Below are 56,986 nucleotides of genomic sequence, written 5' to 3'. Positions count from 1 at the left end.
TCGCCGCGGCGGCGGGCATCTCCATATACGCCAGCTACGAAAGCACCCTGGCCCAGGCGCGGGTGGCGGCGCGCGTGGCCTTTGAAAAAGACCTCACCTTCCGGCGCTGGAACACCTCGCAGGGGGGCGTGTACGTGCGCGTCAACGAGCGCAACCAGCCCAACCCCTATCTCGATGTGCCGGAGCGCGATCTGGAGACCAAGGACGGCAAGACCCTGACCATGATCAACCCCGCCTACATGTCGCGCCAGATGTATGAACTGCAGAAGCACACAGCCGAGGTGCAGGGGCACATCACCAGCCTGAACCCCATCCGCCCGGACAACCTGGCCGATCCCTGGGAGCATGAGGCCTTGCTGAGCTTTCACGACGGCGTGGACGAGGTCTTCTCGCACGAGCTGATCGACGGGAAGCCCTACCTGCGCATCATGCGGCCCGTGCGCATCGAACGGTACTGCATGCCCTGCCACGCCAAGCAGGGCTACAAGGAGGGCGAGATACGGGGCGGCATCAGCGTCTCCGTGCCGCTGGCAACGCACCTGGGCGAGTTCCACGCCCTGGCGGCCAAAACCACCGGCGGCTACGGCCTCATCTGGGCCATCGGGCTCGTGGGCATCGTCTCCGTGGGCAAAAGGCTTGTGCGCAGCATGGACCAGGAGCGCCAGGCGCGCCAGGCCGCGGAGACGGCCAGCGTGGCCAAAAGCGAATTTCTGGCCAACATGAGCCACGAGATACGCACCCCGCTCAACGGCGTGCTGGGCATGCTGCAACTGCTCAAGGAGGAAAGCACCCCAGAGGAGCAGGCCAGCTTCGTGGACATGGCCTACGACTCCGGCCGCAGGCTTTTGGCCCTGCTGAACGACATCCTCGACTTCTCGCGCATAGAGGCCGGGGAGCTGGTGCTGCAGCGCCAGCCCTTCTGCACGCGCGACCTGCTGAGTTCCGCGACGAACGTTTTCGCCGCCACCTGCGCGGAGCACAAGCTGGCGCTCATCGTCCGCGCCGACGACACCCTGCCGGCCATGCTCGTGGGCGACGAGGCCCGGCTGCGCCAGGTGCTCTTCAACCTTCTGGGCAACGCCATCAAGTTCACCCCCAGCGGCTCGGTGACGCTGGAGGCCTGGGCCCAGCCCCACGGCACGGATTTCGGCAAGGTTCGCCTCTACCTCGTCATCAGCGACACGGGCATCGGCATCGGGGACGAAATGATCGCCCATGTGTTCGAGCGCTTCACCCAGGTGGACGGCTCGTTTACGCGGCGCTACCAGGGGGCGGGGCTCGGGCTGGCCATCGTCAGGCGCCTGGTCGACCTCATGGGCGGCAGCATCACCGTGGTGAGCGAAAAAGGCCAGGGCACCACCTTCTATCTCCAGACGCTGCTCTCCCTGCCGGAGCCCATGCCCTCGGCAAAGCGCTGCGAGCCCGGCACGGCGGCCGCGGACAAGGACAGGCAGCTGCGCGTTCTGCTTGTGGAGGACGAGGAAGTGAGCCGCCTGTCCACCAAGCTGCTTCTGGAGCGCTTCGGCTGCTCCATCACCTGCGCGGGCGACGGAGGAGAGGCGGTGGAGGTCTTTATGCACAGTCCCTTCGACTGCGTGCTCATGGACATTCAGATGCCCGAGATGGACGGCGTCGAGGCCACGCGGCGCATCCGCGCCTTCGAGGAATCGCGGGGGCAGAAGCCCACGCCCATCATCGCCCTTACGGCCTATGCCATGCCCGGCGACCGCGAGCGTTTTCTCCGCGCCGGCATGGACGACCATGTGACCAAGCCCGTGCAGATGGATGAGCTGAAGCAGTCCATGCGCCGCGTAGTGCCCGCGTGCAGGCGCGAGGAAGGCCCGGATGACGGCGCAGCGGACGACGGGCGGGCCTGAGGCGTGAGATTGCCGAGAAGCTCGTGAGGAAGAAACAGGCCAGGACAGCGGAGAATGTCCGTGTCCTGCGAATTGAGGGAGGCGGCTTGAGCGGTCAGCGCGCGGGCAGGCCGGTGCGGTCCCAGAAGAGCTCGCCCTTTTCGTTGATGGAGAGGATGACGTACAGCGGCGTGGCCAGCATGCGCGCCCGGTTCACCGGGCCGAAGCTGCGCGAGTCGAATGAGGCGTGGCGGTTGTCGCCCATGACGTAGTATTCGTCCGGCGCAAGGCGCGCGGGCGGCATGTCCAGGCTCTTGAACCCCGGCTCGCGCGAGGCGTAGTAGCCTTCCTCGATGGGGTCGCCGTTGACGTAGACCAGGCCGTCGGCCACCTCCACCACCTCGCCCGGCAGCCCCACCACGCGTTTGACGAAGATGAGCGAATGCTCGGACGGGTACTGGAACACCACCAGCTGCCCGCGGCGGATGATGTCGCGCGGGGCCAGCGACTTGCAGCGCAGGCGGTCGCCGGAGCGCAGGGTGGGCCGCATGGAGGTCTGGGCCACGGTGTAGATGGGAAAGGAGCCGTGCTCGGCCTGGCCCGCCACCGCGGAGGCCGTGGTCATGGCCGCGATGATGCCGAGGTAGACGGGCAGGGTGTTGTACCGGCCCAGGCGGTACTCGTCCAGGCCGCGCGCCACGCGGTACGCGTCCCAGGCCGTGTAGAGCGAAAGCAGCAGGTACCCCGCCAGGGACGAAAGCCACCAGCGGAAGGCCTCGGCGGCGCCGATGCCCAGCAGCTGCCACGCGGCGGCGATGCCCAGGAGCGTGAAGCCCCTGCGGAAGCGGCCGTTGTACACCTGACCAAGCCCCGGCCACAAAAAGGACAGCAGCGCCGCCAGCCAGGGCTTGCGCGGGCTGGGAGGAACACTTGGGGAAGCTCCGGACTGGCCGGGTCTTCTGGGCAGGACGTTCAGGTGCATGCTCGCGCCTCTTCTACTTTCTCTGCATCACTCTAACAGAGGACGCGGCGGCTGGCAAAGGGTTGCGCCCGCCCGCCGGAAGCGGACAAAACGCGCTCCCGCCCTTGACACCGGCCGGGCCTTTGGCCCACACTCCGCCCGCTCCGCCAGCGGCAGGCGAAATGCCCGGCCGGCGCGGAAAAAGGACACACACATGCGCGTGCTCGGCATTGATTACGGCCAAGTGCGGGTCGGCATAGCCATAACGGACCCGGAGGGACGCATGGCTTTTCCGCGCCCGGCCATTGTGCGCACCACCCGCGACGCCCTGTTCGCCTCCCTCGTGGCGCTCATCAAGGCCGAGGGCGCGGAGGCCGTCGTGGTGGGCCTGCCCTTGACTCTGGACGGCGAGGATTCCCTCACCACCCGCCAGGTTCGGAACTTTGCCGAAAGCCTGGCCCGGCGCACCACCGCGCCGGTGCATCTTATGGACGAGCGGCTCAGCTCCGCCGCGGCGCAAGCCCAACTCAAGGAGGCCGGTCTGTGCAGCCGGAAGATGAAAAGCCGGCTGGACAGCCAGGCGGCAGTGCAGATCCTGGAAACCTGGATCAGCCAAAATCCCGTGTAAAGCCCCTGCTGTGGACCCTGGCGGGCTTCGCCGTCACCGTCGCGGCGGCCATCGCCTTTGCGCTCATCTATTTTCTTGGCCCGCTGGAGACGCCGGGCCGGGAAGTCGTCGTGCTCATACGCCCCGGCATGACCATGCCCGCCATTGCGCGCGAGCTGGAGGACGAGGGCATCATCCGCAACGCCCAGGTCTTCATGCTGCTGGCCAAGCTGCGCGGGCACCAGGGCCTGGCCAAGGCGGGCGAGTTCCTGCTCAACTCCGGCTGGGCCCCGCAGGAGATCCTGCGCGTCATCACCACCACCAACGGCATCCAGCACCGCGTGGTTGTGCGCGAGGGCCTGCCCTGGTGGGGCGCGGCCAAGCTCTTCGAGGCCGAGAACCTCTCGAACCAGACCGACTTCGAGCAGGCCATGCACAACGCCACCCTGCTCCAAAAATACGGCGTCCCGGCGGACAGCGCCGAGGGCTTCCTGTTCCCCGAGACCTACCAGCTGCCGCGCGTGCTGGCCGAAAGCGGCACCGCCGTGGTCGAGGCCATGCTCAAGGAGTTCGACCGCACGGCGAAAAAGCTGTGGCCCCAGGGCCCGCCGCCGCCCGCCGAGCTGCTGCGCATCGTCACCCTGGCCTCTCTTGTGGAGCGCGAGACCGGCACCCCGGAAGAACGCCCGCGCATCGCCGGAGTCTTCATGAACCGCCTGCGCCAGGGCATGCGCCTGCAGTGCGACCCCACCACCATCTACGGCCTGGGGCCGAGCTTTGACGGCAACCTGAAGCGCGCGCACCTCGAGGACGCGGACAACCCGTACAACACCTACGCCCACGCGGGCCTGCCGCCAGGCCCCATCTGCTCGCCCGGCCTGGCCTCGCTCAAGGCGGCCATGAACCCGGAGGCCAACGAGTACATCTACTTCGTGGCCAAGGGCGACGGCTCGCACGAGTTCAGCAAGACCCTGGACGAGCACAACCGCGCCGTGAACTTCTACCAGCGCCACCGCGCGGACAACTACCGCTCCGCGCCCGGGGCGCAACCTGCTGCGGCTGCGATGGCCGCCGTTCCACCGGCCACAGTTCCACCAGTCACAGTCCCGCCGACCGCCAAGCCGGCGGAGGCCAAAGCGGCGGAGACCAAGCCCGCCGCCAAGCCCGAGACCAAAACAAAGCAGGCGCAGGACAAAAAAGCCAAGGGCAAAACGGTCGCGAAAAGCGCAGCAAAATCCAAATCCGCGGCCAAGACCAAGGGCAAGCCCACGGCCAAGTCCACGGCGAAAGCCAAGGAGGCCGCCAAGCCCTAGCAGCTTGTCCAGCCTTGACACCTGCGCGCCCCTGGGGCATTTTTCGGTCTACTGTGACATACCCCCCGGAGGCAGCATGGCCGAGCGCAACATCTACCTTTCCACCATCGAACCGGCGGAGGCAGTGCGCCGGGCCAAAGACGCCCTCACCCGCGCAAGCCTCATCAAGCCGGAGCTTGTTCCCGCCCACGAAGCCCTGGGCCGCGTAACCTGCGCGCCCATCTTCGCGCGGTGCTCCTCGCCCACCTTCCACGCCGCGGCCATGGACGGCATCGCCGTCTCCTCCACCGCCACCTTCGCCGCTCGCGAGGGCAGCCCCGTGACCCTGCGCAAGGGCCCGGGCTACCGCCCCGTGAACACCGGCCACCCACTGCCAGAGGGCATGGACGCCGTGGTCATGATCGAACACGTGGAGCAGGTGGACGACAATACCGTCCGCATCGAGGCCCCGGCCTTTCCCTGGCAGCACGTGCGCCGCATCGGCGAAGACATCGTTGCCACGGAGCTTTTGCTGCCGCAGAACCACACCCTTTCAGCCTACGACATCGGCGCGCTATTGGCCGCGGGCATCTTCGAGCTCAGCGTGTGGGAGCGCGTGCGCCTGACCTTCATTCCCACCGGCGACGAGGTGCTGGACTTCACCACCCGGCCCACGCCGGCGCCCGGCCAGGTCATCGAGTCCAACTCGCAGGTGTTCCGGGCCATCGCTTCCGGCTGGGGGGCCCTGCCCACCTGGACCGCGCCGGTGCCCGACCAGCCCGAGGCCCTCAAGGCCGCCGTGGCCGCAGCCCTGGCCGATGGCGCGCACATCGTCGTGGTGGGCGCGGGGTCCTCGGCAGGCAGCAAGGACTTCACCCACGCCACCTTCGAGAACTTCGGCGAACTCATCTGCCACGGCATCGCGGTCATGCCGGGCAAACCCACCCTGCTCGGCGTCACGCGCGGGCTTTTCGAGGGCCGCCTGCTGGTGGGCGCGCCGGGCTATCCGGTCAGCGCCGTGGTCTGCCTGGAGGATGTTCTGGAGCCCATAGTGCGCTGGCTCGGCAGGCAGGCCCTGCCCGGCAGGCGGACCATAACCGCCCGGCTGGCGCGCAAGACCCCCAGCCGCCCCGGCATGGAGGAGATCATCCGCCTGGCCGTGGGCAAGGTGGGCGGCGGCTTCATGGCCGCGCCCCTGGCGCGCGGGGCCGGGCTCATCACGAGCCTGACCAAGGCCCAGGCGATCATGCGCATTCCCGCCCAGAGCGAGGGGCTGGCCCAGGATGAAATGATCGAGGCCGAGCTACTGGTGCCCCTGGCCGGGCTCGATGCCGTGCTCATGCACATCGGCAGCCACGACAACATCCTAGACCTGCTGGCCAACGAGCTCATGGGCCTTGGCGAGCCGCTCTCGCTTGTGTCGAGCCACGTGGGCAGCATGGGCGGGCTCACGGCGCTCAAGAACGGCGCGGCGCTGTTCGCGGGCTGCCATCTCTTCGACCCGGCCACGGGCGACTTCAACTTCCCCTTTTTGCAAAAGCACCTGCCAGGGCTGGACCTCACGGTCATCAACCTCGCCATCCGCCACCAGGGGCTCATGGTGCAAAAGGGCAACCCCAAGCGCATCACGGGCGTGGCCGACCTGACCCGGCCCGAGGTCAGCTTCATCAACCGCCAGCGCGGCGCGGGCACGCGCATACTGCTCGACCACCACCTGACCCAGGCGGGCATAGCGCCCGGCGCGGTGCTGGGCTACGACCGCGAGGAATACACGCACATGGCCGTGGCCGTGAACGTGCTCACCGGCGCGGCCGACTGCGGGCTGGGCATCTTCGCCGCGGCCAAGGCCCTGGATTTGGACTTTGTGCCCCTGGCGCGGGAACGCTACGACCTCATCCTGCCCACGGCCTTCCTTGCCGATCCGCGCATCAAGACCCTGCGCGAGGTCATCGGGCAGGAGGGCTTCCAGGAGCGCATGCGCGGCCTTGGCGGCTACGACACGCCGCTCACCGGGCAGATCATGCGGCCGGGCATGGGGCTGGGGGAGTAGCATCCGGCAAAGACTCAGCGAACGAGCAACAAAAAAACGCCGGACTGCGCAATGCGGTCCGGCGTTTTTGCGTGTTCGGGGCTGTGGGCGTTACGGCATGAGCGGGGCCAGGGGCAGGCCCTCGGTCTCCGGCAGGCCGAGCATGAGGTTTGCGCCAAGCACCGCCTGGCCCGAAGCGCCCCGGCACAGGTTGTCGATGGCGGTGACGATGATGAGCCGGCCGATGCGCTCGTCCACGGCCAGGCCCACGTCGCAGAACATGGTGCCGCGCACGAAGCGGGTCTCCGGCAGGGTGCCCAGGGGCAGCACGCGCACCAGCGCCTCGCTTTTGTAACGTTCCGTGTACAGCGCATGCGCCTCGGCCAGGGTCAGCGGTTTTTTCAGCCGCGTGTAGATGGTGGAAAGAATGCCCCGGTTGATGGGCAGCAAATGCGTGTTGAACGAGAGGGCCACCGGCGTCTTGGCCAGCAGCGAGACCTCCTGCTCAATCTCCGGCGTGTGGCGGTGCCGGGTCAGGTTGTAGGCCTTGAAGCTGTCCTGCACCTCGCAGAACAGCGTGCCCACGCTGGCCTTTCTGCCCGCGCCCGTGGTGCCGCTCTTGGAGTCCACCACGATGTCGTCCGTGTGCACGAGCCCGGCCTCAAGGGCGGGCAAAAGCCCCAGGATGGCCGAGGTGGGATAGCAGCCCGGGTTGGCGATGAGCCGCGCGCCGCGCATCTTGTCGCGGTAGATCTCCGGCAGGCCGTACACGGCCTCGGCCAAGAGCTTCGGCTGGGTGTGCGGCGTGGCGTACCACTGCTCGTAGGTGGCTTTGTCGCGCAGGCGGAAGTCGGCCGAGAGGTCCACGACCTTCACGCCCTTTTCGATGAGCGCGGCGGCGATCTCCTGGGCGGTCTTGTGCGGCACGGCCAGAAACACCAGCTTGCACGCGCCCGCCATATCCGCCGGGTCGGGCATGGTCACGGTGAGCGCGCCCATTTTGCCCAGGTCGCCGGGGCCGGCCAGATAGGGGTACAGCGCGGCCAGGGGCTTGCCCGCCTCCGACCTTGAAGTGGCGCGCACCAGCTCCAGGCCGGGATGGCCCGCCAGCACGCGCGTCAGCTCCATGCCCGTGTAGCCGGTAACGCCGACGAGTCCGACCGGAATGCGCTTGCTCATGGGCTACTCCACCTTGCTGACGTATTTCATGCGCAGTGTGTAGAGCATTTCGCACAACAGCTTCTGCTCTTCCTCGTCCAGGCCGTTCTTGGTTTTCTGCTGCAGCATGGCCAAGATGTCGATGACCTGCTTGGCCAGGTGCGGCTGAAAGTCCACCTTGCCGGTGCTGGGGTCCGGGGCCTCGCCCAGGTTCACCATGGCCGAGGAGGACAGGGACAGCACAAAGGTGGAAAAGTCTATGTCGGGCAAGCCCATAAGGTGCTCGCCGCAGCCGCAAGATTTGCTCTCGGCCATGATCGCCTCCATCATCAACGGGATGCCTAGGCCATACACCTTCCCCGCGCGCCGCACAAGGCCAAGACGCGGCGCGACGCCTGGGATTCAGCGTCCGGCGGGGCTTTGCATCACGCCGCGAAGGATGTACAAGGGGGCAACTGCGAATCTGTGCGGCAAGGAGACTTCATGATTGCGTTTCTGCTTTTTCTGGCGGCGTTCGGCCTCGGCATGGTGCCCTTTGGCCTGTATGTGGCGAAATTCGTCAAGGGCATAGACCCGCGCGAGGCGGGCAGCAAGAACGTGGGCGCCACCAACGTGGCCCGGCTGTGCGGCGCGCCCTGGGGCGTGCTGACCCTGGCGCTCGATTTGCTGAAGGGCTTTGTGCCCGCGGTGCTGGCCCCGGCCGACACGAGCTGGCTTGCTCTTTCGTTCATTGGCGGCGCGGCCATTTTGGCGCACGCGTACTCTCCCCTGCTGAACTTTCGCGGCGGCAAGGCCGTGGCCACCACGGTTGGGGTGTTTCTCGCGCTGGCGCCGGGCGCGCTCATCGTCTCGGCCATTTGCTGCCTGCTGGTGATCTGGCTTTCCGGGTACGTGAGCGTGGGCTCGCTGACGCTGGCGCTGGCGCTGCCCGTGTTCTGCCTGCTCTCCGGCAATTGGGGCATGATTCCGCTGGCGACCGGCGTGATGCTGTTCCTGTTCTGGCGGCACAGGGAGAACATCCTGCGCCTGGACCGGGGGGAGGAGATGCCGTGGCTGAAGGGGAAGAAGAAGGCGGAAGAGGGGGCGTAGGGTAGGGGATGACGTAATTGCATCCCGCTTAGTAATTCATCTCATGAGCACAAAAAGCTTGATTTTCGGGTCGAATTTCGATTAGGGAATAAATATGAATGAAATAATAAAGAAAGCTTTTGAAGGTGGCAAGTTAATCCTACTGCTCGGCGCGGGAGCATCATGTACGTCCTTTGACAGACAGGGGAACAACGTACTTATGGGCAATTCTCTCTCTAGGCATATAGCCGAGTCAAGCGGACTCCCTTACTCTGGAGAAGATCTTAAAACTACATACACAGCAGCAAAAAGTATCCTAGGTGATCGCCTTCAAAATATTCTAGAGCTACTATTTAAACACTGCAAACCGTCAGAGTCCTATAACACTATAGCAAAATACCCATTCGCAAGGATCTACACATTAAATATTGATGACGCATTTGATGTTGCCCTACGCATAAATTCAAAACAAAAAATTAATTTCCGGGTTAGGAAAAGCAGCATTCACGAACAAGACATGTTGTATATCGAAATGGATTACATAAAGTTAAATGGTTCAATTGATCGACCTGAAGACGGCTATATCTTCTCACCTAAGGATTACGCAGATGAAAGCAACAAACAATCTCCTTGGTACCAGGAATTAGCTCAAGATTATCATCAATATACTTTTCTTTTTATTGGTACAACAATAGACGAGCCTGTTTTCTATCAACAGATTGAACGTCATGCGGTCAAGCATGGAGCAACCGCTCCGACAGCCTTCTTAATTACCCCATCGATCACTCCAATCAAAAAACAATCTCTATTCTCCGAATACAAAATCGAACATATAGCGGGAACCCTGGACACTTTTGCACAATGGCTTCTGCATAGTTACCCGATCGCACCAAGCACAGAGGAAATCGCATGCAATCGTACGCCTCCATTAAGAGCAATTCTAACTAATGCCCCCCAAAACGAAAAAGATAATGTAGCTAAATTGTTTTCGAAAATGATCACTGTGAGCAGATCTAACCTAGCTTTATTTATAAATTCCGAACCTGGGAAGATACGAGATTTCTATAGGGGTTTTAAACCAACCTGGGGTGATATCGTTGATGGTGTGCCTGCGATATTGAAATCAACAACAGATCTTATTGATTTGATCGAATCAGAATACACAACAAGTTGCAATTTTATTGTCACATATGGTCCTGCAGGATCGGGGAAATCAACCATACTTAGACAGTCTGCACTTTCAATTTCCGAATCAAGTTCGATTCACGTTTACTTTGTAGAAGGAATTGCGGATGATTTGTATGCTTCAGTTCAATATCTCGAAAGAACAGCCGCTGAAAAATACATACTATTTATTGATAGGATCGACAGCAATAGAGATGACTTACTGCGAGTCTTTAACGATAAAATAATCCACAATGGACTTATTGTTGGTTGCGAGAGTCAGAACATATGGGAATCACGAACAAAAGCACATCTTGGACACTATGCGAAGACCATAAAACTCTCGACTATTGACGAAAAAGATGCTGATAAAATTCTCGAAAAGCTTGAACAATTTGGGCCATGGACCAGACTGGGGAAGATGACCCCAGCACAGAGACGTGCAGAGTTATTAACAAAATCCAAGAGACAACTTCTTATTGGTTTATTAGAATCCACACTAGGGAAAGGTTTCGAAAAAATTATCGAAGACGACTATTTACTGCTTACATCTGGAAAGGACAAAACGCTATTCACCATTGTCGGATTGGCGACAATACATCGTTCATCTTTGAGCGAGAAGTTAGCCATGCGTGCGTTAGCTTCTCTTGACATCGAAAGTGATATATCAATATACGAAACGCGTTTGGCTGGAATCATCCACTTTGACAACAACAGATTAACGGCTCGCCACCCCGTATATGTCAGACATCTATTCCAATATCTTACTCCAAAGGATTTACTCCAAAAATGCATTTATGCCATATTATCAGCGTATACTGTTTACGATGCGCCAATTATTAAGCATGTAGGTAAACAAGAGAGCAGTCTGTTTCGTAGCCTTATCAATCACAAATTCCTGAATGAATTTTTGAAAAAAGATAAACTATTGATCTTAGGGATTTATCAATCGTTTGAAAAACATTTTGAAACAGATGGGTTATACTGGCTGCAGTATGGGCTTGCTCTTCGCGATTTCGATGATCAAGAGAATGCTTACCATAAGCTTTTAACAGCATTCGAAGCACATAAGCACCCCCACACGGAACACGCTCTCGCTCAACAAGAGCTGATATTGGCTGACAGAATAGACTCGAAGACAAAAGCATTAGCACTTTTAAATACAGCCAAAGAGCGACTCTTAAAATTAGACAAGGTGCTCATCAGTGATGACACTTACCCACTGGTGACGTTATCTGAAGCACAGACAAAAATTACTCTTAGACATGAAGGTGTTGATGCTGCAAAAATAGTTGCTAAAGAATATGCTAATATACTGTCAGGCAGGATCAAAAGATCGTCACAAGACATTCGCCTACAAACAGCATGGACGAGGCTTACTACTTTTGCCACGACAGGGGAGTGGATTGAAGCAGTACGGTGAGGCCTCCAGAAGCCCCTCACTGCACCACGTCACTCCCCATCTCCACGTCCCATATGGCCACGCCATCGTCCGACGCCTCCACAGGCGCGTTCGGGTCGCGGGGCGGGCCGGTCAGCGGGTCGGTGGGCATAAGCCCCAGAATGGCCGCAACCAGCGGCACCAGGCCGGAGCGTTTGAGCGCCGTCACCGGGATGGCCGCCGGATACAGCCGCTGCATCACCCCGCGCTGGTCCTCGTCGAGCAGCTCCCACTTGTTGAGCGCCAGAATGCGAGGCGTTTCCGAGAGCTCCATCTCGCGCAGAATGCTCTCCACCGCCTCAATCTGCTCCACCGCCTCCGGGTGCGAGGCATCGGCCACGTGCACCAGCACGTCGGCGGACTCCAGCTCCTCTAGGGTGGCGCGGAAGGCCTCCTTCAAGTCCGGCGGCAAGCGGCGGATGAAGCCCACGGTGTCGGTGAGGATGACCTCGCGCTCGCGCGGGAAGCGGATGCGCCTGCTCGTGGGGTCGAGGGTGGCGAAAAGCTTGTTCTCGGCCAGCACCGCGCTGCCGGTGAGGGTGTTCAAAAGCGTGCTCTTGCCCGCGTTGGTGTAGCCAACCAGCGCGATGACCGGAGCGCCCGCCTTGGCCCGGCGGTCGCGCGTGCCGCTGCGCTGGCGGCGCACCTCCTCCAGGTCCTTCTTCACCTTGGTGATGCGCTCGCGCACTCTGCGGCGGTCGATCTCAAGCTTGGTCTCGCCGGGTCCGCGGCCGCCAATGCCGCCCATGAGGCGCGACATGGCCGGGGTTTTGCCCACAAGCCGGGGCAGCGTGTACTTGAGCTGGGCCAGCTCCACCTGCAGCTTGCCCGCGCGGCTGGTGGCCCGGTGGGCGAAAATGTCCAGAATGAGCTGGGTGCGGTCGAGCACGCGGCGCTCCGTGGTCTCGGCCAGGTTGCGCAGCTGCGAGGGCGAAAGGTCCTGGTCGAAGATGACGATCTGCGCGCCCGTTTGCAGGCACACCACCTCCAGCTCCTGCAACTTGCCCTTGCCCAGAATGTGGCGCGAATCGCCCTTGGGCACGCGCTGGATCATGCGCGCGGGCGCGGCCAGACCGGCGGTGCGGGCCAGCTCGGTCAGCTCGTCCAGGCTGCGCTCCTGCACGATCTTGGGCGCGGAGGACACGCTGACGAGCAGCGCGCGTTCGCGGCCCTCGTCGGCCTTGGCCGCGCGCTCCTGCCTGGCGAACTCATCCTCCAGGGCCTGCACCATGGCGGCGTGGTCCACCTCGCACTTGTCCCAGCGCACCGGGGGCAGCACGTCGTAGGGTTTGCTGTCGGCCGCGGCAAGGGCGTTCACCGGCACCACATGGGCCAGGTGCAGCTGCTGCGGCTCGCCGAAGTCGCCCACGGTGAGGGCGGAAACGCTGTCCAGGCGCAGGGCCACCATGTCCGTCAGGTCCTCCTGGGTCAGGGGCTCGCCGGAAAGGTGGGTGTGCAGAAGGCGCAGGCCGCGCAGGCGTTTTTCGCCCAGGCGCGCGCGGGGCAGCTCTGGAATGTAGATGGCGGCGGGGTCGCCCACGATGAGCATCTCCACCCGGCCCTGGCGGTCGATGAGCAGGCCGAGCTGGCGGCCCACGTCGCGCGAGAGCAGGCCGAGCTCACGCGCCTGGTCCGTGGTGTAGCCGCCACCCGCCGGCGGAAACCGGCGGGTGGTCAGGCGGGAAAGCCGTTGGATCTGATTGGCCTTGAGGCCCTGGATGTTGCCTTGCGGTTTCTGGGCGATGGTGGAAAGCCTCCCGGCTTGTTACAGGGGCGCGCTCGCCAGGTATTTGGCGATCATGTCGTCGTAGGCCGAAACGCGGGCAAAGGTCTCCGCAGCGAGTTCGCGGCGCAAGGCCAGGGAAACGCCTTCCGGGTGGGCCGCAAGGTCGGCCTCGATGCGCGGGTAGTAGGAAGGATCGGGCACCACGAGCATGGAGTGGAAGTTCTTGGCCGCGGCGCGCAGCATGCACGGCCCGCCGATGTCGATCTCCTCCACGGCGGCGCGCAGGTCCACGCCCTTGGCCGCGGCGTCGGCAAAATTGTACAGGTTCACGCAGACCATGTCGAAGGGCGCGATGCGCAGCTCCTCCAGGGTCAGCATGTGGCCCGGGTTGTCCTTGTCGGCCAGGATGCCTGCGTGAACGCGCGGATGCAGCGTTTTCACGCGGCCGCCCATGATCTCGGGGAAGCCGGTCACATCGCTGACGCTGGTGACCTTGAGGCCCGCAGCCACAAGCTTTTTGTGGGTGCCGCCGGTGGAGATGAGCTCCACGCCGCGCGCGGTGAGGAAAGTTGCGAAATCAGCCAGACCCGACTTGTCGGTGACGGACAGAATTGCCCGACGGATGGGAAGGAAGTCCATGCACAGCCTCTCTCTGTTTTGAAAGGTTGTGCCAGAAGATCCGGCCCAAGGCAAGCCGAGGCGGATTTGCGTAAGACTGGCGGCCCCGCATATGCGGTTCCCTGTCCCCACCCGACCGACCGGGCGGGGACAGAGAGCCATTAGGGAGGGGAGACCGTCGGTTAGGCGTCGAGCAGGTCGAGCAGCTCGCGCGCTGGTGCGAAGTCGGGATCGTTGGCCACGATCTGCTCAAGCTGCGCCTGGGCATCGTCCTTGCGGTCGAGGCAGACCATGCAGCCGGCCAGAGAGTAGCGGACTTCGCTCTTGCCCGGATTGATGGAGAGGTAGCTCTCCAGCGCCGGAATGATCTGCGGGAGCCTCTCCAGCTCGTGTCCGAGGCGGATGATGCTCAACAGCGAGACCATGTTTTCCGGGTTCTTGGCCAAGGACTGCTGGAACAGCTCGAAGGCTTCTTCCTTCTCGCCGCGTTCCATCTTGACCAGGCCGATGCCGGCGAAAGTTTTGTCGGTGGCGTCGATGCCGTGGGCCTTGGAGTACAGGTCGAGGGCGTTATCAAGCTCCCCGCGCTGCACGGCGATGGTGGCCAGTCCAAGGTAGGGATCCGGGTGGACCCCGTTGGAGGACGCGGCCTTCTTGTAATAGCCTTCGGCCTTGTCGAGCTCACCCATGAACAGGTAACACTCGCCCAGTTCCTTGTTGATCTCGTAATCCAGATGACTCATGGTTCCCCTCCGTTTTCTCTTTCAAGCCCGCGTCTCCATGCGGACGGCAAAAGTTGCGCGGCTCTGAAGAGCCTGCTCCGCATATGCACCAAGTGTGCCAAGGAAAAAACAGCCGTTTCTCCACGTCTTGCCGCCCACGCCCGCCCACGGGGCGCACGTCACGCCGCGCACCGGCTTCTATCCGCTTCTTTCCGCGCGCGCGTCTTCAATACTCTGGCGCCCGGAATGCGCTCCCCGCGTTTGTGTAATTTTAATAGTTAGATTTCAATATGTTATTCACTTGGAACGGCCTTTGCTAAGACTCCGCAAAACCGAAAGGCCAGCCACAGGGCGGGCCACGGCGAGAAAAGGGCGAAAGCCCAGGAGGAGCAAGGCATGAAAGGTCTTTTCGAACAACACTTCGGCGTCGTGGAGAAGGTTTTGGACCTTCGTCTCCAGCGTCAAAATGTCGTCATGGCCAACATCGCCAACGTGAGCACCCCGAAATACAAGGCGCGCAAGCTCGCCTTTGAGGAAGATCTGCAAACGGCGATGAACCTGGATGCAAAGGGCAAGATGGCCCGCACCAATGACCGCCACCTGCCGTCCGAATTCGACGTCAACGGTTTCCAGGGCAAGGGCCTGACGGAGTTCAAGCCCCGCATGGTCTACGGCGAAGACACCGTGGACCTGGACAAGGAAATGGCCGCCATGGCCAAGAACACCATGATGTACAACGCCCTGTCCGACATTGAAGCCAAGAACTTCTCCGGCATCCAGAGCGTTATCCAGGAAGGAGGCAAGTAAATGGACTTCATGAGCGCACTCGACGTCAGCGCCAGCGGAATGAAGGCGCAACGCACATACATGAACGTCATCTCCATGAACCTGGCCAACGTGAAGACGACCAGGACTCCGGAGGGCGGCCCCTACCACCGCAAGAGCGTGGCCTTTGCCGCAACCCCGGTGTTCAACCCCTTCGACAAGGTCATGGAGAACGCGGAGGACCGCGAACTCAAGGGCGTCAGCGTGCGCGGCATCATCACCGACAAGCGGCCCATGAAGAAGGTCCACGAGCCCGGCCACCCCGACGCCGACAAGGAAGGCTACGTGAGCTACCCGGACATCAACGTGGTGGAGGAGATGGCCAACATGATCACCACCATGCGTTCGTACGAAGCCAACGTGCAGGCCATTCAGGACACCAAGACCATGTTCAACAAGGCTTTGCAGATAGCCCGCTAGCGCACAACAGCTGAAGGAGCATCACCATGATCGTCAAGTCCGTCGCCATGCAGGCATACCAGAACGCCCTGAAGGCCCAGCAGACCCTGCAGACCGGCATCAGCGGCGCCACGAAGAAGGACCAGGCCTCGCCCAACGGCTTCATCGACACCATGAAGGCCAGCCTGGAGAAGGTGAACGACATGCAGAACGAGAAGTCGAGCATGGTCCAGTCCTTCGCCGCCGGCAAAGACACCAACGTCCACGAGCTCATGATCTCGCTGCAGAAGGCGGGCCTGGCCATGAGCATGACCGGCGCCGTGCGCAGCAAGATCCTGGCGAGCTACCAGGAACTCACCAAGATGCAGTTCTAGGCCCCGCGCCACTTAAGAGCACAGGAGAAAGAGCATGCCCCCGAAAATCCTCGAATACCTCACCAAGGCCAAGAACCTTTGGACCGCGCGCAGCCTGACCCAGCAGATGGTCATCGGCGGTTTGGCCGCCCTTCTGACGGCGGTGTTCGTGGCGGGCATCATCTATATGAACAAGCCCGACTTCAAGGTGCTTTACACCAAGCTCTCCAACGAGGACGCCGCCAAGGTCGTCAACATGCTGAAGGCCACCAAGGAGCCCTACCAGCTGGAGGACAACGGCCAGACCGTTTTGGTGCGCGCCGAGCGCGTGTACGAGATGCGCCTCAAGATCGCCAGCGAGGGCAACCTGCACGGCCAGGGCATCGGGTTCGAAATTTTCGACGAAGTCAAGATCGGCCAGACCGACTTCGTGCAGCACATCAACTACCAGCGCGCGCTCCAGGGCGAACTCGCCCGCACCATCATGGAGTTCCCCAAGATCGAGAACGCGCGCGTGCACCTGGTTGTGCCCAAGAAGAGCCTGTTCATCGAGGAGCAGACCCCGCCTTCGGCCGCCGTCGTCCTCAAGATGAAGGAAAAGGACGCCAAGCTCGAGCCCAAGGAAGTGCAGGGCATCGTCAACCTGGTGACCATGGCCGTTGAGGGCCTGGACAAGAAGCGCATCACCGTCACCGACCAGAACGGCCAGCCGCTGTACCAGCCCACCGACGACGAGGCCAACCAGGGCATGAACACCACCCAGATCGAGCTCAAGGCCCAGATGGAGCGCAAGATCGAGCGCCGCATCGAGGAGCTGTTGACCCCGGTTCTGGGCCCGCAGAAGGTCATCGCCCGGGTGAACACCGAGCTCGACTTCAGCCACAAGACCATCAAGAAGGAGCTGTACAACCCGGACAGCCAGGTTGTGCGCAGCGAGACGAGAAGCGAGGAAACGGTCAACGGCAAGGCCGCCCTCGACGGCGCCGCGCCCGAGGCCAACTTCCGCGGCGACGGATTCCAGGGCACCCAGAGCTCGCAGGACTCCAGCCGTGAAACGCGCACCACCAACTACGAGATCAACAAGGAAGAGCAGCAGATCGTCGCCCCCGTGGGCGAATTGAAGAAGCTGGGTGTTGCGGTTATTGTGGATGGCACGTACACAAAGGACGCCAAGACCGGCCAGATGACCTATGTGCCGCGCACCGAGGAAGAGATCACGCGCATCAAGACCCTGGTGGCCAGCGCCGTCGGCTTTGATAAGGACCGCGGCGACAACATCGAAGTGTCCTCCATCGCCTTCGGCTCCGCGGACATGAACGAAGGCCCCTCGCTGGTGAAGAACTTCCTCGACCTGAGCGGCAAGCTCGGCAAGCCGCTGTTGACCGGGCTGCTGATCTTCCTCTTCCTGATCCTGGTCGTCCGTCCCGTGGTCATGGCCCTTATCCGGCCCAAGGTTGCAGAACAGGAGGTTGAGGAAGTGGCGAGTCTGCCAAGCACGGAAGAGCGCCTGGCCATTGAGGAAACCATCGAGATTCCGGAAGAGGCGCTCGACACCTCGCGCCGTCTGGAACTCTTGAAGACCCAGGCGATGCAGCTTACCGAACAGAACATGGACCAGGCCATCCGGCTCTTGAAGTCGTGGGCCAGACAGGAGGCGTAAGACGTGGCCAGCTTCACCGGTCCCCAGAAAACAGCCATCATCATGCTCGCCCTGGGCGAGAAGTTCACGGCCGAGGCCTTCAAGCGCATGGAGCGGCAGGAGATCGCCACCGTGTCCAAGGCCATGCTGGACATCGATTCCGTGTCCCGCGAGGACGTGCTTGAGGTGCTGAAGGAGTTCAACGACGCCATAACCTACGGCGCCGAGACTCTCATGGGCGGCGCGGACCAGGTGAAGCGCATGCTGACCAAGGCTCTCGACTCCGAGACCGCCAAGTACATTCTCGACACCCTTGAGATCAACACCGGGCCCACGCCCTTCCAGGAACTTTCCAACGTCAGCCCGCGCATTCTGGCCCAGATTCTGCGCAACGAACATCCGCAGACCCTGGCCCTTATTTTGGGCCACCTGCACCCGGACCAGGCCGCGGAGCTCTTGTCCAACCTGCCAAGCGGCGTGCGGGCAGAGGTGCTCATGCGTTTGGCCAAGCTGGAGGCCGTGGCCGAGGAGATGCTCCACGAGGTGGACAAGGTGCTGCAGAGCCAGCTCATCGCCATGGGCGGCAAGGAAGGCAAGAAGGTCGGCGGCATCAACTCCGTGGCCGAGATCTTGAACGCCGTGGACCGCGCCACCGAAGAGGAAGTCCTCTCCGAGATCGAGGAAGAGAGCCAGCAGATGGCCGACGACATCAGAAACCTCATGTTCGTGTTCGAGGACATCAAGGCCCTGGACGACCGCAGCATCCGCGAACTGTTGAAGGACATCAGCAACGAGGAGCTGACCAAGGCCCTCAAGGGCGCCAGCGACGACCTGAAGGACAAGTTCCTCAAGAACCTGTCCGAGCGCGCCGCCAGCATGATCCGCGAAGATCTGGAGATCATGGGCCCCGTGAAGCTCTCCGAGGTGGAGGGCGCCCAGCAGAACATCGTCAAGACGGTCCGTCGTCTCGAAGGCGAAGGCCGCATAGCTATCAGCAGAGGCGGCGGCGATGAATTCATCTAATCCAGAAACGTGCGCGCCCCCGCGCTATTCCGGCCGCGTGCTCATGGGCTGCGACTCGCCCGGCGCGGGCTTCATCACCATTCAGGAGATCGAGGGCAAGCGCCACCGGCCCGTTTGGGACGAAGCCACCGAGGTGGAGTACATCGGCCGCTGCAAGCAAAAGGCCCAGGACATGGCGCGCGAGATCATCTCCGAGGCCATGGCCAAGGCCGCCGTGGAGGCCCAGGCCATCCGCGACACGGCCCGCGCCGAGGTGGACCAGGCCGTTGCCGAGGCCAAGGCCGAAGCCGAAGCCGAGGCCCAGGCCCGCCTGGACGCGGAGGTCACGGCCCACGTGGAGGCCATGGGGCTGCTTCTGGCGAACATCCAGACCCTGGGACGCGAGGTGTGGGACGCCCGCCGCCACGACTTCGCCGAACTGGCCAAGCGCTTCACCAAAAAGGCCCTGGGCGTGGAGATGGAAACCCGCCGCGCCGAGATTCTGGAGCGGCTCATGGACGAGGGCTGCGCCCGGCTGGACGCCCACCGCGAGTTCACCCTCAAGGTGGCCCCGCAGGACCTGGAGCTTGCCGGCACCCTCATGGAGCAGATACAGGCCGCGCGCCCGGATTTGGGCCAGTGGAGAATTTCGTCCGACGCCTCTTTGACCCTGGGCGGCGTGATGCTGGAAACCCCGGAAATGCTGGCCGACAACGCCATAGGCAACCGGCTGGCGTTGCTTGAGCCCTACCTGGAGCAGCTGAGCCTGCCCGAAACCATGCCCGGCGAGGCTCCCGCAAGCGAGGAAGCACGTGGCGATAGGCCCTGAGGGACTCGCCCAAGCCATTGACGACCTGGAGCTCTGTCAAACCTTTGGCAAGGTCACCAGGGTCATCGGCCTCATAGCCGAGGGCCAGGGCATCCGCCCCCCGGTGGGTTCCGTGTGCCACCTGCTGCCCGAGGACCGCGACTCCGAGCCCATCCCGGCCGAGGTCGTGGGCTTCAAGGAAGGCTCCTGTCTGTTCATGCCCTATGGCGACATGCGCGGCATCCGCCCGGGCAGCCTCATCAAAAATTCCGCCTCGCCCCCGCATTTTCCCGTTGGGCCCGGCCTGCTGGGCCGCACCCTCGACTCCTTCGGCACGCCCATCGACGGCAAGGGCATGATCGCCCCGGAAAGCTTCGTGCCGCTCTACCGCAACCCGCCCAATCCCATGGAGCGCCCGCGCATCGACCAGCCGCTGGATGTCGGCGTGCGCGCCATCAACGGCCTGCTCACCCTGGCCAAGGGCCAGCGCGTGGGCATCATGGCCGGCTCCGGCGTGGGCAAAAGCACGCTCATGGGCATGATGGCCAGATACACCAAGGCCGACATCAACGTCATCGGCCTGGTGGGCGAACGCGGCCGCGAGGTGGTGGAGTTCATCGAGCGCGACCTGGGCCCGGAGGGCATGGCGCGCAGCGTGGTCATTGTGGAGACGAGCGACAAGAGCCCGCTGATGCGCATGCGCGCGGCCTTCGCCGCCACCGCCGTGGCCGAGTATTACCGCGACCAGGGGCTCGACGTGCTGCTCATGATGGACTCGGTGACGCGTTTCGCCATGGCCGGACGCGAGGTGGGCCTGGCCGCGGGCGAACCGCCCACGCGCGGCGGCTATACGCCAAGCGTCTTCGCCCAACTGCCGCAGCTCTTGGAGCGCGCGGGCAAAAGCGCCGTTGGCTCCATCACCGGCATCTACACCGTGCTTGTGGACGGCGACGACTTTTCCGAGCCCATTGCCGACGCGGTGCGCTCCATCCTCGACGGGCACATCGTGCTCACGCGCGAGCTGGCCGACCAGGCGCACTTTCCGGCCATCGACGTGCTCAAGAGCATCAGCCGTCTGCGCAGCGAGGTCGTTGCGCGCGAGGACATCGAGGCCGGGCGCACGGTGCTGCGGCTCATGAGCACCTACAAGCGCGTGGAGGACATGGTGAACATCGGGGCGTACCAAAAGGGCGCCAGCGCCGACGTGGACCGCGCCATCACCATGGTCGGCCCCATCAACGCCTTTTTACAGCAGTTCGTGGGCGACAACGAATCGCTGGAGACCTGCTTCAACAAGCTCAAGGATCTGGCGAAGCAGGGAAGCTAACCGTCCCTCTTACGCCCCTTCCTCAGCCACAAAACGCTCCTCCGCTCCACCCAGCCCGATGGCCACCACCACCCGGTTGCGGCCGCTCTGCTTGGCTTGATACAGCGCGGCGTCCGCGCTTTTGAGCATGGTTTCCAAATCGCCTTCTCGCGCGCCGGTAACGCCGATGCTCACCGTCACCGCAGCCCCGCCCATGACCGGGAAGCGCGCCTCCGCAATGGCCAAGCGCATGCGCTGGGCCAAAAGCCCGGCTTCGCGCAGCCCCGCCTGCGGGACGATGACGGCAAACTCCTCACCGCCGTAGCGCGCAAACACGTCCTCTTTGCGCAGCGCCCCGGCGCAAAGCGCGGCCACCGCGCGCAGCAGTTTGTCGCCCGCCACATGGCCCAGGGTGTCGTTCACCTGCTTGAAGTGGTCCAGGTCGAGCATGAGCACGGCCGCGGGCATGTTCAGCGCAAAGGACCGGCGCAGCGCCTCGGCCCCCAAAAGCTCCATGCCGCGCCGGTTCAGCGCGCCGGTCAGGGCGTCCGTCTGGGCCATGTGCTCAATCTGCGAGGTCGCCACCTGCAGATCGTTCTCCAGCATGGCCGAATTCATGGCAAAGACGACGTAAAGGTCCAGCACGGACTGCACGATGCGGTAGAACACGGAATAGACGCCCAGCACATCGCCCTGGCCCATGGTCAGCAAGGTGAAACCGGGCACGGACATGGCATTGACGCCGCGCACAATCTGCAGGCCCGCGGTGACCAGATAGCTGAGGCACAGGATCTTCATGCCGGGCAAGCGACGGCTGCACAGCCAGGGCAGCTCCAAGGCGATGCGCAAGGAAAACAGCAACGCAGCGATGGAAAAGATCACCACGCGGCGCTCCAGATACGGATCGAACACTATATCCGCCGTCTGCACCAGGCACACGAACGCCACAAAGCACGCATTCTGCATCGTGCGCGTCCGCAAGTGCGGCAGGCGTCCGTATTGCCCCAGACCATGATACAACAGCACATCCGGCCCCAGCAGCACCACGTTGCTCAAAATCACCAGCAGCACGCTTTCGCCCAGCTTTGCGCGCAGCATGAGCACGGCTATGCCGGCAAACACCAGCACCGCCGCGAGCATGAGGGTGCGGAAACCAGGATACACCCGCCGCTGCGACGCGTAGTGCCACATGGCCAGCACGCGCACCAGGGTGACGCCGATCAGGACCGGCATGAGCGTGCCGAGTTGGAGAGCGAAGGACAGGGAATTCACAAGACCTCGCGATACGGATGCGTTGCCGGGGCGGGAGGAAGCCCACTCCTTGTTTCAAGCATAATCCAAGAGCAATGCGGCTCCGTCAAGACATCATTGCTCGGAAAAATACTAAAATCCCGGCCATCGCCGCGTGCGGCATTCCCAACCGGCGGCCACAGGCGGATGACGTTGGCGGATGATATGCGCGGATGAGATGCGCGGATGACGTGGCCGAGGGCATGCCTCCGCTCTGCCCTTCTCCAGCAAGGACAAGGAGAGGAACGCAGCGGAAAATTCCGGCGTGGAAAAGGGACTGGGCAAGGCAAAACAAAGGGGCCCCGGGCGTACACGCCAGGAGCCCCAATCGACTGCCTAATCCGTTTTGCGCCCAAGGCGCTCGGCTCAGGCGCAAGGCTCGCGCCCTACCCGTTCAAATTCTTGTTGCGGTGGTCCAGGTGCAGAATGTCCTGCTCGTGGATGCGCAGCACAAAGTCCGCATGCACCTTGAGCCGCGAGGAGAAGGCCCGGCCGCGCGTGTCCGAGGCGGAACCGCCCACGAACTCCACCGCGCCGATGTGCTTGCCGCGCTCCTTCAGGTGGCGGATGGACGGGATGGCGTCGGCGTCGCCGGAGACCACCACGGCCACGTCATAGTTGTCCTGCAGGGCCACCATGTCCACGGCCAGCGCCGTGTCCAGGCCCTTTTCCTCCACCCAGCGGTGCAGGAAGTTCACCTTCCAGTGCCCGGCCTCGCGGATGTCGATGAGGTCCGACGAGGAGCGCACCCCGGCGTAGAACCGGCGCATGCCCTCTATGGCGCGCACCTTCTGGCCGTACCAGTCGCGGAAGTCCGCGGCGCAGGCCTGCCAGGCGGCCTCTTCCAGCTCGTCTTCCGGCATGTTCGGGTTGCTGGCCGAAACGCGGGTCATCCACAGGGCGCGGATCTCGGCATCGCGCACAAAGGCGCCGCGCAGGGCCGTGCGCGACTGCGGGCTCGAAAGATCCCACTCGTCCACGGTGCCCACGGCGTACCAGTACACGCGCCGCAACTGCGCCACTGCGGGCGCGGTCTGCAGGGTCACCTCGTGCCAAACTTTCACTGCTTCGCGATAGATATGCCCGTAAAGTAAGCCGTAATTTCCGATTTCAAGATTCATGGTGCGCAAAGAACCGTACAAATTCGAACCATCAACAAAGAATGCGAAACGTTGCATCGATACTCCTCTCATCTATAGCGACTTTAAAATAATTTCCTCACTCCGTCCAGCAGTCCGCCGGAACTCTTTTGCGGGGTGCCGCCCTGGTGCGGCGACTTCTTTCCGCCCGTCAGAACATTACCAATGCCCTGCACTACGCCGCCCACTGCGTCAAGGGCTCCCTTGCCGATGGTGCGCAGGTAGTCGGTGCTGAAGTTGGGGTTGTCGTATGGGCCGGTGACGCGCATGGGCACCACGAAGCCGAGCAGCCCGGCGCTGCCGCCCTGCCCTTCCGTGCTGGGCACCACGCGCACATGCAGCGTGTAGTCCACCTGCTTGGTAGCGATGTCCACAGTGCCGCGGCCGTCGGCCCGCAGAAACGGCGCCTTGAAGTCCAGGTCGTTGATGGTCGCCACGCCGTTGTTGATGGCCGCGGTGCCGTCGATGCTGCCGAACTTGGTGGACTTCTCCGTGCCGGACTGGGCCTCGCCCAGGGCCTCTTTGCCCTTCTTGGAGCTCTGCACCACGCTCAGCATGTTCACGCCCGGGAACACGCCGTCGCGCACGGCGAAGCGCACGCGGCCGGTCAGGCTGCGCTTCAGCGCGTGCAGGGTGTTGCCCTGCGAAACCAGGGGCGAAACCGTGTCCACGCTCATGACGCCGGAGTACTGGCTCTCCTTGCCGTTGAAATCGCTGAACAGCGGCTTTTGCTGCACGCCGGTCAACTGGGCCGAGAGCGTCACCACCGGGTGTTCGCCCTGGGCGTCCACGCGCATGGAGCTCTTCAAGCTGCCGTCGTACAGGCGCGCGTCCACGGGACCCACGTCGAGCACGCCGTTCTGCGCCATCATGGGCACCTTCAGGTAGCCGAAGCGCAAGCCCTTGTACTTGAGCCGCTCCGCCGTGATCTGGCCGTCCAGCTTCATCTCGCGCAGCTTCTTCACCGGGAACACGTCGTCCTTGTGCGGGTCGTCCGCGTGGGCCGGGCCTGTTTTGGCCGGTTCCGCCGCGTCCTCGGCCTTTTTGGCGGGCAGAAAGCGGTCCGCGTCCAGCCCGACGATGTGCAGATTGAAGTTGTAGGCCTTCTTGTCCAGGCCGGTGGAGCGGAAGCGCCCCTCCACACGGGCGTCGTCCAGGCTGGCCGTGAAGTTGGGAATCTCGGTGTAGCCCTTGCCGGTCTTGAACTCCAGCGAGGCCGTGATGTGCTGGTAGGCCGCCGCGTCGGCGGTATCGGGCGCTTTGCCCGTGAGCGCGGCGGAAAGCTCCCGGCCGTTGAAGTCCGGGAAGTCCAGCCGGCCCTTCACGTCGGGCGAGTCGTTGATGTTCGCCGCCTGGAACTGGCCCGTGCCCTTGGCACCATATGCGCCGATGGTCAGCCCGGTGCCGGCCGCCGTCTCCTTCTGCGTGTCGACCTTGAGCTCGGCCAGGCCGAAGGTGAACTCGCCCTTGCCGCCGGGAACGGCCTTGCCCGCGGCCGAGGCCTTGAGCAGCAGGTTGGTGAAGATGTGCCGCTTGTCGCCCACGTTGAGGGTGGCCGTGCCGGTGAGCTTGGTCTGGGCGCTCAGCTCCGGCTTGGCGCTTTGAAGCAGGAACGCGGCCTCGAAGTCAAAAGGCTGGCCCGGGCGGATGGCCTTCACGTCCATGTCCGCGCCGGAAAGGGCGTAGCGGTCGCCCAGCACCCGGTCCTCCCAGGTGATGGTGGCGTCGCGCAGCTGGATGCCGTCCAGCGACAGGCCCTCCAGCCCCCACGAGGAGGAGGCGCTCTTCTTCTCGGCTTCCGTGGCGTTGTCGGAGGTGAAGTCCGCCCAGCTCTCGCGGCCTTCCTCGTTCTTCACCAGATGCAGCTCCAGGCCCTCCAGCGCGATGCGGCCCACCTCCACCTTGCGGTACAAGAGGGGCAGCAGCTTGATGCTGACGCGCGCGGCCTGGATGTGCGAGAACGGCTTGTCGTCGAAGCCCGGCGGATTGCTCAGGGTGACGCCGCCGGTCTGCACGCCCAGGCGGGGAAAGAAGGTCAGCTTCACGTCGCCCTCGAAAACCAGCTCGCGGCCGGTCTTCTCCTTCACCAGGCTGGTGATTTCGCCTTTATATTTGTTCGGGTCGACCATGACCGCGAGGAGAATCGCGCCCAGGACAAAGACCCCGGCGATGGCGCCGCCGATGAGCACCAGAATGCGCATGCGCCCTCCTTGGGGGTTAGGCGGCCTTACGTCAGCAGGTCGCGGATGGCTTTCAGCTCGCGCGCCACGTCTTCAAGGGTGGCGGTGAGGGTGGCGGAAAGATGTGTGGCGCGGGCGGCCTCGGCCTGGGCGATGGTGGTCGCGGCATCGGCTGCGGGCGCGGCGGACAAAAGCGGCAGGGGGACGGCGCTTGCGGGCGCGGCGGGGTGATGCGGCTCTGCGGAGGGCTGCGCGGGGCTCTGCGGCGTGTTCTGCGCTCCCGGGGCTCCCGTTGTCGCACCGCTTTGCGCTCCGGGCTGCGCTCCGGGCAGCGCACTCTCCGGCGCAACGCCTTTCGCAGCGACCTTTGCGGCGCCTTGCGGCTGGCCCAGGCGCTTCTTCGCGCCCTCGATGGTCAGACCTTCTTCGTAGAGCAGGCGCTTGATCTCGCGCACGGTGGCCACGTTGGATTCCGTGTAGGCGCGCTGGCCCGCGGGGGTGCGCACGGGCACCAAAACGTCTTTGAATTCGCCTTCCCAAAAGCGCAGCACAAAGGGCTTCACGTCCAGCAATTTGGCCGCTTGCCCGATCTTATACATTCGTCCCTTTGCGCCTGCGTCCATTCTTAAAGTCATAGCAGAGGAAATGCCGGGGGGGAAGAGGGAGGGGGGAGGCTCCCACGCCCCCATTAGCCATTTCGAACTCGTTCCAAAACAAGTGAACTTAGATGACTAACGAATTCTTTCAATGCACAGACCGTAAGAGTCGCCTCCCATACTATCCGGTCAGTTTGTGGATCAACATCTTTCATTGTGATAGCACTCAACTCTCCGTTTTCGCCCTGGAACGCCAGTCCCCAGTGTGCAATACTATTTCTCATTTTCCTAAGCAGTTGTGATAAATCATTGGGGCTATCATTTCCACCTACTCGTCTTGGCAACGCCCAGCCATGCCTTTCGAGATCACCCAAAAGGTACTCCCCAGGTCTGACAATATCCTCTTGCTGTGGCATTATTAATAAGCCAAGCAGCGAGTTAATCAATTGTGTAACTTCATACCGTTCCTCTCCTTCCTGCAATTCCCTGGTTGCAATTATTTCTAAATTGGCCTTCGTCCTCATAATGAAGTCGACGGTACTATCAGCAAATATTGACATCGCTCTCTCCATTGTACTTTTATTAAGAATTAATAGCGTACACAAACACGAAAATAAACGCAAAGGGGAGCCCTCACGGACTCCCCTCTTTTTTGCCCCATGCCGGGGCGAATCGTTTCGTTTAAATGCGCTAGATGCGCACAGGCAGCTTCTGCGGCAGGCCGGAGAGCACCTTGCCGTGCTCCTTGTCCACTTCCTTGTCCACCAGCGTGCGGTCCGCGTGGCGGTAGGTCAGGCGGAAGGTCAGGTTGCGCTCGCCCTTGGATTCGGAGGACTCGGAAGACGTGTTGTCCTGCGGCGCATACACCGCCACCAGGGCCAGGCTCTCCAGGTTCTTCGGCTTTATCTCGCGGATGGCCGCCTCCACCTGCTCCGCCTGCAAGGTGGCCGGGCAGATGACCGTCACGTCGCGCCGCACGGGCGGGAACTTCGGCAAGCTGCGGAAGGCCGGCTTGGTCGCGCGGGAAAGCGTGCGCAGCAAATCGGCGTCCATGTCCGCCAGCCACACGTCCTTGCGGGCGTGGTAGGCGTCGGCGATCTTCGGCTGCACGCGGCCGATGCGCCCCACCAGATGCACGCCGGTCTTGCTGGCCACCTCCACGCGCACGCAGGGCTCCAGGTAGGGGTGCTCCGGCTCGAGGATGAACGCGGCCCCCTTGTCGGCGGAAGCCAAACGCAGGTGCGCCAGCAGATTCTCCACCAGGCCCTTCACGTCAAGGTAGTCGGCCTCGCCCTGATCCCACGGCCATTCTTGCGTGTGGCGCGGGCCGTGCACCAAAATGCCCAGGCGCGAGTTCTCGCGCGCGCCGGTGTCGCTGGCGGCGTCCTCGTGGAAGGACTTGGCCACCTCGAACAGGCGCAAGCTGGCGTTGCCCTGGGCGATGTTGTGCCGCACGTTGTTCAGCAGTCCCGGGGCGATGGCCGTGCGCAGCACGTTCTGGTCCTCGGAGAGCGGGTTGGCGATTTTGATGCGGCCCTCAAGAGGCAGGTTCAGGCGGTCCAGGTCGTCGGTGCCCACAAAGCTGTAGTTGATGGCCTCGCGCAGGCCGGAGCCCACGGCCCAGGCCTTCAACGCCTGGATGAAGCCGAACTCCGTGTCCGAGGTCTGGGCGGAATCGAGCGACTTGGAGATCTTGGGCAGCACCGCCGGGATGCGGTCCAGGCCGTGCACGCGGCCGCATTCCTCGAAAAGATCCACCTCGCGCTCCAGGTCCAGGCGGTGCGAAGGCGACCCCACGCGCCAGCAGGCCGGGTCGGCTTCGTCGACCGTGCAGCCCAGGCCCGTGAGGGTGGTGCGGCAGAATTCGGGCGTCAGCTCCAGGCCCAGCAGGGCGTTGCACTTGGCGATGCGGAAGATGTGCTCGCGCTTGGCCCAGGGCTTGGGCTCGGCCACGGCCACGCCGGCCATGACCTTTGCGCCGGAAAGCTCGGCCATGAGCTGGGTGGCGCGCTCCAGGGCGAACACGCTGCCCACCTGGTCCACGCCGCGCTCGAAGCGATAGCTGGCTTCGCTCGGCAGGGCCAGCCTGCGGGCGGTCTTGCGGATGGTGCCGGGGCGGAAGATGGCGCACTCCAGCAGCACCTCGGTGGAGGCGTCGCTGATGCTGGAGTTGGCGCCGCCCATGACGCCGGCCAGGGCCACGGGGCGCTCGGCGTCCCAAATGAGCAGGTCGCTGCCCAGCAGCTTGCGCTCCTGGCCGTCGAGGGTGGTGATGGCCCGGCCGCACTCCGTGTCGGGAGTGGCCGGGGCCACGCGGATGACGCCGCCCTTGAGCAGGGTGCGGTCGAAGGAGTGCAGGGGCTGGCCCAGCTCCATCAAAATGTAGTTGGTCACGTCCACAATGTTGTTGATGGGCCGCTGGCCGATGGCGAGCAGCCGGTAGCGCATCCACGCGGGCGAGGGCTTGATGGCCGCGCCGGTGAGCACGCGCGCGCGGTACACCGGGCACAGCTCCGGGTCGTCGATCTGCAGGCGCACGGCCTTGGTGGCGTCGCCCGCGGCCGCGTCCTCCACCAGGTTCAGCCTGGGCATGGTGAGCGGCAGGCCGAAGCCCAGGGCCGCCTCACGCGCAATGCCGAGCACGGAAAGACAATCGGCGCGGTTCGGCGTGATGGAGACCTCGATGACCTCGCGCTCCAGGCGCAGCGCGTCCACAAGGGGCGTGCCGGGAACGAAGTCTTCGGGCAGCACCATGATGCCCGCATGGTCCTCGGAAAGGCCCAGCTCACGCTCGGAGCAGATCATGCCGCAGGACAGCACGCCGCGCAGCTTGGTCTTCTTGATCTGCATGCCGTCGGGCATGGTGGCGCCCATGGGAGCCACGGGGACCTTTTGCCCCTTGGCCACATTGGGCGCGCCGCAGACGATCTGGGCGGGTTCGCCCGCGCCGAGGTCCACGGAGCACACGGAAAGATGGTCCGATTCCGGATGGGGCGCGCACTCCAGCACATGGCCCACCACGATGGCCGCGATGGACTCGAAGGGATCGAGAATGGCCTCGACCTCCAGCCCCTGCATGGTGAGCCGGTCGGCCAGGGCCTGAACAGTGCCGGTATAGGGCACGAACTCGCGGAGCCACTGCAAGCTGATAAGCATATGCGCCTCGTGGATGTGCGGGGCCTTGCGCCAAGGCGGCCCCGGTATGACAAAAAGCCCCGGAACCCTCGCCCCGCGCCGCCCGGAATTGGGGGCGGAGGGGACCAGGGGCCGGGGCCGTGCAGCTTACGAAAACTGTTCGAGGAAACGCACGTCGTTTTCGAAGAACATGCGCAGGTCGCCAATGCCGTACTTCAGCATGGCCACGCGCTCCACGCCAAGGCCGAAGGCGAAGCCGGTGACGGCCTCGGGATCGTAGCCCACGGCGGTGAACACGTTGGGATCCACCATGCCGCAGCCCAGAATCTCGACCCAGCCGGTCTTCTTGCACACGCGGCAGGGCTCGCCCTTCACGTGGCCTTCGCCGCCGCAGAGCATGCACGAGATGTCGACCTCGGCGCTGGGCTCGGTGAAGGGGAAGAAGCTGGGACGGAAGCGCACGTTGGTGTGCGCGCCGAAGAGCTGGCGCACAAAGGCCGTGAGCGTGCCGCGCAGGTCGGACATGCTGACGTTCTTGTCGACCAGCAGGCCTTCGATCTGGTGGAACATGGGCGTGTGCGTCAGGTCGGAGTCGCGGCGGTACACCTTGCCCGGCGCGATGACCGCCACGGGCGGCTTGCGCGAGAGCATGGTGCGCACCTGCAGGGGCGAGGTGTGCGTGCGCAGGAGCACCCGCTCGGAAACGTACAGGGTATCCTGCATGTCGCGCGCGGGGTGGTCCGGGGGCATGTTGAGGGCTTCGAAGTTGTGCCAGTCGTTTTCCACTTCCGGCCCGGAGACGACCTCGAAACCGAGGCCGGTGAGCACCTCGCAGATCTCCTGCATGGCCAGGGTGACGGGATGCAGCGAGCCGCAGGCGGGGCGGCGGCCGGGCAGCGAGGGATCGAAGCCGGACAGAGCGTCCTTGGCGGCCTCGGCCTCAAGTTCGGCCTGGCGCGATTCCAGAAGCGCCACCAGCGCGTTTTTGACCTCGTTGGCCTTCTTGCCCGCGGCGGGCTTTTCCTCGGGTCCCATTTGCGCCAGCGCGCCCATGGCTCCGGCGAGCTTGCCCTTGCGGCCGAGGAACTCGACGCGCAGGGCTTCCAGGTCCTTCAAACTGCAAGCCTGACCCCGGCGCGCTTCGCACTCCAGGGTCAGGCCATCCAGTCCTTCAAGGAAGGACTTCAGCGTCTCGTTCACGGGCCTACGCCTTGGGGGCCTTGGCCGCCTGAGCGATCTGGGCGAACACGGCAGGCTCACGCACGGCCAAGTCGGCCAGCATCTTGCGGTTCACTTCGATACCGGCCTTGGCAAGGCCGCCGATGAGACGGCTGTAGGACAGGCCGTTCAGCCGGGCGCCGGCGTTGATGCGCACGATCCACAGGCGGCGGAAGTCGCGCTTCTTCTGCTTGCGGTCGCGAAAGGCAAAGCACAGGGCACGCTCGACGCGCTCGCGAGCGGTGCGGTACAGGCGGCTGCCCGCACCAATGTAGCCCTTGGCCATTTTCAGGAATTTCTTGTGCCGACGGTGAGCGGCAACACCACGCTTAACTCTCATTTCGTTCCTCCGATTCGTTTAGGGCACAGCCAGCGTTAGCCGACAGGCACGACGTCGTTGGGTTTAAGGTTAGCCGTAAGGCAGAAGGCGCTTCACAGCACCCAGATTCGCGGCGTCGACGATGGTGCCCTGACCCAGACGGCGCTTCCGCTTGGGACCCTTCTTGGTCAGGATGTGACGCAGATTCTGACGGCGGCGCTTGAACTTGCCGGCGCCGTTGCTCACGAAACGCTTGGCCGCGCTGCGGTTGGTCTTCATCTTGGGCATGGTATCCTCCTCAATATGCTCATCGCGCGGCTTGGGGCCTTGCGAGGGCTTGCGATTCTCGTTTCCGCCGTTCTACTTCTTCACCGGGGTCAGCATCATGACCAGGGTGCGGCCTTCGGCCAGAGACGGCTGCTCCAGCTTGGCGATGTCGGCCACGTCTTGCACGACGCGATCGAGCATGGTCTGGCCGCGGTCCTTGTGGACGATTTCGCGTCCGCGGAAGAACACCGCAACCTTGCACCGGTCGCCGTCTTCGAGGAAGCGGCGGATGTGCTTCAGCTTCGTCTGGTAGTCATGTTCGTCGGTCTTAGGCCGGAACTTGACTTCCTTGATCTGAATGACGGTTTGCTTCTTTTTGGCTTCCTGCTGGCGCTTCTGCTGTTCATACTTGAACTTGCCGTAGTCCATGATGCGGCAAACGGGCGGGTCGGCGTTGGGCGAAACCTCTACAAGGTCCAGCCCTTTGGCCTGTGCCAGCGCCAGTGCCTCAGAGGTAGCCATTATGCCCAGCTGCGTGCTCTCGTCATCGACAACGCGCACCTGGGGAATACGTATCCGCTCGTTTCGGCGGACGCCATCATCCTTGGGATGCTGGTCCTGCCGTCTAGGAAAAGCTATAGCTCATCCCTCCGCGCTTGAAAGGTTCACGGGCCGCGTCCACAATCAATTGGGCCGCCCCGGAAAGTGGCACAAACCCGACATCGGCGCCGCCGCGCACACGCACGTTGACGCCGTCGGCTTCCACTTCCTTGTCTCCGACGATAAGCATGTAAGGAATCCGCTCCATTTGAGCCTCGCGCACTTTGTACCCGAGCTTCTCATTCCGCAGATCCGCTTCGGCGCGTATGCCCTTTTCCTGCAAAAACCGCAAGACTTTTTCGGCATGAGGCGCGTGGGCGTCCGTCACGGTGAGCACCCGAGCCTGCACAGGCGCGAGCCAAACGGGGAAGGCCCCTGAGAAATGTTCAATAAGCACGCCCATGAACCGCTCGATGGAGCCGAGGATCACGCGGTGCAGCATGACCGGACGATGTTTGTTGCCGTCCTCGCCGATGTAGGACAGGTCGAAACGCTCCGGCAGGGTGAAGTCGCACTGGACCGTGGCGCACTGCCACCTGCGATCAAGCGCGTCTTTTATCTTAATGTCAATCTTCGGCCCGTAGAAGGCGCCGTCGCCCTCGTTGATCTCATAGGGCATGTCCATGTGCTCAAGGGCGTCCTTCAGCGAATTGGTGGCGCGCTCCCAGTCCTCGTCGGAGCCGATGCTCTTCTCGGGGCGGGTGCTGATCTCGGCCTCGAACTCGAAGCCGAAGATGGCCATGACATCGCGCACGAAGCGGACGACGCCGATGATCTCCTCGCGCAGCTGGTCCGGGCGGCACAAAATGTGCGCGTCGTCCTGCGTGAAGGAGCGCACGCGCAAAAGCCCGTGCAGCACGCCGCTCTTTTCGTGGCGGTGCACAACGCCAAGCTCGAAGTAGCGCTGGGGCATGTCGCGGTAGCTGCGCAGGCGGCTCTTGAAGATGAGCATGTGCGACAGGCAGTTCATGGGCTTGATGCCGTAAGCCTGCTCGTCGATCTCCGTGAAGTACATGTTCTCGCGGTAATTGTCGTAGTGGCCGCTCTTCTCCCACAGCTCGCGCCGGAGGATGAGCGGACCCTGCACGAACTGGTAGCCGCGCTTCAGGTGCTCCTTGCGCTCAAAGTCCTCAAGGATGGCGCGGGTGAGCGCGCCCTTGGGGTGCCACAGCACCATGCCGCCGCCCACTTCCTCGTGGAAGCTGAACAGGTCGAGCTGGGTGCCGAGCTTTCTGTGGTCGCGCTTCTTGGCTTCCTCCAGGCGCTCAAGGTAGACCTTGAGATCCTTGGGGTTGGCCCAGGCCGTGCCGTAAATGCGCTGGAGCTGCGGATTCTTCTCGTCGCCGCGCCAGTAGGCGCCGGCCACGGTGGTCAGCTTAAAGGCCTTCAGAAGCCCGGTGCGGGGCACGTGGGGGCCGCGGCACAAGTCGGTGAAGCCGCCCTGGGTGTAGGTCGAAACGCCCGGCACGTTCAGATCGTCGATGAGCTCGACCTTGTAGGTCTCGCCCTCGGCCGCGAACTTGGCGCGCGCCTCGGCGCTGGTCATCTCCGCGCGGGAGAAAGGCTTGTCCGCGCCGACGCTGCGGATCATCTCGGCCTCGATGGCCTCAAGATCCTCGGGCGTGAAGGGGCGCTCGAAGTCGAAATCGTAGTAGAAGCCGTTCTCGATGGACGGGCCGATGGTGACCTTGGCCGCGGGGAACAGCTTTTTCACGGCCTCGGCCATGAGATGGGCGGTGGAGTGGCGGATGACCGCGAGGCCTTCCGGCGAGTCCGCGAAAACGGGCTCAAGGGCGGCGCAGTCCGCGGGCACCGGGGTGGAGAGATCGAGCAGCGAGTCGCCGCAGCGGCCCACCACGAGGTTTTTGAACTGCTTGCCCGACAACGCCTGCTTGAAGACGTCCGCCAGGGACGCGCCTTGTTCCACGGAGACTTGCTGACCGGCGACAGTGACCTGCACGATGAACTCCTTGCGTCTGGCCCGAAGAGCCATTGCCCGGACCGTGAGACGCCAAAAAGTGGAAAGGGAGGCGTTGGCCTCCCTTTCCGATGAATATGGTAGGCACGAGGAGACTTGAACTCCTGACCCCTTGCGTGTCGAGCAAGTGCTCTAACCAACTGAGCTACGCGCCTAAATTGCTCAAGGGAAGGATCGTTTACCCAAAGCCCTGTGGCTTGTCAACAAGGGAATGTCGAAAATTTTGCAATACCTTCTGCACGCTGCGGATTTTCCTTTTCCCGCATGTCAAAACCGCCCGTTCAGCGCGTGCGCTTGCGCACGGCCACGGCTCCGGCAAGCCACGCCAGGCCGCCATGCACCAGCGGCGAGCCGTAAAGGTGAAAGCCCGTTTGCCCGAGCCACCAGCGCACCGCCGTCTCCAGCACGAACACGGTGCAGAACGACGCCAGGCCCAGGCCGTGGCGATAATACACCTCATAGGGTCCTGCGCCCTGCGCCGGGCCCAGCAGCCCCTTCCACAGGGAACGCCCGGCTCCCGGCTCCGGCATGTCATTCAATCCCGGCATGGCTTCTCTTGAAAATCACTCTCCGGCGAGCCGGGTAAGGGCCTGTCGGGCAAGCTCGCCCACAGTGGTGATCGCCAGCTCGCCGTCCGCAAACAGCGGCAGTTCGGTCCCGTCATCGGCCAGCGCCGCAATGCCCGCGCGGGCCAGCGCGGCCTGCGGAGGAGAAACAAGCTTCGGCGGCAGCAGCCCCAGGACGCGCGCGGCCAAAGCGGCGTTGCCCCGGTCCTCGTCGGCCAGCCCGGCCACAAGGGTGTCCACATCGCCCGCCAGCAGCTCCGGAAAGCTCCCGGCCAACCGGCCAAGGGCCCAATAGACGCCTCGGCGCAGGCCCGCGTGCTCCAGATAGTTGCCCTCGCCGCGGGTTTCCTCGCGCACGTAGGACGCCAGCACGCGGTGGAACTCTCCCGCCAGCCGCCGGTGCAGGGCAAGGGTCTCGCCCAGGGCCTCGGGGATGCCCCAGCCCAGGCCGCCGGATTCCTCGTTCATGCGCCACAGGCATTGCCGCAGCACGACCCGCGCCGCCTCCAGACCCTCGCCTTCTCCGCCGCCCTCGGCCATGCGCGCCACGCTGCGGCCAAAGGCGGCCGCGGCGCGCCAGCGCACCAGCTCGTCGCGGTCGAGCAAAAGCGAAAACAGCGGACCGGGCAGCTGCCGCGCGGGCAAAAGGTCCAGCTCGGCCAGGCGCTCGCGCCAGTCCGGACCGGAAAGCAGTCCGCGCAGCCGCTCCTTGAGGTCGCGAAAACGGGCCATGCGCCCCCCCGAAAGGCTACTTCAAATGCTGGGCGATCTCGTCCTGAAAAGCCTGGGGAACGTCGTAGCCGGTTTCCAGGGACTTCTTCACGCAGGCGTCGGCCTCGGCCCAGTTGCCCAGCTCGGCGTGCACCAGGGCCAGGTTGTTCCAGGCCGGTCCGAACATGGGCTGCAGGTCCACGGCCTTTTTCAAAAGCGGCAGGGCGTCGTCCAGTTCTCCGCGGGAGAAGTGCGCGCTGCCCAGGGTGGCCATGGCCTGCACGAAATTGGGATCGTACTTGATGGCCTTTTGCAGGGCGGGAATGGCCTTGTCAGAATCGCCCAGCTGCAGCAGCACGAAGCCGATGTTGCCCCAGGGCACGGCGAAGAACGGGCGCTGCTGGGTGGCCAGGCGGTTGAAGTTCAAGCAGCCTTCCATGTCGCCGCGCTCCAGGCTGATGCCGCCCAGCTGCACATAGGCCTCGGCCATCTTGGGCGAATTGGACACGGCCTCGCGGAAGCACTGCTCCGCCTCCATGAACTCGCGCTTGGAAAGGTAGGCCACGCCCAGGTTATAATGGGTGTTGCCGCACTCGGGGGCCTGGCGGAGCTGATCCTTTAGGTGGGCGATGTACTCGTCGACGTTCTGGAACTGCTGGTCGGACATATGGTCTCCCCTCGCACCCTCCCCTTTCCGGGGGGGCGGTTATTTCAAGCTGATGCCGCGCTCTTTGAGCCGGGCGTTGTACCAATCGCTGAACTCGAGAATGGGCCGCACCTTCTCCACGTTCATGACGAGCATGACCATGAACTCGGACAGGGTCTGCATGTAGTCCGGGTCGGGAATGGCCGGCAGGCTCTTGAAGTACTTGTTGAGCAGCTCGTGGGCGGTGTAGCCCAGGGCGTCGGTGCGGATGTCGATGGGGTCGAAGGGCGCCTGGAACGGGTCCCAGCTGTCGTAGCCGATGCGGTCCACGAAGCGCCGCCGCCGGGGCGACATCTTCTCGTACATGGCGCGCTTCTGCTCTTCCACCTGCTCCGGCGTATACATCGGCTCCATATGCTACCCCTTGGTCTTTTTGGCCGCGGGCTTTTTCGCCGCGGGCTTGGCCGGAGCCTGGCCGATGGTGAAGCTCTTGGGATTGCAGCCGGAACAGCCGCCCTTTTTGGTCTCCGGCGAGCAGCCGGAGCAGGCGGGCAGACCCTTGCCCTTGGCCTTGCCCGCGGCCAGCTTTTCGGAAAGGGGCACGGGGGCCTTTCTTTCGGCCTGCGGCGCGGCCTGGGCCTCTGCTTTTTTCTCGCCGCCAACGCCCAGGTATTCCTCGGTGTAGTCGGTCAACAGCGCCAAAGACGCGGGCACCAGCACCTCGCCCAGCTGCTTGTAGCGGGAGTGGATGGCCTCGGCCAGTTCGTGGCTCAGGGCGTAGAGCTTGTCCTGAATGCGGTCCAGGTAGACCGTGGGATAGGGCTTGCCTTTTTCGAAGCCGGACTTGCCGCAGGTGTGGGCGGCGCCGCCGATGGCCGTGGGCACGCCGTAGATGCGGCAGGTGACGGGCCGGTGCTCGTACATGACGCAGGCGCCGTCGTCGTCCAAAAGCGGGCAGCGCACGCGCACCTTGGCCATCTCGGCCAGGATCTCCTGGGCGTTCTTGCCGTCCTTCACGGCCTTGAAGGCCTCGTGCTTCAGCAGGTGCACCTGGCGGTCGGCCGCGTCGGCGCGCTCCAGCACGTCGTTCTTGGCCTTGCCGGAAAATTTGCCGTTGAAGTTGCCGTTCAGGTACAGCGCCTCAACCAGGGTCAGGTCGAACAGGGCGTGGCAGCAGTCCGAGCAGCCTTTCTCGCAGCGAACATTGTCGGCGTATTTGTCGCGCACGGCGTGGAAGACCTGGTCGGCCTCCGCAATGATCGCCTCGTAGCGCTTGAAGAATTCGGGAAAATCAAGGGCCATGCGGCACTCCTCGCCTGTTGGTCTGTGGTGATGTGGCTTCGGGATATATGAGTCCGCCAGGGGGATGCGTAAAGGGGGGCTTGATACAAAAAAGCCGGGATTCTCCCCGGCCCCAGTCCCGCCCGATTCAGGCGGACATCACGCTGCTATCCCCGGCCGCGCGCGTGCGCAGCGGCGCTTTGAACAGGGGGCGGCACATGGCCGCCCCCTCGACATCAGCCGAAGCTGTTGGCGTTATTCTTCCTCGACAACAATGGCGTCCTGCTCGCAAACTTCCACGCAGGACTCGCAGCCCAGGCACTCTTCCATGTTCACGGGAACAGCCTTGCCGTCCTGAAGCTCGTAGACTTCAACCGGGCAAACGTCCACGCACTCGCCGTCGCCGATGCATTTGTCGTTGTCGACAGTAACCTTGTAGCCCATCGTACCCTCCAGATGTGTAGAATAAGGAATTATCGTCAGCCCCGTCCGATCCGATCTTCCCAGCCGTGGGAGACGGGCCGGTGGGCCAGGCGCCGTTTCCTCGCTTTCGAGCCAGGCATCCGAGCGCGCAGGCTCCGGGGTTGCTGATATATCCAGGCAGCGTCTTGTGTCAAGCCATGTGCGGGCTTGCCGCAGAGATACTGCGCGTTGCGGATGTTGAGCTTCGCCGGGGGCTGGGCTATGCTCGGTCCATCCGGTCTAAGGGCCGGAAATCGCGCCCTCAAGGCAGGTAGAATGTTCACCCAAAGCGAACTCGCCAAATACGCCCGCACCCTCTGGTGGGGCCTCACCACCGCCCGCACCAAGCCCTACGTTCCGGGCGACGTCATTCTGCTGCGCTTCGACCAGGGCGCCACGCCCCTGGCCGAGGCCGTGTTCGATCTGCTCATAGAGGAAGGCATGGTGCCCGTGCCCCGGCAGAACCTCACCACCGCCATGGAGGTCTCGTTCTTCGGCAAGGGCTCCGAGGCCCAGATAAAGACCGTGGCCCCGGGCGAGCGCGAGCTCATGGAGAATCTCTCCGGGCTCATCTCGCTCATCGCGCCGGCCTCGCTGACGCACCTTTCCGGCGTCGATTCCGCCAAGATCGGCCTGAGCGCCGTGGCCCGCAAGTTCCTGCGCGAGATAATGGACACCCGCGAGCAGACCGGCGCCTTCGGCTGGACCCTGTGCGCCTACCCCACGTCCGAGCAGGCGCGCTGCGCCGGGCTCACGGTGGAGCAGTACGCGGCGCAGATCAAGCAGGCCTGCTTCCTCGACCAGCCGGACCCGGTGGCCCAGTGGCGAAAGGTCCACGCCGAGGTGACCCGCGTGAAGGAAGCGCTCGGCGCCCTCGCCATCGACCGCCTGCACATAGAGACCGCGCACTGCGACCTCTACGTGACCCCCGGCGCGGACCGGCGCTGGCTGGGCGTCTCCGGGCACAACATCCCGAGCTTCGAGGTGTTTCTCTCGCCCGACTGGCGGGGCACCGAGGGCGTGTACTACGCCGACCAGCCGTCGTACCGCTCCGGCAACCGGGTGGAGGGCGTGCGCCTTGAGTTCAAGGCCGGCCGCGTCGTGAACGCCACGGCCAAGGAGGGCGAGGCCTTTGTGAAGAAGCAGCTCGCCATGGATGAAGGCGCGGCGCAGTTGGGCGAGTTCTCCCTCACCGACCGCAGGCACTCCAAGATCGGCGCGTTCATGGCCAGCACCCTGTTCGACGAGAACTTCGGCGGGGCGCACGGCAACTGCCACGTGGCCGTGGGCGCCAGCTACGCCGACACCTACGCGGGCGACCAGACCAGTCTGGACGCGGCCAAGAAGGAGGCGCTGGGCTTCAACGACTCCGCCCTGCACTGGGATCTGGTGAACACCGAGGACAAGACCGTCACCGCGCTCTTGAAGGGCGGCGGCAGCAAGATCATCTATAAGAGCGGCGAGTTCGCGCTTTAGGGCGCGGCGAAACCCAAGGGGGGAGGCTCCGCCCTCCCCTTTCCCCCTCCCTTTTCTTTTCCTTTTTCGGCGCCTCAAACCCCGTCCGTCTGGACAGGGGCGGGCCATTCGCCTAGTATTTCCACACAATGGTTTCCCCAGCCATCGCTGTCGCATCCCCGCCACGGCGCGGAAGGAGACGAATATGCGCTGGATCCGTTTCTGCCTCTTCCTCCTTTTGTGCGCGCTTTACGGCGCCGCACCCGCGTGGACCGCGCCCGCCCTGGCCGCGGACCTGGAGTTGGCGGAGCGCACGGACCGCTCCCAGCCGGCGCGCATCTTCGTGGTGCACAGCTACCATCCGGACTACGTCTGGTGCAAAAGCATCGACCAGGGCATCAGGCAGGTCATGCAGGGCCGTCATGTCCTCCTCACCTCGTTTTATCTGGACGCCAAGCGCGACCCGGACCCGGCGAACCTGCGCGCCAGGGCCCTTGATATCCTCGCCAAGATCGACGCGGGCAAGCCGCAGGTGGTCATCGCCGCGGACGATGTGGCCCAGGAATACCTCGTGGTGCCGCACCTCAAGGGACGCGCCGCGCCGCAGGTCATCTTCTGCGGGGTCAACGCCCGGCTGAAGCGCTACGGCTACCCCGCGGCCAACGTTTCCGGCGTGCTCGAGCGCTGGCAGTACCGCGAGGGCTTCGCCCTGCTCAAGCGCATTGCGCCGGAAGCGCGCACCGTGGCCGTGTTCTTCGACAGCTCCGAAACCAGCGCCTACCTCATGAGCGACATGAAGGAAGAGGCCAGAAAGGGGCCCTTCGCCCTCAAGATCGTGGGGATCGAGAGCCCGCGCACGTTCCAGCAATGGCAGCACCGGGTGCAATACTACCAGGGCAGGGCCGACTCCCTGGCCTTCGGGCTGTATCACACCCTGGTGGACGAAAGGACCGGGCAGGTGGTGCCGCCCGAGCAGGTCATGACCTGGACCAACGCGGTGAACCGGCGCCCGACCCTCGGATTTACGGATTTCGCCGCCAAGCAAGGGCTGCTGTGCGGCGTGCTCGGCTCCGGCCAGGAGCAGGGCCGGCACGCGGCGGAGATGGCCCGGCAGGTGCTGGAGCGCGGCGTGTCCGCGGGCTCGCTGCCCGTGCGCACCAACAAGACGGGCGACATACTGGTGAACCTGAAGACCGCCGAACGCCTGGGGATCAACGTGCCCTACGAAATCATCAACGCCGCCGGAATCGTCGTCAAATAGCGCAGGCAGGGGGAATATCCTCCCAAAATCGGGGGAAAGTCCTGCGACACTGGACAGATGTCCCGCCAATCAGGTAACACGCACGAACAGTAGTACTCTGTTGCTAATGCTTGTCGCGGCATTGCTCAACCGGCAGGAGACTCCATGCGCTTGTTCCGCATCATCTTCCTTCTGTGCCTCGTCCTGCAATGGCAGGCCCCGGCCCATGCCCAGGTTTCGCCGCGAGTCCTCATCATACACAGCTACAGTTCCGATTACGTCTGGACCAAGACCATCAACAAGGGCGTCGAAGAATCCCTGCGCGCTCTCAAAATCCCCGTTGAAACGCAGTATATGGACGCCATGCGCGACCCGGACCCCGAGCACCTGCGCGCCCGGGCCAAAGATCTGCTGGCCCTGATAGAGGCCCAAAAGCCCCGGGTGGTCATCGCCGTGGACGACGCCGTGCAGAGCTACCTCGTCGAGCCCTACCTCAAAGGCCGCGACGCGCCGCAGGTCATCTTCTGCGGGGTCAACGCGCCCCTCAAAATCTATGGCTTCCCGGCCGCAAACGTTTCCGGCGTGCGCGAGCGCTGGCACTTCCGCGACGGTTTCGCCCTGCTGAAAAAGATCCGCCCGGCGCTGCACAGCGTGGTGCTCTTGAGCGACGACTCCCAGTCGGCCGGCTACGTGCTGGAAGACCTCTACGCCGACCAGAAGCAGGCCGGTCCCTTCGCCCTCAGGCTGAAGGTCTTCAAGGTGCACACCTACCAGCAATGGCAGCGGATGGTGCAGCTGCACCAGCGCCGGGCCGACTCCCTGGCCCTTGGGCTCTACCACTCCCTGGTGGACGAGAAGACCGGCAGGCAGGTTCCGCCCAATGTCGTCAGCGCCTGGAACAACGCCACCATCCATGTGCCGACCCTGGGCTTTGCCGACTACGCCAAGGAGCACGGCCAGCTGTGCGGCATACTGGAGTCGGGCGAGGAGCAGGGCTATCTGGCCGGCAGCATGGCCCGGCAGGTGCTTGAACGCGGCGTGCGCGCAGGCGAGCTTCCCGTTCGCATCAACCAAAAGGGGATAGTGCTCTTGAACCTGAAGACCGCCGAGAGGCTCGGCATCGTCATCCCCTTTGAAATAATCCGCGCAGCGGGGATCGTAATCAAGTGAGCGGCACAGCCCCCAAACGCTACCGGCGGATTTTCATGGACCGCCATCTGGCTCCCGTGCTCACGGCCGTGTTCGCCGGCGTGCTCATTTCCACCCTGGTGGCCTACTTTTACACAAAGCACACGGTGGAAACCCTGGCCGAGGGACAGATTGCCCAGGCCATGAACTATCTGGACCGCGAAATCACGAGCCAGATGCACGACATGACCATCCAGACCGGGCTCATGGGCCAGGAGGAATCGTTCCGGCTTTCCCTGGAGGACAGCTACCTCGGCCGCTCGGCCCGGGTGGCCGCCCAGCGCAAGCTGGAGGGCTACGTGCGCGGCGGCGCCTTCGAGCGGGCCTACATCGTCGACAAGACCGGACAACAGATCATGTCCGCCGACCCGAACCTGAAGCAGCTGGTCAACGTGGCCGAGCGCGACTACTTCCGCCAGGCCATGCGGGGCATGTCGAGCCAGGGCACGGCGAGCATATCCAAGGTCACGGGTAAGCCCATTGTTGTGGCCGCCGCCCCCCTGCGCGGGCAGGATGGCGCGGTGGCGGGCGTTGTTGTCGGGCTGGCGCACACGGCCACCTTTGCCGGAGAAATGCTGGACAACACGCGCATAGGCAAAACCGGCGGGGCATACATTCTGAACGCGGATGGCCTGATTCTGGCCACGCCGCGCTGGGCCCAGGACGGCGTTTTCCAACCGGCGGAGAACACCAAGGCCATCATCGACAACATCTCCACCATGGGCATGCACCACTACACGCGCGGCGATGCGCGCCGCATGTGCCTCTCGCGCAAGAACGAGACCACGGGCTGGATCCTCGTCGTCGAGGCGGACGAAAGCGAGGTGCTGGCGCCGGCAAGGCACCTGGCCGCCGTCAGCGGCACCATATCCTTCTTCACCCTCGCCCTGGTGGCCCTGGCCCTGGGCGCGCTGCGCCGGGTCATGGCCAGCCTGCGCAACTCCGAGGCCGACCACCGCACCCTCACCGAGCTGAGCCCAGTGGGCATAGCCACCTTCAGCCCCACGGGCCAGCCAGAATACATGAACAAGCAGGCCCGCGCGATCCTCGGCATCGGCGAAAACGACCCGCTTCCACGCGACATCGCCCTGGAGGACGAGGACGGCGCGCCCCTCACCGGCGAAAACTCGCCCATCATGCATGTGCTGACCGACCGCGAGTCCATCCTCGGCAGGCTCACGTGGTATCCCCTGGCGGAGGGCGGCCGCAAGGCCCTGTACCTGAACGCCACCCTGCTGGGCGACAACGGGCGCGACTCCCACGGCGTGGTGGCCACCCTGGAGGACATCACCGAGCGCATCCAGGCCCTGGAGATGCTGCACCAGTCCGAGGAACGCTTCTCCAGCCTCTTCCGCCTCTCGCCGGACAGCATCGTGCTCTCCCAGCTGGATTCGGGGCTCATCGTCGACGTGAACGACACCTTCCTCGAAACGCACGGGTTTGAGCGCGAGGAAGTCATTGGCAAAACGGTGATGGACCTGAGGCTTTATGCGGATGATGCGCAGAGGGCGGAGCTCATAGACCGCGTGAAAGCCACCGGGCACGTGGAGAATTTCGAGGCGCGCGGCCGCGACAGGAACGGGGCGGAGATCATCCTCTCCCTGTCGAGCCAGGTCATGGAGATAGGCGAAGCGCGCTACCGCATGACCGTTGCCCGCGACGTGACCGAACGCTACCGCGCCGAGCAGGAGCTGCGCGAAAACCGCCGCCTGCTGGAAAGCATTCTGAACACCGTGCCCATGGCCATTTTCTGGAAGGACGCCCAGTACCGGTTCCAGGGCTGCAACGCGGCCTTCGTGCGGGTTCTGGGCGAAAGCGACCCCGCCGCCGTCATCGGCAAAACGGACTTCGACCTGCCCATGCCGACCGACTTGAGCAGGCGCTACCGCGAAGACGACGAACGGGTGATGGCCACCCAGCAGCCCATGCTCCATTTCGTGGAGCCCCTGAACGTGAAGGACAACTCCATATGGCTGGAGACGAGCAAGCTGCCCCTGCTCGACGACGAGGGCAGGGCCGTGGGCATACTCGGCATGTTCGAGGACATCACCGAGCGCATCCGCGCCGAGCAGGAGCTGCGCGAAAACCGCCGCCTGCTGGAAACCATTTTGAACACCGTGCCCATGTCCATCTTCTGGCTCGACCGGAACTCCACCTTCCTCGGCTGCAACCGGGCCTTCGCCGCCGGGCTCAACATGGAGGGCCCGCAGTCGGTCATCGGCCTGACAGAGCTCACGCTGCCCATTCCCATGGAACGCAGGCAAATGCACCTGGCGGACAATGAACAGATCATGACGACCCTGGTGCCGAAGCTCCGCTTCCTGGAGCAGGCCCTCGACGCTCAGGGCAACGAGGGCTGGATCGAGGCCAGCAAGCTGCCCCTGCTCGACGAGACGGGGCAGGCGGTCGGTCTGCTCGGCATGTTCGAGGACATCACCGAGCGCGTCGAGGCCGTGGAGAAGCTCAAGCAGTCCGAGGAGCGCTTCTCGCGCCTGTTCCGCCTCTCACCGGAGGCCATTCTGCTCATCGACGCCGAAACCACCAAGATCGCCGACGCCAACGAGGCCTTCAACACCCTCACCGGCCATGTCCTGGGCGACATCATCGGCCACGACACCCTGGAGCTGGGCCTCTACGCCGACCCGGCCGTGCGCGACGAGATATACCAGGTGCAATCCAGGCAGGGGCACCTGGAGAACTTCGAGTTCGAGGGGCGCCGCAAGGACGGCCAGACCTTCATCGGCTCCATTTCCGCCCAGGCGGTGGACATAGGCCCGCGCAAGTACCTTATGGCCATGCTGCGCGACGTGACCGAGATGAAGAAGATGCAGGAGATGATGATCCAGACGGAGAAGATGATCTCCGTGGGGGGCATTGCCGCCGGCATTGCCCACGAGATAAACAACCCCCTGGGCATCGTGCTGCAGGCCGCGCAGAACCTGGTGCAGCGCACCAGGGCGGATTTCAAGAAGAACCTGGACGTGGCCGAAAAGCTCGGCCTCGACATGGTCCTGATGCAGAACTACATGCGCGAGCGCAAGCTCGACGTGTTCATCGAGGACATCCAGTCCGCGGCGGTGCGCGCCTCGGCCATCATACGCCACATGCTCGACTTCAGCCGCAGCAGCGAGTCGCGCCGCAAGGTCTGCGACATCCCCGGCATCATCGAAAAGGCCGTGACCCTGGCCGGCAGCGACTACGACCTGAAGAAGAGCTACGACTTCAAGCGCATCAAGATCGAGCGGGACTTCGACGAAGACATGCCGGTCATCAACTGCACGGAGACCGAGATCGAGCAGGTGCTGCTGAACATTCTGCGCAACGCCGCCCAGGCCCTGGCCTCGGTCACGCCCCCCATCGAGTCGCCGCGCATCGGCATCAGCGTGCGCGCCCTGGAGGAGACCGTGCGCATCGAGATCACGGACAACGGGCCGGGCATGCCGCCGGAAGTGCAGCGCCGCGTGTTCGAGCCCTTCTACACCACCAAGCCGCCGGGCGTTGGCACCGGGCTCGGCTTGTCGGTGTCGTACTTCATCGTCACCAAGGGGCACGGCGGCAAGATGAGCGTGGCCTCGCACCCCGGCGTGGGCACGGTTTTCACCATCGACCTGCCCAGGGACGATGCCAAGGAGGCGGGAGCATGACCCCCCAAACGGCGAACATCGTCATCATCGACGACGAGGAGCGCATCCGTCAGCTGCTCATGGACTTTCTGGAGGACTTCGAGGAGTTCTCCCTGCGGGCCTGCGACTCGGCCGAGGCCGCCCTGGAGGCGCTGGCCGCGCAACCCGCGGACCTGTGCATCGTCGACATGCGCCTGCCCGGCATGGACGGCCAGGCCTTTGTGCTTTTGGCCAAAGAACGCGGCCTGTGCAGCAAGTTCATACTGCACACGGGCTCCATGGACTTCACCCTCACCGAACCGCTGCTGGCCCTGGGGCTGAGCGACCGCGACGTTTTCCTCAAACCCTGCGACACGGGCGAGATGCTCGCGCGCATCCACGAGCTGCTCAATCTTCCGGGAGCATAGGCATGGCCATCCTGATCATCGACGACGAAGCCGGGCTCAGACGTTCGCTCACGGCCCACCTGGAAGACCTTGAGTTCGAGACCATCGAGGCGGCCAACGGCCAGGAGGGGCTGGACGCGCTTTTGGCCAACAAGGACGCCGTGCAGGCCGTGGTTGTCGACCTGAACATGCCCGTGATGGACGGCTACACCTTCATCCGCCACGCCGTGGCCGAGGCGCCCGGCGTGCCCATCATCGTGCTCTCGGGCGTGGGCATTGTGGAAGACGCCCTCACGGCCATGCGCATGGGCGCCTGGGATTTCATCACCAAGCCGCTGCACAACCTGAACATTCTCGACTACACGCTGGAGAAGGTCTTTGACCGCGCCCGGCTGCTGAACGAAAACCGCCAGTATCAGGAAAATCTGGAGCGCCTTGTGCGCGAGCGCACCATGGAGCTGGAGGACACCCGCCGCCAGGTGATGCAGCGTTTGAGCCGCGCCGCGGAATACAAGGACAACGAGACCGGACGCCACGTCATCCGCGTGGGGCAGATAAGCAAGCTGCTGGGCCGGGCCATGGGCATGAGCGAGGAGGAGAGCGTCATGCTGGGCGACTGCGCGCCCCTGCACGACGTGGGCAAGATCGGCATCCCCGACGAGGTGCTGCTCAAGCCCGGCAAGCTCGCCCCCGCGGAATGGGACATCATGCGCCTGCATTGCGTGTACGGCTGCGAGATCTTGGGCCCCCTGGACAGCAAGGACGAGGCGCACCGGATCTGCTCCGACCCGCTCCTGGTGCGCAAGATGGAGGGCAACGAACAGCTGCGCCTGGCCCGCGTGCTGGCCCTGTGCCACCACGAACGCTGGGACGGCAAGGGCTATCCCTTCGGCCTCGCGGGAGAGGACATCCCCCTTGAGGCGCGCATCGTCACGGTCGTGGACGTGTACGACGCCCTGTGCAGCGACAGGCCCTACAAAAAGGCCTTCAGCGCCGAGGAGGCGGGCAGGCTCCTGCTTGAAGGCGCGGGCACCCAGTTCGACCCCGCCGTGGTGGAGGCCTTCTTCGCCAACAACGAGGCCATCTGCGCCATCCGCAACCGTTGGAAGGATTAGCCCCACGCCCCCCCAAAATTTGGACGCAAAAAAGGGGTCGTTGTCTTTCGACAGCGACCCCTTGAACTTGCGTGGTGGGCCCGGCAGGATTTGAACCTGCGACCTACGGATTCGTAGTCCGGCGCTCTATCCACTGAGCTACGAGCCCACGCGAGGAAGGCAGGATTAAGCCCTCAGCCCGGAACCGTCAAGCTTTTTCTCCACCTCGTGCACAAAAACTTCCGTCAGCCCCGATAAAAGTTGCAGACGCAGTGCCACGAAACGCAACAGCAGCACATCATCATTCGCCAAGAATTCAAGCATGTTCGGGTGTTTTAAAAGCAGCTTTTGGCGGGCGCTTTCCCGATTTTGCGCATTCGCAAAAGGTTGCAGCACAGCCGAGACCGTCAGGGCCTGGCTTGGCGCGCCCGTGCATCGCGTCCGGTCATCGATGAGCAGGCTGGCCCGCGGGTTGGTCAAAAGATTGCGATACTTCCGCGTGTCCTTCAGAGTGGCGAGCCAGAACTCGCCCGCGTTTGGCGCGGCGCAATAGGCCATGAGCGAAACATGCGGCCCGATGTCCGCCGGCGTCTCTTCCATGCCGGCCCCACGGCCGCCCTGCACGCCGCCTGGCGCGCCGACGTCCATTCCGCCATGCGCCACAGGAGTTCCGCCGCACGCCGGAGCCACAGCCGCGCCAATGGCGGGATTCATCACCGGACATGTGGCCAGGGCGCAGTGGCCCTGCCCCTGGACAAGCGCTTCGATTTTCTTCAGCATCACGCCTCCGGTGTTGCGGATTTGCGCCAGCATAGCCTGCGCGGCCCGCCCCGGCAACACAATCAGCAAAACCGCCAGGAGCCGCCCGTGCCCATTGTCGATCTTTCGCCCGTCAACGCCCTGCCCGCCCTGCCCCCGGCCGCCCCGCTGGCGGACAAGACCGCCCGAGCCCGCGCCGTGCTTGCGGCCGTGCTGGCCCGCACAAGCGCACAGGGCGTGGCCGTGGCCTTTACCGGCGGCAAGGACTCCAGCGTCAGCCTGGCGCTCTGGCGCGCGGCCCTGCTGGAGCAGCAGCACGAAGCGCCGCAAAACGCCGGGAGTGGAGCGTCGTCGCAGGCCGGGTGCGAAGCCGCCGCCGAAACCGCCAGCCCACCCCTCGCGGCCCTCAGCGTGGACACGGGCCTCAAGTTCCCGCAGGTGACGGCATTCCGCGACCGGCTCTGCGCGGACTGGAACGTGGGGCTCACCATCGCGCGGCCGCTGGTGGACCTGGCCGCCTACCCCGTGGCGCGCGACAAGGTCTCCTGCTGCCGCGACCTCAAGATTCTGCCCCTGGCCAAGGCCATCCGCGAGACCGGCACGCGGGTGCTGCTCACCGGCCTGCGGCGCGACGAGCATGCCTCACGCGCCAAGCGGCCCTATGCGGAATGGCGCGCGGCCACGCACGACACGCCCGCCTACTGGCAGGTGAATCCCATTCTGGATTGGACGGAGATGGATGTGTGGGCGTTCATCACGGGCGAGGCCCTGCCCTATTGCGAGCTGTATCACGAGGGCTACCGGTCGCTGGGGTGCATGCCCTGCACCAGGCCCGCCGACGCGGGCGCCGACGAACGCGCCGGCCGCGATCAGGAGAAGGAGCGGCAGCTGGATGTGCTGAAGGGGCTGGGGTATTTTTAGACGGCGTGGGCTGGACGCCTAGGCCCGGCCCAGCAGCTTCAGCACAGCAGTCTTGATGCCCGCCTTGTCCACCCCGGCGCGGGCGCGCAGGTCCTTGGCAGCGCCGTGCTCGATGAACAGGTCCGGCACGCCGACGCGGCGCATTTTGAGTCCGGGCAGCACGCCCGCATCGGCGTAAAACTCCAGCACCGCGGAGCCGAAGCCTCCGGCCAGGCAGCCTTCCTCCACCGTGAGGATGTGCGTGTAGTTGCGCGCCAGGTCCAGCAGCTGGGCTTCCGGCAGGGGCTTGATGAACCGGGCGTTGAACACGGCCACGTTCAGGCCGAGCTCGGCCTCCAGCTCCTGGGCGCATTCCAGCGCCGGGTACACGCGGGAGCCGATGGCCACGATGACCGCGTCCTCGCCGTCGCGCAGCAGCTCGCCCTGGCCGATGTCCAGCAGCTCCGGATCGTCCGCCACCTCGGCCCCATGGCCCACGCCGCGCGGGTAGCGCACAGCCACAGGCCCAGGCATGGCGAAGGCCGTGGCGACCATCTGCGCCAGCTCGGCCTCGTCCTTGGGGGCCATCATGGTCAGGCCGGGGATGTGACGCAAAAAGGCCATGTCGTACACGCCGTGGTGCGTGGCCCCGTCTTCGCCCACCAGTCCGGCGCGGTCCAGAAAGAGCTTGACCCCCAGGCCCTGCAAACACACGTCGTGCACCACCTGATCGTAGGAGCGCTGCAAAAACGTGGAGTAGATGGCCACGGCCGGGGTGAAGCCCTGGGCGGCAAGACCGGCGGCGAAGGTCACCGCGTGGGGCTCGCAGATGCCCACGTCCACAAAGCGCTCCGGGTGGCGCTGGCGGAAGCAGTCCGTGCCCGTGCCCTCGGGCATGGCGGCGGTTATGGCCACAATCTTCGGGTTCGCGTCGGCCAGGCGGCACAGGCTTTCGCCAAAGACCTCGGTGTAGCTTTTGGGGCCGCCGCCGAGTTTTTTGGGGGCCAGGCCGGTCTCCGGCTCAAAGCGGCCCACGCCGTGGAAATAGGTCGGGTTGGTCTCCGCCGGGTCGTAGCCCTTGCCCTTTTTGGTCAGCACGTGGACCAGAACCGGGCGGTCCATGCCCTTGGTCTGCTCGAACACATCGATGAGCGCGGGGATGTCGTGGCCGTCCACAGGGCCCACGTAGGTGAAGCGGAAGGCCTCGAACAGCATGCCCGGCGTGAAGAAGCTCTTGAGGGAGTCCTCGCTGCGGCGGGCGAACATGGCCAGATCCTTGCCGATGCGCGGAATGTTCGCCAGCCAGGCCTCGAACTCGCGCTTGAAGCGCTGCGGCGCGGGACGAGAAAGTTTGCGCGACATGAAGTTCGACAGCGCGCCCACGTTCTTCGAGATGGACATCTCGTTGTCGTTCAGCACCACCACCATCTTGCGGCCCATGTCGCCCGCCTGGTTGAGCCCCTCGAAGGACAGGCCGGAGGTCATGGAGCCGTCGCCGATGACGGCCACAACCTCGTTCTTCTTGCCAGCCAGGTCGCGCGCAAGGGCCATGCCCAGGGCTGCGGAGATGGACGTGCTGGCGTGCCCCACGCCGAAGTGGTCGTACGGGCTCTCGCTCATGCGCGGGAAGCCGGAGATGCCGTCGAGCTTGCGCAGGGTGTGGAAGCGGTCCGCCCGGCCCGTGAGCAGCTTGTGGGCGTAGGCCTGGTGGCCAACGTCCCAGATGAGCCGGTCGGTCTCCAGGTCGAAGGCCTTGAACAGGGCCAGGGTGAGCTCCACCACGCCCAGGGACGGGGCCAGATGCCCGCCGCCCTCGGAGCACTGCTCGATGATGATGCGGCGCAGCTCCGCCGCAAGGGCGGCAAGCTCGGCCGGATTCATGGCGGCCACGTCGCCCGGGCGGGAGACGCGGGCCAGAAGCTCCTGGCCGCTCGCGGTCGGAATCATCGGCTGGGGGGTCGGTTTGGCGCTCAATTCACGCGCTCCACAATGTACCGGGCCAGGGCGCGCAGAAACTCGGCCTCCGCCCCCTTCAGCCCCACCAGGGCGGTGACGGCCTGGTCGGCCCGCTGGTTGGCCAGCTCGCGGCTCTTTTCCAGGCCAAGCAGCGAAGGATAGGTGGTCTTGCCCTGGCGCTCGTCGCTGCCGGCGGGCTTGCCCAGGGTTTTCGTGTCGCCCACCACGTCCAGAATGTCGTCGGCGATCTGGAAGGCCGCGCCCACGTTGATGCCGTAGTCGCGCGCGCGCCGCACAAAGGGCGGTTCGGCCCCGGCCAGCAGCGCGCCCGAAACGCAGGCGGCGGTGATGAGCGCGCCGGTCTTCATGGCGTGCATGCCGCGCAGCTCCTCGAAACTCACGCCGTCGCGGGCGGTGTATTCCATGTCCAGGGCCTGGCCGCCCACCATGCCGCCGGAGCCGGCGGCCGTGGCCACGGCCTGGGCGGCGCGCACCAGGCGCGGAGCGGGCACATTGCCCTCGTCCCCGCAGGAAAACATGAGGCAGAAGGCCTCGGTGAGCAGGCCGTCGCCCGCGAGGATGGCCGTGGCCTCGTCGAACTGCTTGTGATTGCTGGGCTTGCCGCGGCGCAGGTCGTCGTCGTCCATGGCGGGCAGGTCGTCGTGGATGAGCGAATAGGTGTGGATGAGCTCAAGCGCGGCGGCAAAGGGCATGATCTTGGCGCCCTGCGCGCCGAAAAGCCGGGCGAAGGTGAGCACAAGGGCGGGCCGCAGGCGCTTGCCGCCGGCCATGAGGCTGTACTCCATGCTGGCGAGCAGCCGCTCGGGAATGTCGCGCGCGCGCAGACAGTCGGCAAGATAGGCTTCCACCTCGGCGGCGCGTTTGGCCAGCTCGGCCTTGACGTTCAGGGTCATGCCTCGTCCTCCTCGGCAGAGGCCCCAGCAACGGCCCCGGGATTCTCCAGCATGGCGAACTCCTTCAAGAGCCCGTCCTGGGCGATCCTGACCTCGTTCTTGGCGGTCTCGAGCTGGCGGCCCAGCTCGGCGGAGAGGCCCAGCCCCTCCTTGTACAGGGCCAGCGACTGCTCCAGGGGCAGTTCTCCCCGCTCCAGGGCGTCCACCACGGATTTGAGGCGCTCCAGGCGCTTCTCGAAACTCTGTTTCTCCTTGGCCATGCTCACTCCGGCGGAGTATTCCGCGCATTATGGAAGGCATCATACAGAAAGAGCGGCGCGGGGTCCACCAGCCTGCCCAGGGCGGATGCCCCGAAGTGCAGGTGCGCGCGCGTGCTGCGGCCCGTGTCTCCGGCCAGCCCCAGCAGCTGCCCGCGGGCCACGCGGTCGCCCTGCCCCACCCGCAGCTCCGACATATGGAAATACATGGTGAACAAGCCCTGCCCGTGGTCCAGGTACACGCAGTTGCCCGCGTAATAAAAGTGCCCGGCCAGGGCCACCACGCCGTCCGCGGCCGCGGATACGGCATCACCGGTCTTGGCCTCCAGGTCAAGCCCCCTGTGGGGCGAGCGCGGCTGGCCGTTCAGCACACGGCCAAGCCCGTACTCGCTCGAAAGCTCCCCCGGCTGCACGGGGCGGGCGAAGGGCAGGCTCCACAGACGCTCGTCGCTCACGCGGGCCAGAACCGCCCGGACCTGCGCCCGCTCGCGGGCGATGCGCGGCAGCTCCGACTCCGGCGGGTTGACCATGGCCGGGTCCAGGTCCAGGCGCTCCACAGGATGCTTGACGCGCACAAGCTCCACGCTTGCCCGCAGGGTGGCGGTCTTGCCGGCCCCGTCGGCGTCGGCCTTCGTGGTCAGCCGCACCACCACGGTTTGGCGTCCGGGCCGGGCGTCCAGAATGTCCGCACCCAGCAGCACGGCGGCTTCCTGCCCAGCGCCTTGCCCATGCGCCTGTCCACGCTCCTGCCCTTTCTCTTTTCCGGGCACGGCGTTGCGCAGGGCCAGCGGCGTGCTCCGGCCCATGAAGGTCAGCTCGGCCTTGGCCACGGGCCGCGCCAGCACCAGCCGCACGAGAAACGGTTCGCCGATGCCCGCGCGCTGCGGACACAGCAGCCGCGCCCCGGAGATTTCAGCCCCGGTGGTCGAAACGCCCGCGCCCTTGGCCCGGTGCCGGGCCGCCTGGGCAGCCTGGGCCGGGCACAGCGCCAGCAGCAGACAGACCAGGGCGAGGCTCAAGACAGAGATGCGCGGCGCGGAATCCCCCGGCGCGCGAAAGAAAAACCGCCGCGTCATGGCTGCTCCTCCGGGGCGGCGTCAGAAATGGCGTTGCGCGGGGCATCGGGCCGCGCCGCCACAATGGCCGGAATTTCGCCATCGCCCGTGCGCACGGCCAGACGGTCGCCCGGCGCAACGTCGCCCACCGAGCGCAGCAGACGCCCCGGCTGGCCCTTCTTGTTCACCAGACGCACCAGACTGTACCCGCGCCCGAGCGGCGCTTCGGGATCAAGCCCGGCAAGGCGCGCGGCCAACAGCTCGCTGCGGCGCGAGGCCTCGGCCAGGCGCAGGTTGAGCGCCAACCCCAGGCGCTCGGAAAGGGCCAGGGCCTGCGCCTCGCGCGCGGCCACCGCCTGGGGGCCGAAGGCGCGCAGCAGGTCGCGCCCGGCCTGGGCCGCCTTGGCGCGGCGGTCGGCCAGCAGGCGCTCTCCGCCCGCCAAAAGCCGCCGCGAAATATCCCGCCAGCCCTGCTCCAGCCGCTCCAGCCGCCGGGCCGGGGAAAGCCACGCCAGCCCGCGCGCAAGCTCCGCAAGGCCGCGCTCCCGGCGCTCCATGCCCGCGGCGAAGGCCCGGCGCAGGTCCGCCTCCAGGCCGTCCACGGTCTGCATGAGGTCGGCGCGCAGCGGCCACAGGCCCGTGGCCACGGCCGAAGGCGTGGAGAAGCGCCGGTCGGCCACGTAGTCGGCAATGGTCACGTCCGGCTCGTGCCCCACGCCGGTGACCACGGGAATGCTCGAGCGGGCCATGGCCTCGGCCACCACTTCGGTGTTGAAGGCCCAGAGGTCCTCCAGGCTGCCGCCGCCGCGCACAAGGGCGATGACCTCGGCCCAGCCCTGCTTGTTCACGGCGTCGAGGGCGGCGGCGATCTGCGCCGGGGCGGCCTCGCCCTGCACCAGCGCGGGGTGGATGCGCAGCTGCGCGCCCGTGCCCCGCGTGGCGGCCAAACGCAGAAAGTCGCGCACGGCCGCGCCCTGGGGCGAGGTGATGACCGCCACCCGCGCGGGATTGGACGGCACGCGCATCTTGCGCGCCTCGTCGAAAAGCCCCTGGTCCGCCAGCTTGCGCTTAAGGGCCTCAAAGGCCAGGGCCAGGTCGCTGACGCCGCTTTGCTGCACCAGCTCGGCGATGAGCTGGTAGTTGCCGCGCGGGGCGTAGACGGAAATCCGCCCGGCCACCAGCACCTCCTGGCCGTCGGCCAGGCTGGCGGCCACGTCGCGGCCGGGCTCCAGCACCTCGCCGGTCAGGGGATCGACGCCGGTTTTGCCGCCGCGCCCCTGCCCGCCCTTGAACCAGACCACGGCCAGGGAGGCGTCCGCATCGGACAAGGTGAAATAGATGTGCCCAGAGGAGGGCCGGGCGAGGTTCGTCACCTGGCCGCGCACCCAGATGAAGGCGAACTCCGCCTCCAGCACGTCCGTGAGGGCGCGGGTGAGTTCGGCGACGGTGAGGATGTGCGACACGGGCTCTCCGCTAGTTGGCGGCCACTGCCGCGCCCGCGCCGATCATGGCCGCGCCCGCGCTCCGGGTGGCCAGCTTCCACACCCGGGTGGAGCGCGCCAGATTGCGCCCGCGCGAGGCCAGCCAGGCGTACCCGGCGATGACCGCGTACACGGTGGACAGGATGATGGCGGCCACCAGGACCACGTCCAGGGCCGAAAGGGAATGCAGGTCCACAAAACCGGGCAAAAAGCCGCAGTAAAAGGCGATGACCTTGGGATTGCCCACGCTGACGCAGAAGCCGCCCGCAAAGGTGCGCGCCAGGGACTTGGCCGTGATGGGCTGCGGCGCGGCGGCCTGCGCGGGAGGCTTGGCCAGCAGGCAGCGCAGGCCGAGATAGACGAGATAGCCCGCGCCCGCCCACTTGAGGATGACGAAGGCCCCGCCCAGCTGCTGGGCCACCCAGCCCATGCCGAAAAGCGCCAGGAGCAGGTAGGCGGCGTCGCCCAGCACCAGTCCCGCGCTCCACAAAAGCGCCTGCTTGAGCCCGCGCCCCATGGACTGCGCGACCACGGCGGTGACGCCGGGGCCGGGGATGGCCGCGAAGACGAAGGTGGCGATGGTCAGGGCGAACGCGCCGTGCACAGTCATGAGCGGATCCTCGCGTGCGTGGATGGTTTCCCCGGCGTTGGCCGGGCGCGGAACCCGGGGCTCCGCCAATGGGCCGTATACTCCGAAACATTCCGGCTGTCCAAGCCGCTGCGGCGTTTCAAACATGCGGGTGCGAACGCGCGGCCGGATGCCGCGCCCGGCGAATAGCGCTGGCAAGGCCGGGTGCTTTTCCGCTACAAGAGGCCATGCGCTCCCTCCGCACCCCCTTCCGCCCGCCCCTGCGCAACAAAGCGCGCAGCCCTTCGCGCCCTCCCGTGCGGCGTCCGGCGCGGACGGGCCAGGCTGGCGTCCAGGTCGGCGCCCAGGTTGGCTCACAGGCTGGCGTCCAGGTCGGCGTGCAGGCTGGCGATCAAGTTGACGGGCGCATTGGCGCGCAAAGCCCTGCGCAGAATGAAAGACAAAACCATCCGCCGACCGCTGCGCAGAACGCCGCGCAGACCACTTTCCAGACCAATGCGCCAAGCGCCGCAGACATCGCCGCAGCAAGCGTCACAACAAGCGCAACAGCGGGAAACACTCCGATGGAACGGGCCACCGCTTCGCCGCCGGGCTCTCCCGCGTCCCAGGCGACAGCGCGCGCAACCGCAAGCAGACCTTCTGCCGCGTCCCCCGCGCCAGCCGCGGCAAACGCACCCACGCCCACGCCATCCGGCGCAGCCACCCCACCCTTGGCCGGAACCGCCATGGCCGCGGACAAGCCGCGCCCGGCCCATGCGCCCTGGCCGGATCTTTCCCCGCTCATCGACGGCCGCCCGCCAGGACGGCTTTCGCAGCGGCAAATGCAGCTGTGGAGCCTGGTGCTGCGGGCGCGCCGCGTGCCGCACAGGGTGCGCTCGCTGCCCAGCGGCTACACCGTGCAGGTGCCGCCGCGCTTCGTCCGGCAGGCCGTGGACGAGATTCTGCTCTACCAGCAGGAGAACGTGAGCCCGCACCCGTCCATCCCCCTGCCGCCCGCGCAGGAGCGCGCCCGGGCCACGGTGGCGGGCATGCTGGCCCTGTGCGCGTTCTTCGCCATCGCCCACCGGCCCTGGCCGGGCCTGGGCTGGTACCCGCAGTACTGGCACGCCGTCGGCGTGGCCGACGCCGCGGGCATCATGCAGGGCCAGGTCTGGCGCGTGTTCACGGCCCTCACCCTGCACGCGGATCCGGCGCACATCGCCAGCAACGCCGTGGTGGGCGGGGCCTTCCTCATCCTGCTTTCCCGGCGCGTGGGCTCCGGCACGGCCTGGCTGGCCGCCATCCTGGCCGGAGCGCTGGGCAACGGCGTCAACGCCCTGGTGCACGCCGCCCTGGCCGGACCGGCGCATCTTTCCCTCGGCTTCTCCACCGCCGTGTTCGGCGCGGCGGGCGCGCTGGCCGGGCTCAAGGCCGCCGGGGGCGAGGGGGATTTCCGGGCCGGAACGCAAAGCGCGGGCCAGGGCTGGCTGCCGCCCGTGGCCGCGGCGCTGGCCCTGGTGGCCACCCTGGGCACCGCGGGCGAGGACACGGACCTGGGCGCGCATTTCTTCGGGCTCTTCGCCGGATTGGCGCTGGGCGGCGCGCTGGGCTGGGCTGCGGCGCGCAAGGGGCTGCCGCACGAGTGGGCGGGCGGGCGCTTCAATATCACGGCGGGCGCGCTGGCCGGACTGCTGCTCGCCGGGGCCTGGGCCTGGGGCTGGATCTTCGGCTGGCCCGCGCCCATGCGCTGAGGACCGGGCAGCTTTCAACGCGGCCGGGTTCTCGGCCAAGCACCGCGCGCAGGTCTCGACAGAAGCAATCCCAGGATACCGGGAGCGCGTGGGGCTGAAGGAACAGCAAGAAGAGGTCCAGACCCCTGCCTTTCAATCAAGATCAAGCCTGTACGCCGGGGACACGGCATCGCCCTGCCCGCGGACCCGGCAAGCCGCGTCTGCGCGCGCGAGCAACAACGCCTGGAGCGCTTCCTTTCATGAGACGGCGGCGCTGCGGCATCCGGCCACGCCCACGGCCGCAGACAGGCCCTAGCCTTCCGAGGTCACGCAGCGGGCGAAGAACTCGCAGGTCGTATCCTGCCACCACACGAAGCCGTGCTCCGCGTCCACGTACCACGCGGCGGTGAAGGACTTTTCGTCCGCGCTCCACAAGCGGCGCTGCGCGGGCGAAAACACGGGCGCCTGGCACATGCGCAGCGGGTCCGCCTGGGACAGCAGCAGGGTGCACAGCTCGTCCACCGTGGGCAAGCGCCAGCCGCCGCGCCCGGCGAAGCGCTCGGCCGCGAGCCTCTCGGCGTAGGCGCGCGCCCCGGCAAGGGTCACGGCATAGGGGCTGCCGCCGCGCTCCCACACGCGGCCCGTGACCTTGTCGCGCACGGTTTCCGCGTCAAGGGCGCAAAAACGCCCGGGAATGGAGAACTCCGGCTCCCACAAGACGCCCAGGTCGAAGCGGTCGCGCGCGCCGCGCAAAGGCTGGCGCACGGGCTGGCCGCGCAGGGCCATTCCACACGGAGCGGCAAGCCCGGCGTCCACGATGGGGGATGCGCCCGGCTCGGGCGGCAGGGCGCAGATGGCAGCGCGCAGACCGCGCCAGTGGTCGGCCAGTTCCGCCAGCTCCGCCGAGAGCGCCCGGGCCGAGGACGGCCGCCGCGCCGGGTCCTCGTGGCAGCAGCGGACGAAAAAGGCATCGAAGCGGGCGTCCAGTCCCGGGCGCAGGGCGCTGGCGGGCCGGCCT

52 protein-coding genes and 2 tRNA genes (2 of these 54 running past the window's edge) are annotated in these 56,986 nt (G+C 65.0%); 21 read left to right on the top strand and 33 right to left on the bottom strand.

Going from position 1 to position 56,986, the window contains the following annotated elements; all coding sequences use genetic code 11:
* Positions 1-1,877, top strand: the 3' portion of a protein-coding gene (locus ACYQ4W_RS01030) for a hybrid sensor histidine kinase/response regulator (RefSeq protein ID WP_459851838.1). 55 nt of this gene lie to the left of the window's left edge; the window shows 1,877 of its 1,932 coding nt (coding positions 56-1,932); its start codon lies beyond the left edge, outside the window; it ends in the stop codon at positions 1,875-1,877.
* A 94-nt stretch (positions 1,878-1,971) separates the two neighbouring features.
* On the opposite strand, the gene lepB is transcribed toward ACYQ4W_RS01030, so the two are convergent.
* On the bottom strand, positions 1,972-2,838 hold the full coding sequence (gene lepB / locus ACYQ4W_RS01025) for a signal peptidase I (protein ID WP_459851836.1): 867 nt from the start codon (positions 2,836-2,838) through the stop codon (positions 1,972-1,974).
* A gap of 193 nt (positions 2,839-3,031) precedes the next feature.
* Between lepB and ruvX the strand changes: the two genes are divergently transcribed.
* The 3 genes from ruvX (at position 3,032) to ACYQ4W_RS01010 (ending at position 6,766) form a co-directional block, all read left to right on the top strand.
* Positions 3,032-3,445, top strand: a complete 414-nt coding sequence (gene ruvX / locus ACYQ4W_RS01020) for a Holliday junction resolvase RuvX (RefSeq protein WP_459851834.1) — start codon at positions 3,032-3,034, stop codon at positions 3,443-3,445.
* Positions 3,361-4,737, top strand: coding sequence for an endolytic transglycosylase MltG (mltG, locus tag ACYQ4W_RS01015; RefSeq protein ID WP_459851832.1), 1,377 nt, complete (start codon positions 3,361-3,363; stop codon positions 4,735-4,737). Before ruvX ends, mltG begins: the two co-directional genes overlap by 85 nt.
* Before the next feature lie 76 nt (positions 4,738-4,813).
* Positions 4,814-6,766, top strand: coding sequence for a molybdopterin biosynthesis protein (locus ACYQ4W_RS01010; RefSeq protein WP_459851830.1), 1,953 nt, complete (start codon positions 4,814-4,816; stop codon positions 6,764-6,766).
* Between the two features lie 90 nt (positions 6,767-6,856).
* On the opposite strand, the gene argC is transcribed toward ACYQ4W_RS01010, so the two are convergent.
* Together argC and ACYQ4W_RS01000 are read right to left on the bottom strand one after the other, a co-directional pair.
* Positions 6,857-7,924, bottom strand: coding sequence for an N-acetyl-gamma-glutamyl-phosphate reductase (gene argC, locus ACYQ4W_RS01005; RefSeq protein ID WP_459851828.1), 1,068 nt, complete (start codon positions 7,922-7,924; stop codon positions 6,857-6,859).
* Positions 7,925-7,927: 3 nt separating this feature from the next.
* Positions 7,928-8,218, bottom strand: a complete 291-nt coding sequence (locus ACYQ4W_RS01000) for a DUF1844 domain-containing protein (protein WP_459851826.1) — start codon at positions 8,216-8,218, stop codon at positions 7,928-7,930.
* A gap of 168 nt (positions 8,219-8,386) precedes the next feature.
* On the opposite strand from ACYQ4W_RS01000, the gene plsY reads away from it, so the two are divergent.
* On the top strand, positions 8,387-8,992 hold the full coding sequence (plsY, locus tag ACYQ4W_RS00995; protein WP_459851823.1) for a glycerol-3-phosphate 1-O-acyltransferase PlsY: 606 nt from the start codon (positions 8,387-8,389) through the stop codon (positions 8,990-8,992).
* 94 nt (positions 8,993-9,086) lie between these two features.
* Complete coding sequence (locus ACYQ4W_RS00990; protein ID WP_459851820.1) at positions 9,087-11,558, top strand: P-loop NTPase; 2,472 nt, start codon at positions 9,087-9,089, stop codon at positions 11,556-11,558.
* 16 nt (positions 11,559-11,574) lie between these two features.
* Here the strand turns inward: ACYQ4W_RS00990 and hflX are convergent, their stop codons facing one another.
* The 3 genes from hflX to ACYQ4W_RS00975 form a co-directional block, all read right to left on the bottom strand.
* A complete protein-coding gene (hflX, locus tag ACYQ4W_RS00985; protein ID WP_459851817.1) occupies positions 11,575-13,173 on the bottom strand; it encodes a GTPase HflX in 1,599 nt (532 codons plus the stop codon).
* Positions 13,174-13,341: 168 nt separating this feature from the next.
* Positions 13,342-13,941 carry an IMP cyclohydrolase gene (locus tag ACYQ4W_RS00980; RefSeq protein WP_459851814.1) on the bottom strand — a complete coding sequence of 200 codons (600 nt, stop codon included), beginning with the start codon at positions 13,939-13,941 and terminating at the stop codon, positions 13,342-13,344.
* Between the two features lie 161 nt (positions 13,942-14,102).
* Positions 14,103-14,663, bottom strand: a complete 561-nt coding sequence (locus tag ACYQ4W_RS00975) for a tetratricopeptide repeat protein (protein ID WP_459851812.1) — start codon at positions 14,661-14,663, stop codon at positions 14,103-14,105.
* Between the two features lie 375 nt (positions 14,664-15,038).
* Between ACYQ4W_RS00975 and flgB the strand changes: the two genes are divergently transcribed.
* The 7 genes from flgB to ACYQ4W_RS00940 are packed head-to-tail and all read left to right on the top strand — an operon-like array spanning position 15,039 to position 20,995.
* Complete coding sequence (gene flgB, locus ACYQ4W_RS00970; RefSeq protein ID WP_459851809.1) at positions 15,039-15,449, top strand: flagellar basal body rod protein FlgB; 411 nt, start codon at positions 15,039-15,041, stop codon at positions 15,447-15,449.
* Entirely contained in the window at positions 15,450-15,887 is a 438-nt protein-coding gene (gene flgC / locus ACYQ4W_RS00965) for a flagellar basal body rod protein FlgC (RefSeq protein ID WP_459851806.1), read from the top strand.
* 26 nt (positions 15,888-15,913) lie between these two features.
* A complete protein-coding gene (gene fliE / locus ACYQ4W_RS00960) occupies positions 15,914-16,240 on the top strand; it encodes a flagellar hook-basal body complex protein FliE (protein ID WP_459851803.1) in 327 nt (108 codons plus the stop codon).
* Between the two features lie 34 nt (positions 16,241-16,274).
* A complete protein-coding gene (gene fliF / locus ACYQ4W_RS00955) occupies positions 16,275-17,879 on the top strand; it encodes a flagellar basal-body MS-ring/collar protein FliF (protein WP_459851800.1) in 1,605 nt (534 codons plus the stop codon).
* A gap of 3 nt (positions 17,880-17,882) precedes the next feature.
* Entirely contained in the window at positions 17,883-18,881 is a 999-nt protein-coding gene (gene fliG, locus ACYQ4W_RS00950; protein ID WP_459851797.1) for a flagellar motor switch protein FliG, read from the top strand.
* On the top strand, positions 18,868-19,689 hold the full coding sequence (locus tag ACYQ4W_RS00945; RefSeq protein WP_459851795.1) for a FliH/SctL family protein: 822 nt from the start codon (positions 18,868-18,870) through the stop codon (positions 19,687-19,689). The genes fliG and ACYQ4W_RS00945 overlap by 14 nt, the downstream gene beginning before the upstream one ends.
* Positions 19,673-20,995, top strand: a complete 1,323-nt coding sequence (locus ACYQ4W_RS00940; RefSeq protein WP_459851792.1) for a FliI/YscN family ATPase — start codon at positions 19,673-19,675, stop codon at positions 20,993-20,995. Before ACYQ4W_RS00945 ends, ACYQ4W_RS00940 begins: the two co-directional genes overlap by 17 nt.
* 9 nt (positions 20,996-21,004) lie before the next feature.
* Here the strand turns inward: ACYQ4W_RS00940 and ACYQ4W_RS00935 are convergent, their stop codons facing one another.
* From ACYQ4W_RS00935 to ACYQ4W_RS00850, 18 genes are all read right to left on the bottom strand, one after another.
* Entirely contained in the window at positions 21,005-22,207 is a 1,203-nt protein-coding gene (locus tag ACYQ4W_RS00935) for a GGDEF domain-containing protein (RefSeq protein ID WP_459851790.1), read from the bottom strand.
* A 443-nt stretch (positions 22,208-22,650) separates the two neighbouring features.
* The gene (locus ACYQ4W_RS00930; protein ID WP_459851787.1) at positions 22,651-23,328 is read right to left on the bottom strand and encodes an NYN domain-containing protein; all 678 of its coding nucleotides are present in this window, start codon (positions 23,326-23,328) and stop codon (positions 22,651-22,653) included.
* Between the two features lie 140 nt (positions 23,329-23,468).
* Entirely contained in the window at positions 23,469-25,604 is a 2,136-nt protein-coding gene (locus ACYQ4W_RS00925) for an AsmA family protein (RefSeq protein WP_459851785.1), read from the bottom strand.
* A gap of 26 nt (positions 25,605-25,630) precedes the next feature.
* Complete coding sequence (locus ACYQ4W_RS00920) at positions 25,631-26,182, bottom strand: MerR family transcriptional regulator (RefSeq protein WP_459851782.1); 552 nt, start codon at positions 26,180-26,182, stop codon at positions 25,631-25,633.
* Between the two features lie 89 nt (positions 26,183-26,271).
* The gene (locus ACYQ4W_RS00915; RefSeq protein ID WP_459851781.1) at positions 26,272-26,739 is read right to left on the bottom strand and encodes a HEPN family nuclease; all 468 of its coding nucleotides are present in this window, start codon (positions 26,737-26,739) and stop codon (positions 26,272-26,274) included.
* A gap of 130 nt (positions 26,740-26,869) precedes the next feature.
* A complete protein-coding gene (gene pheT, locus ACYQ4W_RS00910) occupies positions 26,870-29,335 on the bottom strand; it encodes a phenylalanine--tRNA ligase subunit beta (RefSeq protein WP_459851779.1) in 2,466 nt (821 codons plus the stop codon).
* Positions 29,336-29,461: 126 nt separating this feature from the next.
* The gene (gene pheS / locus ACYQ4W_RS00905) at positions 29,462-30,514 is read right to left on the bottom strand and encodes a phenylalanine--tRNA ligase subunit alpha (protein WP_459851776.1); all 1,053 of its coding nucleotides are present in this window, start codon (positions 30,512-30,514) and stop codon (positions 29,462-29,464) included.
* Positions 30,515-30,518: 4 nt separating this feature from the next.
* Positions 30,519-30,872 (bottom strand): 50S ribosomal protein L20, encoded by a 354-nt coding sequence (rplT, locus tag ACYQ4W_RS00900; RefSeq protein WP_459851773.1) that lies wholly within the window; start codon positions 30,870-30,872, stop codon positions 30,519-30,521.
* Positions 30,873-30,941: 69 nt separating this feature from the next.
* A complete protein-coding gene (rpmI, locus tag ACYQ4W_RS00895) occupies positions 30,942-31,139 on the bottom strand; it encodes a 50S ribosomal protein L35 (protein WP_459851771.1) in 198 nt (65 codons plus the stop codon).
* 72 nt (positions 31,140-31,211) lie between these two features.
* On the bottom strand, positions 31,212-31,757 hold the full coding sequence (infC, locus tag ACYQ4W_RS00890) for a translation initiation factor IF-3 (protein WP_459854409.1): 546 nt from the start codon (positions 31,755-31,757) through the stop codon (positions 31,212-31,214).
* Positions 31,744-33,678, bottom strand: coding sequence for a threonine--tRNA ligase (thrS, locus tag ACYQ4W_RS00885; RefSeq protein WP_459851769.1), 1,935 nt, complete (start codon positions 33,676-33,678; stop codon positions 31,744-31,746). The genes infC and thrS overlap by 14 nt, the downstream gene beginning before the upstream one ends.
* 96 nt (positions 33,679-33,774) lie before the next feature.
* Positions 33,775-33,851, bottom strand: a tRNA-Val gene (locus ACYQ4W_RS00880).
* A 126-nt stretch (positions 33,852-33,977) separates the two neighbouring features.
* Positions 33,978-34,244 (bottom strand): hypothetical protein, encoded by a 267-nt coding sequence (locus ACYQ4W_RS00875; protein WP_459851766.1) that lies wholly within the window; start codon positions 34,242-34,244, stop codon positions 33,978-33,980.
* Positions 34,245-34,259: 15 nt separating this feature from the next.
* Positions 34,260-34,994: a DVU0298 family protein gene (locus ACYQ4W_RS00870; protein ID WP_459851764.1), complete on the bottom strand. Its 735-nt coding sequence runs from the start codon at positions 34,992-34,994 to the stop codon at positions 34,260-34,262.
* A gap of 16 nt (positions 34,995-35,010) precedes the next feature.
* Positions 35,011-35,640: a tetratricopeptide repeat protein gene (locus ACYQ4W_RS00865; RefSeq protein ID WP_459851761.1), complete on the bottom strand. Its 630-nt coding sequence runs from the start codon at positions 35,638-35,640 to the stop codon at positions 35,011-35,013.
* 39 nt (positions 35,641-35,679) lie between these two features.
* A complete protein-coding gene (locus ACYQ4W_RS00860) occupies positions 35,680-36,033 on the bottom strand; it encodes a hypothetical protein (RefSeq protein WP_459851759.1) in 354 nt (117 codons plus the stop codon).
* A 3-nt stretch (positions 36,034-36,036) separates the two neighbouring features.
* Positions 36,037-36,921 carry a YkgJ family cysteine cluster protein gene (locus ACYQ4W_RS00855; RefSeq protein ID WP_459851756.1) on the bottom strand — a complete coding sequence of 295 codons (885 nt, stop codon included), beginning with the start codon at positions 36,919-36,921 and terminating at the stop codon, positions 36,037-36,039.
* Between the two features lie 234 nt (positions 36,922-37,155).
* Entirely contained in the window at positions 37,156-37,344 is a 189-nt protein-coding gene (locus ACYQ4W_RS00850; RefSeq protein ID WP_459851754.1) for a ferredoxin, read from the bottom strand.
* 294 nt (positions 37,345-37,638) lie between these two features.
* Between ACYQ4W_RS00850 and ACYQ4W_RS00845 the strand changes: the two genes are divergently transcribed.
* The 6 genes from ACYQ4W_RS00845 to ACYQ4W_RS00820 all read left to right on the top strand — a co-directional run bounded on the left by ACYQ4W_RS00845 (position 37,639) and on the right by ACYQ4W_RS00820 (position 46,369).
* A complete protein-coding gene (locus ACYQ4W_RS00845) occupies positions 37,639-38,838 on the top strand; it encodes an aminopeptidase (protein ID WP_459851752.1) in 1,200 nt (399 codons plus the stop codon).
* A 184-nt stretch (positions 38,839-39,022) separates the two neighbouring features.
* Positions 39,023-40,078: an ABC transporter substrate-binding protein gene (locus ACYQ4W_RS00840; protein WP_459851749.1), complete on the top strand. Its 1,056-nt coding sequence runs from the start codon at positions 39,023-39,025 to the stop codon at positions 40,076-40,078.
* A gap of 144 nt (positions 40,079-40,222) precedes the next feature.
* Positions 40,223-41,227: an ABC transporter substrate-binding protein gene (locus ACYQ4W_RS00835; protein ID WP_459851747.1), complete on the top strand. Its 1,005-nt coding sequence runs from the start codon at positions 40,223-40,225 to the stop codon at positions 41,225-41,227.
* Between the two features lie 35 nt (positions 41,228-41,262).
* Positions 41,263-44,889: a PAS domain S-box protein gene (locus ACYQ4W_RS00830; protein ID WP_459851745.1), complete on the top strand. Its 3,627-nt coding sequence runs from the start codon at positions 41,263-41,265 to the stop codon at positions 44,887-44,889.
* A complete protein-coding gene (locus ACYQ4W_RS00825) occupies positions 44,886-45,275 on the top strand; it encodes a response regulator (RefSeq protein ID WP_459851743.1) in 390 nt (129 codons plus the stop codon). The genes ACYQ4W_RS00830 and ACYQ4W_RS00825 overlap by 4 nt, the downstream gene beginning before the upstream one ends.
* A gap of 2 nt (positions 45,276-45,277) precedes the next feature.
* A complete protein-coding gene (locus tag ACYQ4W_RS00820; protein ID WP_459851741.1) occupies positions 45,278-46,369 on the top strand; it encodes an HD-GYP domain-containing protein in 1,092 nt (363 codons plus the stop codon).
* Positions 46,370-46,441: 72 nt separating this feature from the next.
* Here ACYQ4W_RS00820 and ACYQ4W_RS00815 read toward each other — a convergent pair.
* Together ACYQ4W_RS00815 and ACYQ4W_RS00810 are read right to left on the bottom strand one after the other, a co-directional pair.
* Positions 46,442-46,517 (bottom strand) — tRNA-Arg (locus ACYQ4W_RS00815).
* A 17-nt stretch (positions 46,518-46,534) separates the two neighbouring features.
* Positions 46,535-47,161: a pyridoxamine 5'-phosphate oxidase family protein gene (locus ACYQ4W_RS00810; RefSeq protein WP_459851739.1), complete on the bottom strand. Its 627-nt coding sequence runs from the start codon at positions 47,159-47,161 to the stop codon at positions 46,535-46,537.
* Positions 47,162-47,215: 54 nt separating this feature from the next.
* Here ACYQ4W_RS00810 and ACYQ4W_RS00805 point away from each other — a divergent pair, with 54 nt between their 5' ends.
* On the top strand, positions 47,216-48,028 hold the full coding sequence (locus ACYQ4W_RS00805) for a phosphoadenosine phosphosulfate reductase family protein (RefSeq protein WP_459851736.1): 813 nt from the start codon (positions 47,216-47,218) through the stop codon (positions 48,026-48,028).
* Between the two features lie 18 nt (positions 48,029-48,046).
* Here ACYQ4W_RS00805 and dxs read toward each other — a convergent pair whose 3' ends face one another.
* Genes dxs through ACYQ4W_RS00775 form a run of 6 tightly spaced genes read right to left on the bottom strand, consistent with a single transcriptional unit; the run spans position 48,047 to position 54,280 of the window.
* Positions 48,047-49,954, bottom strand: coding sequence for a 1-deoxy-D-xylulose-5-phosphate synthase (gene dxs, locus ACYQ4W_RS00800; protein WP_459854406.1), 1,908 nt, complete (start codon positions 49,952-49,954; stop codon positions 48,047-48,049).
* A 23-nt stretch (positions 49,955-49,977) separates the two neighbouring features.
* The gene (locus tag ACYQ4W_RS00795) at positions 49,978-50,877 is read right to left on the bottom strand and encodes a polyprenyl synthetase family protein (RefSeq protein WP_459851733.1); all 900 of its coding nucleotides are present in this window, start codon (positions 50,875-50,877) and stop codon (positions 49,978-49,980) included.
* Positions 50,874-51,137, bottom strand: a complete 264-nt coding sequence (xseB, locus tag ACYQ4W_RS00790; RefSeq protein WP_459851731.1) for an exodeoxyribonuclease VII small subunit — start codon at positions 51,135-51,137, stop codon at positions 50,874-50,876. Before xseB ends, ACYQ4W_RS00795 begins: the two co-directional genes overlap by 4 nt.
* 2 nt (positions 51,138-51,139) lie before the next feature.
* Positions 51,140-52,210: a M23 family metallopeptidase gene (locus ACYQ4W_RS00785; RefSeq protein ID WP_459851729.1), complete on the bottom strand. Its 1,071-nt coding sequence runs from the start codon at positions 52,208-52,210 to the stop codon at positions 51,140-51,142.
* The gene (gene xseA / locus ACYQ4W_RS00780) at positions 52,207-53,652 is read right to left on the bottom strand and encodes an exodeoxyribonuclease VII large subunit (RefSeq protein ID WP_459851726.1); all 1,446 of its coding nucleotides are present in this window, start codon (positions 53,650-53,652) and stop codon (positions 52,207-52,209) included. The genes ACYQ4W_RS00785 and xseA overlap by 4 nt, the downstream gene beginning before the upstream one ends.
* Positions 53,653-53,662: 10 nt before the next feature.
* A complete protein-coding gene (locus tag ACYQ4W_RS00775; protein WP_459851724.1) occupies positions 53,663-54,280 on the bottom strand; it encodes a LysE family translocator in 618 nt (205 codons plus the stop codon).
* A gap of 704 nt (positions 54,281-54,984) precedes the next feature.
* On the opposite strand from ACYQ4W_RS00775, the gene ACYQ4W_RS00770 reads away from it, so the two are divergent.
* Positions 54,985-55,989 (top strand): rhomboid family intramembrane serine protease, encoded by a 1,005-nt coding sequence (locus tag ACYQ4W_RS00770; RefSeq protein ID WP_459851722.1) that lies wholly within the window; start codon positions 54,985-54,987, stop codon positions 55,987-55,989.
* A 291-nt stretch (positions 55,990-56,280) separates the two neighbouring features.
* Here ACYQ4W_RS00770 and ACYQ4W_RS00765 read toward each other — a convergent pair whose 3' ends face one another.
* Positions 56,281-56,986, bottom strand: the 3' end of a protein-coding gene (locus tag ACYQ4W_RS00765) for a protein kinase domain-containing protein (protein WP_459851720.1). The gene runs 713 nt beyond the window's last position; 706 of the gene's 1,419 nt are visible here — the last part of the coding sequence; its start codon lies off the right edge, out of view; the stop codon is at positions 56,281-56,283.

The sequence above is a fragment of the Humidesulfovibrio idahonensis genome (assembly GCF_054657715.1).
The sequence above is the reverse complement of the archived record's forward strand: the minus strand, read 5'-3'. Positions and strand labels throughout refer to the sequence as shown.

Coding starts and splice junctions, on each gene's coding strand:
- lepB (WP_459851836.1), bottom strand. CDS start 2,838: ATGCACCTGAACGTCCTGCCCAGAAGACCCGGCCAGTCCGGAGCTTCC.
- ruvX (WP_459851834.1), top strand. CDS start 3,032: ATGCGCGTGCTCGGCATTGATTACGGCCAAGTGCGGGTCGGCATAGCC.
- ACYQ4W_RS01010 (WP_459851830.1), top strand. CDS start 4,814: ATGGCCGAGCGCAACATCTACCTTTCCACCATCGAACCGGCGGAGGCA.
- argC (WP_459851828.1), bottom strand. CDS start 7,924: ATGAGCAAGCGCATTCCGGTCGGACTCGTCGGCGTTACCGGCTACACG.
- ACYQ4W_RS01000 (WP_459851826.1), bottom strand. CDS start 8,218: ATGGCCGAGAGCAAATCTTGCGGCTGCGGCGAGCACCTTATGGGCTTG.
- plsY (WP_459851823.1), top strand. CDS start 8,387: ATGATTGCGTTTCTGCTTTTTCTGGCGGCGTTCGGCCTCGGCATGGTG.
- ACYQ4W_RS00990 (WP_459851820.1), top strand. CDS start 9,087: ATGAATGAAATAATAAAGAAAGCTTTTGAAGGTGGCAAGTTAATCCTA.
- ACYQ4W_RS00980 (WP_459851814.1), bottom strand. CDS start 13,941: ATGGACTTCCTTCCCATCCGTCGGGCAATTCTGTCCGTCACCGACAAG.
- ACYQ4W_RS00975 (WP_459851812.1), bottom strand. CDS start 14,663: ATGAGTCATCTGGATTACGAGATCAACAAGGAACTGGGCGAGTGTTAC.
- flgB (WP_459851809.1), top strand. CDS start 15,039: ATGAAAGGTCTTTTCGAACAACACTTCGGCGTCGTGGAGAAGGTTTTG.
- flgC (WP_459851806.1), top strand. CDS start 15,450: ATGGACTTCATGAGCGCACTCGACGTCAGCGCCAGCGGAATGAAGGCG.
- fliE (WP_459851803.1), top strand. CDS start 15,914: ATGATCGTCAAGTCCGTCGCCATGCAGGCATACCAGAACGCCCTGAAG.
- fliF (WP_459851800.1), top strand. CDS start 16,275: ATGCCCCCGAAAATCCTCGAATACCTCACCAAGGCCAAGAACCTTTGG.
- ACYQ4W_RS00945 (WP_459851795.1), top strand. CDS start 18,868: ATGAATTCATCTAATCCAGAAACGTGCGCGCCCCCGCGCTATTCCGGC.
- ACYQ4W_RS00935 (WP_459851790.1), bottom strand. CDS start 22,207: ATGCCGGTCCTGATCGGCGTCACCCTGGTGCGCGTGCTGGCCATGTGG.
- ACYQ4W_RS00925 (WP_459851785.1), bottom strand. CDS start 25,604: ATGCGCATTCTGGTGCTCATCGGCGGCGCCATCGCCGGGGTCTTTGTC.
- ACYQ4W_RS00920 (WP_459851782.1), bottom strand. CDS start 26,182: ATGTATAAGATCGGGCAAGCGGCCAAATTGCTGGACGTGAAGCCCTTT.
- ACYQ4W_RS00915 (WP_459851781.1), bottom strand. CDS start 26,739: ATGTCAATATTTGCTGATAGTACCGTCGACTTCATTATGAGGACGAAG.
- pheT (WP_459851779.1), bottom strand. CDS start 29,335: ATGCTTATCAGCTTGCAGTGGCTCCGCGAGTTCGTGCCCTATACCGGC.
- rplT (WP_459851773.1), bottom strand. CDS start 30,872: ATGAGAGTTAAGCGTGGTGTTGCCGCTCACCGTCGGCACAAGAAATTC.
- rpmI (WP_459851771.1), bottom strand. CDS start 31,139: ATGCCCAAGATGAAGACCAACCGCAGCGCGGCCAAGCGTTTCGTGAGC.
- ACYQ4W_RS00875 (WP_459851766.1), bottom strand. CDS start 34,244: ATGCCGGGATTGAATGACATGCCGGAGCCGGGAGCCGGGCGTTCCCTG.
- ACYQ4W_RS00870 (WP_459851764.1), bottom strand. CDS start 34,994: ATGGCCCGTTTTCGCGACCTCAAGGAGCGGCTGCGCGGACTGCTTTCC.
- ACYQ4W_RS00865 (WP_459851761.1), bottom strand. CDS start 35,640: ATGTCCGACCAGCAGTTCCAGAACGTCGACGAGTACATCGCCCACCTA.
- ACYQ4W_RS00860 (WP_459851759.1), bottom strand. CDS start 36,033: ATGGAGCCGATGTATACGCCGGAGCAGGTGGAAGAGCAGAAGCGCGCC.
- ACYQ4W_RS00855 (WP_459851756.1), bottom strand. CDS start 36,921: ATGGCCCTTGATTTTCCCGAATTCTTCAAGCGCTACGAGGCGATCATT.
- ACYQ4W_RS00850 (WP_459851754.1), bottom strand. CDS start 37,344: ATGGGCTACAAGGTTACTGTCGACAACGACAAATGCATCGGCGACGGC.
- ACYQ4W_RS00845 (WP_459851752.1), top strand. CDS start 37,639: ATGTTCACCCAAAGCGAACTCGCCAAATACGCCCGCACCCTCTGGTGG.
- ACYQ4W_RS00840 (WP_459851749.1), top strand. CDS start 39,023: ATGCGCTGGATCCGTTTCTGCCTCTTCCTCCTTTTGTGCGCGCTTTAC.
- ACYQ4W_RS00835 (WP_459851747.1), top strand. CDS start 40,223: ATGCGCTTGTTCCGCATCATCTTCCTTCTGTGCCTCGTCCTGCAATGG.
- ACYQ4W_RS00830 (WP_459851745.1), top strand. CDS start 41,263: ATGGACCGCCATCTGGCTCCCGTGCTCACGGCCGTGTTCGCCGGCGTG.
- ACYQ4W_RS00825 (WP_459851743.1), top strand. CDS start 44,886: ATGACCCCCCAAACGGCGAACATCGTCATCATCGACGACGAGGAGCGC.
- ACYQ4W_RS00820 (WP_459851741.1), top strand. CDS start 45,278: ATGGCCATCCTGATCATCGACGACGAAGCCGGGCTCAGACGTTCGCTC.
- ACYQ4W_RS00810 (WP_459851739.1), bottom strand. CDS start 47,161: ATGCTGGCGCAAATCCGCAACACCGGAGGCGTGATGCTGAAGAAAATC.
- dxs (WP_459854406.1), bottom strand. CDS start 49,954: ATGATTCCGACCGCGAGCGGCCAGGAGCTTCTGGCCCGCGTCTCCCGC.
- ACYQ4W_RS00795 (WP_459851733.1), bottom strand. CDS start 50,877: ATGACCCTGAACGTCAAGGCCGAGCTGGCCAAACGCGCCGCCGAGGTG.
- xseB (WP_459851731.1), bottom strand. CDS start 51,137: ATGGCCAAGGAGAAACAGAGTTTCGAGAAGCGCCTGGAGCGCCTCAAA.
- ACYQ4W_RS00785 (WP_459851729.1), bottom strand. CDS start 52,210: ATGACGCGGCGGTTTTTCTTTCGCGCGCCGGGGGATTCCGCGCCGCGC.
- ACYQ4W_RS00775 (WP_459851724.1), bottom strand. CDS start 54,280: ATGACTGTGCACGGCGCGTTCGCCCTGACCATCGCCACCTTCGTCTTC.
- ACYQ4W_RS00770 (WP_459851722.1), top strand. CDS start 54,985: ATGGCCGCGGACAAGCCGCGCCCGGCCCATGCGCCCTGGCCGGATCTT.